46 protein-coding genes, 1 pseudogene and 1 riboswitch (2 of these 48 cut by a window edge) are annotated in these 57,671 nt (G+C 74.4%); of the genes and pseudogenes, 9 read left to right on the forward strand and 38 right to left on the reverse strand.

The genetic code is table 11. The features are described from left to right. The 5 genes in view from SERN_RS11450 to SERN_RS11470 are tightly spaced (at most 9 nt apart) and all read right to left on the reverse strand, a layout consistent with a single transcriptional unit that may run on beyond the window. Positions 1-1,195, reverse strand: the 5' end (the start) of a protein-coding gene (locus SERN_RS11450; protein ID WP_135850239.1) for a DEAD/DEAH box helicase. It extends 1,694 nt beyond the left edge of the window; only the first 1,195 of its 2,889 coding nucleotides appear in the window; it begins with the start codon at positions 1,193-1,195; the stop codon falls past the left edge of the window. Between the two features lie 9 nt (positions 1,196-1,204). Further along, positions 1,205-2,236 carry a diacylglycerol/lipid kinase family protein gene (locus SERN_RS11455; RefSeq protein WP_135850240.1) on the reverse strand — a complete coding sequence of 344 codons (1,032 nt, stop codon included), beginning with the start codon at positions 2,234-2,236 and terminating at the stop codon, positions 1,205-1,207. Further along, complete coding sequence (locus SERN_RS11460; RefSeq protein WP_135850241.1) at positions 2,233-2,607, reverse strand: hypothetical protein; 375 nt, start codon at positions 2,605-2,607, stop codon at positions 2,233-2,235. The genes SERN_RS11455 and SERN_RS11460 overlap by 4 nt, the downstream gene beginning before the upstream one ends. Beyond that, positions 2,607-3,575, reverse strand: coding sequence for a helix-turn-helix transcriptional regulator (locus tag SERN_RS11465; RefSeq protein WP_135850242.1), 969 nt, complete (start codon positions 3,573-3,575; stop codon positions 2,607-2,609). The genes SERN_RS11460 and SERN_RS11465 overlap by 1 nt, the downstream gene beginning before the upstream one ends. Further along, entirely contained in the window at positions 3,568-4,686 is a 1,119-nt protein-coding gene (locus SERN_RS11470; RefSeq protein WP_233251637.1) for a helix-turn-helix transcriptional regulator, read from the reverse strand. The genes SERN_RS11465 and SERN_RS11470 overlap by 8 nt, the downstream gene beginning before the upstream one ends. 34 nt (positions 4,687-4,720) lie before the next feature. Here SERN_RS11470 and SERN_RS11475 point away from each other — a divergent pair. Both SERN_RS11475 and SERN_RS15845 read left to right on the forward strand, forming a co-directional pair. Further along, positions 4,721-5,869, forward strand: a pseudogene (locus SERN_RS11475) (DUF3866 family protein); the annotation flags it as partial. Positions 5,870-5,872: 3 nt separating this feature from the next. After that, complete coding sequence (locus tag SERN_RS15845) at positions 5,873-6,235, forward strand: DUF952 domain-containing protein (RefSeq protein ID WP_233251684.1); 363 nt, start codon at positions 5,873-5,875, stop codon at positions 6,233-6,235. 7 nt (positions 6,236-6,242) lie between these two features. On the opposite strand, the gene SERN_RS11480 is transcribed toward SERN_RS15845, so the two are convergent. The 6 genes from SERN_RS11480 to SERN_RS11505 all read right to left on the reverse strand — a co-directional run bounded on the left by SERN_RS11480 (position 6,243) and on the right by SERN_RS11505 (position 11,353). Then, entirely contained in the window at positions 6,243-7,439 is a 1,197-nt protein-coding gene (locus SERN_RS11480; protein ID WP_233251638.1) for a GNAT family N-acetyltransferase, read from the reverse strand. A 10-nt stretch (positions 7,440-7,449) separates the two neighbouring features. Beyond that, the gene (locus SERN_RS11485; RefSeq protein WP_233251639.1) at positions 7,450-7,953 is read right to left on the reverse strand and encodes a PH domain-containing protein; all 504 of its coding nucleotides are present in this window, start codon (positions 7,951-7,953) and stop codon (positions 7,450-7,452) included. A gap of 14 nt (positions 7,954-7,967) precedes the next feature. Next, the gene (hisG, locus tag SERN_RS11490; RefSeq protein WP_135850244.1) at positions 7,968-8,810 is read right to left on the reverse strand and encodes an ATP phosphoribosyltransferase; all 843 of its coding nucleotides are present in this window, start codon (positions 8,808-8,810) and stop codon (positions 7,968-7,970) included. Between the two features lie 45 nt (positions 8,811-8,855). After that, positions 8,856-9,119 carry a phosphoribosyl-ATP diphosphatase gene (locus SERN_RS11495; RefSeq protein ID WP_135850245.1) on the reverse strand — a complete coding sequence of 88 codons (264 nt, stop codon included), beginning with the start codon at positions 9,117-9,119 and terminating at the stop codon, positions 8,856-8,858. 147 nt (positions 9,120-9,266) lie between these two features. Continuing rightward, positions 9,267-10,343, reverse strand: a complete 1,077-nt coding sequence (locus SERN_RS11500; protein ID WP_135850246.1) for an ABC transporter substrate-binding protein — start codon at positions 10,341-10,343, stop codon at positions 9,267-9,269. A gap of 164 nt (positions 10,344-10,507) precedes the next feature. Then, positions 10,508-11,353, reverse strand: a complete 846-nt coding sequence (locus SERN_RS11505; RefSeq protein ID WP_135850247.1) for an ABC transporter permease — start codon at positions 11,351-11,353, stop codon at positions 10,508-10,510. 112 nt (positions 11,354-11,465) lie between these two features. Then, a riboswitch (FMN riboswitch) is annotated at positions 11,466-11,610 on the reverse strand. Between the two features lie 128 nt (positions 11,611-11,738). Between SERN_RS11505 and SERN_RS11510 the strand changes: the two genes are divergently transcribed. Beyond that, on the forward strand, positions 11,739-12,620 hold the full coding sequence (locus SERN_RS11510) for an ATP-grasp domain-containing protein (protein WP_135850248.1): 882 nt from the start codon (positions 11,739-11,741) through the stop codon (positions 12,618-12,620). Between the two features lie 155 nt (positions 12,621-12,775). On the opposite strand, the gene rpe is transcribed toward SERN_RS11510, so the two are convergent. From rpe to efp, 21 genes are all read right to left on the reverse strand, one after another. After that, positions 12,776-13,441, reverse strand: coding sequence for a ribulose-phosphate 3-epimerase (gene rpe, locus SERN_RS11515; protein WP_135850249.1), 666 nt, complete (start codon positions 13,439-13,441; stop codon positions 12,776-12,778). A 126-nt stretch (positions 13,442-13,567) separates the two neighbouring features. Then, positions 13,568-15,361 carry an HNH endonuclease signature motif containing protein gene (locus SERN_RS11520; protein ID WP_135850250.1) on the reverse strand — a complete coding sequence of 598 codons (1,794 nt, stop codon included), beginning with the start codon at positions 15,359-15,361 and terminating at the stop codon, positions 13,568-13,570. 212 nt (positions 15,362-15,573) lie between these two features. Further along, complete coding sequence (locus SERN_RS11525; protein WP_233251640.1) at positions 15,574-17,076, reverse strand: RsmB/NOP family class I SAM-dependent RNA methyltransferase; 1,503 nt, start codon at positions 17,074-17,076, stop codon at positions 15,574-15,576. Then, positions 17,069-18,046 carry a methionyl-tRNA formyltransferase gene (locus SERN_RS11530; protein WP_135850542.1) on the reverse strand — a complete coding sequence of 326 codons (978 nt, stop codon included), beginning with the start codon at positions 18,044-18,046 and terminating at the stop codon, positions 17,069-17,071. The genes SERN_RS11525 and SERN_RS11530 overlap by 8 nt, the downstream gene beginning before the upstream one ends. Positions 18,047-18,068: 22 nt before the next feature. Next, positions 18,069-18,671, reverse strand: coding sequence for an HAD family hydrolase (locus SERN_RS11535; protein WP_233251641.1), 603 nt, complete (start codon positions 18,669-18,671; stop codon positions 18,069-18,071). Between the two features lie 11 nt (positions 18,672-18,682). Next, a complete protein-coding gene (locus SERN_RS11540) occupies positions 18,683-20,932 on the reverse strand; it encodes a primosomal protein N' family DNA-binding protein (protein WP_135850253.1) in 2,250 nt (749 codons plus the stop codon). A gap of 13 nt (positions 20,933-20,945) precedes the next feature. Further along, positions 20,946-22,154: a methionine adenosyltransferase gene (gene metK, locus SERN_RS11545; RefSeq protein ID WP_408640874.1), complete on the reverse strand. Its 1,209-nt coding sequence runs from the start codon at positions 22,152-22,154 to the stop codon at positions 20,946-20,948. 32 nt (positions 22,155-22,186) lie between these two features. Further along, entirely contained in the window at positions 22,187-23,446 is a 1,260-nt protein-coding gene (coaBC, locus tag SERN_RS11550; RefSeq protein WP_135850543.1) for a bifunctional phosphopantothenoylcysteine decarboxylase/phosphopantothenate--cysteine ligase CoaBC, read from the reverse strand. Positions 23,447-23,450: 4 nt separating this feature from the next. Next, entirely contained in the window at positions 23,451-23,714 is a 264-nt protein-coding gene (gene rpoZ, locus SERN_RS11555; protein WP_135850255.1) for a DNA-directed RNA polymerase subunit omega, read from the reverse strand. A 113-nt stretch (positions 23,715-23,827) separates the two neighbouring features. Further along, positions 23,828-24,424: a guanylate kinase gene (gene gmk, locus SERN_RS11560; RefSeq protein ID WP_233251642.1), complete on the reverse strand. Its 597-nt coding sequence runs from the start codon at positions 24,422-24,424 to the stop codon at positions 23,828-23,830. 1 nt (position 24,425) lies between these two features. After that, positions 24,426-24,737, reverse strand: coding sequence for an integration host factor, actinobacterial type (gene mihF / locus SERN_RS11565; protein ID WP_135850256.1), 312 nt, complete (start codon positions 24,735-24,737; stop codon positions 24,426-24,428). 242 nt (positions 24,738-24,979) lie between these two features. Beyond that, on the reverse strand, positions 24,980-25,840 hold the full coding sequence (locus SERN_RS11570) for a tyrosine-protein phosphatase (RefSeq protein WP_135850257.1): 861 nt from the start codon (positions 25,838-25,840) through the stop codon (positions 24,980-24,982). Further along, entirely contained in the window at positions 25,837-26,700 is an 864-nt protein-coding gene (gene pyrF / locus SERN_RS11575) for an orotidine-5'-phosphate decarboxylase (protein ID WP_135850258.1), read from the reverse strand. The genes SERN_RS11570 and pyrF overlap by 4 nt, the downstream gene beginning before the upstream one ends. Beyond that, positions 26,697-30,038, reverse strand: coding sequence for a carbamoyl-phosphate synthase large subunit (gene carB, locus SERN_RS11580; RefSeq protein ID WP_135850259.1), 3,342 nt, complete (start codon positions 30,036-30,038; stop codon positions 26,697-26,699). The genes pyrF and carB overlap by 4 nt, the downstream gene beginning before the upstream one ends. Then, entirely contained in the window at positions 30,038-31,273 is a 1,236-nt protein-coding gene (gene carA / locus SERN_RS11585) for a glutamine-hydrolyzing carbamoyl-phosphate synthase small subunit (RefSeq protein WP_135850260.1), read from the reverse strand. Before carA ends, carB begins: the two co-directional genes overlap by 1 nt. Next, a complete protein-coding gene (locus tag SERN_RS11590) occupies positions 31,270-31,794 on the reverse strand; it encodes a PH-like domain-containing protein (protein ID WP_233251643.1) in 525 nt (174 codons plus the stop codon). Before SERN_RS11590 ends, carA begins: the two co-directional genes overlap by 4 nt. Next, on the reverse strand, positions 31,791-33,116 hold the full coding sequence (locus SERN_RS11595) for a dihydroorotase (RefSeq protein ID WP_135850261.1): 1,326 nt from the start codon (positions 33,114-33,116) through the stop codon (positions 31,791-31,793). Before SERN_RS11595 ends, SERN_RS11590 begins: the two co-directional genes overlap by 4 nt. Next, on the reverse strand, positions 33,116-34,066 hold the full coding sequence (locus SERN_RS11600) for an aspartate carbamoyltransferase catalytic subunit (protein WP_135850262.1): 951 nt from the start codon (positions 34,064-34,066) through the stop codon (positions 33,116-33,118). Before SERN_RS11600 ends, SERN_RS11595 begins: the two co-directional genes overlap by 1 nt. Beyond that, positions 34,066-34,707, reverse strand: coding sequence for a bifunctional pyr operon transcriptional regulator/uracil phosphoribosyltransferase PyrR (gene pyrR, locus SERN_RS11605; protein ID WP_135850263.1), 642 nt, complete (start codon positions 34,705-34,707; stop codon positions 34,066-34,068). Before pyrR ends, SERN_RS11600 begins: the two co-directional genes overlap by 1 nt. 59 nt (positions 34,708-34,766) lie before the next feature. After that, the gene (gene nusB, locus SERN_RS11610; protein WP_135850264.1) at positions 34,767-35,225 is read right to left on the reverse strand and encodes a transcription antitermination factor NusB; all 459 of its coding nucleotides are present in this window, start codon (positions 35,223-35,225) and stop codon (positions 34,767-34,769) included. 17 nt (positions 35,226-35,242) lie between these two features. Then, the gene (efp, locus tag SERN_RS11615; protein ID WP_135850265.1) at positions 35,243-35,800 is read right to left on the reverse strand and encodes an elongation factor P; all 558 of its coding nucleotides are present in this window, start codon (positions 35,798-35,800) and stop codon (positions 35,243-35,245) included. Between the two features lie 285 nt (positions 35,801-36,085). Here efp and SERN_RS11620 point away from each other — a divergent pair, with 285 nt between their 5' ends. The 3 genes from SERN_RS11620 (at position 36,086) to SERN_RS11630 (ending at position 39,414) form a co-directional block, all read left to right on the forward strand. After that, positions 36,086-36,721, forward strand: coding sequence for a PepSY domain-containing protein (locus SERN_RS11620; RefSeq protein ID WP_135850266.1), 636 nt, complete (start codon positions 36,086-36,088; stop codon positions 36,719-36,721). 161 nt (positions 36,722-36,882) lie between these two features. Further along, positions 36,883-37,827 carry a nucleoside hydrolase gene (locus SERN_RS11625; protein WP_135850267.1) on the forward strand — a complete coding sequence of 315 codons (945 nt, stop codon included), beginning with the start codon at positions 36,883-36,885 and terminating at the stop codon, positions 37,825-37,827. 60 nt (positions 37,828-37,887) lie between these two features. Next, positions 37,888-39,414, forward strand: coding sequence for an SPFH domain-containing protein (locus tag SERN_RS11630; RefSeq protein WP_135850268.1), 1,527 nt, complete (start codon positions 37,888-37,890; stop codon positions 39,412-39,414). On the opposite strand, the gene SERN_RS11635 is transcribed toward SERN_RS11630, so the two are convergent. The 6 genes from SERN_RS11635 to SERN_RS11660 form a co-directional block, all read right to left on the reverse strand. Continuing rightward, positions 39,401-40,177 carry a 4'-phosphopantetheinyl transferase family protein gene (locus tag SERN_RS11635; protein ID WP_158292644.1) on the reverse strand — a complete coding sequence of 259 codons (777 nt, stop codon included), beginning with the start codon at positions 40,175-40,177 and terminating at the stop codon, positions 39,401-39,403. The two genes, SERN_RS11630 and SERN_RS11635, sit on opposite strands and share 14 nt — an antisense overlap. Further along, positions 40,174-41,124 (reverse strand): ABC transporter permease, encoded by a 951-nt coding sequence (locus tag SERN_RS11640; protein ID WP_233251644.1) that lies wholly within the window; start codon positions 41,122-41,124, stop codon positions 40,174-40,176. The genes SERN_RS11635 and SERN_RS11640 overlap by 4 nt, the downstream gene beginning before the upstream one ends. After that, complete coding sequence (locus SERN_RS11645) at positions 41,121-42,131, reverse strand: ATP-binding cassette domain-containing protein (protein WP_135850270.1); 1,011 nt, start codon at positions 42,129-42,131, stop codon at positions 41,121-41,123. Before SERN_RS11645 ends, SERN_RS11640 begins: the two co-directional genes overlap by 4 nt. Continuing rightward, positions 42,128-42,337 (reverse strand): MbtH family protein, encoded by a 210-nt coding sequence (locus SERN_RS11650; protein WP_135850271.1) that lies wholly within the window; start codon positions 42,335-42,337, stop codon positions 42,128-42,130. Before SERN_RS11650 ends, SERN_RS11645 begins: the two co-directional genes overlap by 4 nt. Positions 42,338-42,423: 86 nt before the next feature. Further along, positions 42,424-53,145 carry a non-ribosomal peptide synthetase gene (locus SERN_RS11655; RefSeq protein WP_233251685.1) on the reverse strand — a complete coding sequence of 3,574 codons (10,722 nt, stop codon included), beginning with the start codon at positions 53,143-53,145 and terminating at the stop codon, positions 42,424-42,426. 315 nt (positions 53,146-53,460) lie between these two features. Further along, positions 53,461-54,657 (reverse strand): NAD(P)/FAD-dependent oxidoreductase, encoded by a 1,197-nt coding sequence (locus SERN_RS11660; RefSeq protein WP_135850273.1) that lies wholly within the window; start codon positions 54,655-54,657, stop codon positions 53,461-53,463. Positions 54,658-54,802: 145 nt separating this feature from the next. Between SERN_RS11660 and SERN_RS11665 the strand changes: the two genes are divergently transcribed. The 3 genes in view from SERN_RS11665 to SERN_RS11675 are tightly spaced (each overlapping or abutting the next) and all read left to right on the forward strand, a layout consistent with a single transcriptional unit that may run on beyond the window. Then, a complete protein-coding gene (locus SERN_RS11665) occupies positions 54,803-55,984 on the forward strand; it encodes a type III polyketide synthase (protein ID WP_135850274.1) in 1,182 nt (393 codons plus the stop codon). Continuing rightward, positions 55,981-56,745, forward strand: coding sequence for a class I SAM-dependent methyltransferase (locus tag SERN_RS11670; RefSeq protein ID WP_269846143.1), 765 nt, complete (start codon positions 55,981-55,983; stop codon positions 56,743-56,745). Before SERN_RS11665 ends, SERN_RS11670 begins: the two co-directional genes overlap by 4 nt. Continuing rightward, positions 56,738-57,671: the 5' portion of an FAD-dependent oxidoreductase gene (locus SERN_RS11675; RefSeq protein ID WP_135850275.1), read on the forward strand. 275 nt of this gene lie beyond the right edge of the window; only the first 934 of its 1,209 coding nucleotides appear in the window; it begins with the start codon at positions 56,738-56,740; its stop codon lies off the right edge, out of view. The genes SERN_RS11670 and SERN_RS11675 overlap by 8 nt, the downstream gene beginning before the upstream one ends.

Raw genomic sequence — 57,671 nt, forward strand, 5'->3', positions numbered from 1 at the left:
CGTGGTGCGCGGCGACGCCCCGCATCGCGGCGACCGCGAACGAGGAGAACCCGACGGCGTCGAGGTCCTCGGCGGGGATGCGGACCGAGGTCGCCTCCAGGATCTCCCCGATGCGCTTCTGCTCGGCCTGCGTGGTCAGCCGGATGCCGGACGCGACGACCTGGTCGACGGCGGCCTCGCACCCCATGCGCGAGAACACGAACACGATCGCGGGCAGCAGCGAGGCGGCGTCGAGCCGCTCGATCACGGTGTCGCGCCGCGGGGGGCGCACGGTGCCGCCGCGGCCACCGCCCTGCGGCTTGCCCGCACGCCCGCCGCGACCACCGTCGCGTCCGCCGCGACCGCCCCGGCCGCCGGAGCCGCCTCTCCCGTAGCCCCCGGGGGCGGGTCCGGCGCTGCTGCGCTCGGCCCGCCGCACGGCCTCCACCAGGTCGGGGTTGAGGACGGCGCTCGTGTCCTTCGCGCCGGCCCCGAGGGTGTCGCCGAGGTCGTGCGAGCGGGTCGTGTAGAGGTCGATGACCTCGTGCCGGACCATCATGTGCTGCCACAGCGGGACGGGGCGGTGCTCGGAGACGACGACCGCCGTCGTCCCCCGCACCTCGGTCAGCCACTGGCCGAACTCCTCGGCGTTCGAGACCGTGGCCGAGAGCGAGACGAGCCGGACCGTCGGGGCGAGCAGGAGGATTACCTCCTCCCACACCGGTCCGCGGAACGCGTCGGCGAGGTAGTGCACCTCGTCCATGACGACGTAGCCGAGGTCGTCCAGCGTGCTGGAGCCCGCGTAGATCATGTTGCGCAGCACCTCGGTCGTCATCACGACCACGGGCGCCTCGGAGTTGATCGACACGTCACCCGTCAGCAGCCCGACCCTGTCGGCACCGTGCACGCGTGCGAGGTCGAGGTACTTCTGGTTCGACAGGGCCTTGATCGGCGTCGTGTAGAACGCCTTGCGGCCCGATGCGAGCGCGAGGTGGACGGCGCACTCCCCCACGATCGTCTTGCCGGCGCCGGTCGGGGCGGCCACGAGCACGTCCTCGTTCGAGGCGAGGTGACGGCACGCGACGCTCTGGAACTCGTCGAGCGGGAAGTCGAGCTCGCGCTCGAAGTCCTCCAGCGCCTGGGCGAGGGGCCCCATCGCTGAGATCTGCTTGGCCCGACGGCGGGAGGCCGCGTACCGCTCGGCCGGAGAGGTCATACCTCCAGCCTAGGCGAGCACCCGCAGAGCCTCCGCCACGAGTCGCAGGCGCAGCGGCACGTCCCCGACGGGTTCGCCGTCGGCGTGCACGAGCGGTGCGGGGGCCGGGCCGCGACGGCGGTCGGTGCGGCCGGTGAGGTCTGTGCCGCCGGGCAGCAGGAGCACCTCGCGCGCGCGCACCACCTGGACCACCGGGTGCGTCACGTGGGTCCCGCCGTACACGCGCGGGAAGAGGTGCAGCAGCGTGCGGCGAGGCATGGTCGGGGCGGTGACGACGTCGAACAGCCCGTCGCTCCAGTCCGCGTCGGGCGCGATCGCCATGCCGCCGCCGATCGAGCGCGAGTTCGCGACGGCGACCAGGGTGCCCGCGGGCCCGAGGTCGCGGCCGTCGGCGACCACGCGCACGTCGAAACCGTGGAACCCGACCAGCTCGGCCGCCAGCGCGACGACGTAGCGCGAGGAGCCCTTCGGCCACCCGATCCGGTTGGCGCGGCCGTTGACGGCGGCGTCGATCCCGGCGCTGAGGACGTTGACGAAGTAGCGACGCGCGACGGGCTCGCCGTCCCCGGGCTCCTCCCCCGGTGCGACGGGATCGTCGCTCGGGCGCACCGCCGTGATCTCGCCGACGTCGACGCGGCGGGGCTCGCGCGTCAGCGCACCCAGGAGTCGGGCGACGGCGGCCACCGGGTCTCCACGCGGGAGGCCGAGGCTGCGCGCGGTGTCGTTGCCGGTCCCGGCGGGGACGAGGCCGAAGGCCACGTGCGGGGCGTGCGCGAGGATCGCGTTCACGGCGAGGTTCGCGACGCCGTCGCCACCGACGCCGACCAGGACGGTGGAGGGGCCGCGCCGCTCCCGCGCGGCGTCGGCCGGCTGCTCGCGCAGGAAGGCGGCGGCGCGCCGTCGGGCGCTGGTGACGTCGGGTTCGGTGAGGTCGACGACGTCGTGCCCCGCGGCCCGCAGCTCGGCCAGCGCGATCGGACCCGCCGTGGCCGCACGACCGCGACCGGCGGCGGGGTTCACGAGCAGGCCGATGCGGGTCACGGCCGGGGTTCGCCCTCGGGCGACGGCGACACGGTGGTGGTTGACCCACCGGTGATCCCCGCCCAGCGCGCGCTGACGCGGTCGTAGCGGGCCTGCTTGCGCGCGCGTCGGACGGCGCTCACACCGGCACGCACCTCGCGCAGCTCGGCGCGGCGCTCGTCGCTCGCCGTGATCTCGGGAGCGATGGCCGAGGTCGCCTCGGCGACCTCCTCGAGCTCGGCCAGCCGGGTCTCGAGCCGTTCGAGGACCCCCTGCGCGAGGCGCACCTCGGCGAGCAGGGCGCGGAAGGACCGGTACAGCCGGAACCCGATCCACGCCAGCACCGCCAGCGCCAGGACAACCAGCACGACCCACACCAACCACCAGGGCATCAGCCCACCTCCTCGTACGCGGCCAGGGCCGCTGCGGCGCGAGCGGCGATCGACTCGGCCAGACCTCGCGGTTCGAGCCCGAGGACGTCGGGTCCGAGATCGAGCACGAGCCGGGCGAGCCAGGCCTCGTCGGCGACGTCGAGCGCCACCAGGATGGCGCCGTCGCGCTCCGCAAGGATCTCACCGCCGAACCGCTCCGCCACCCAGCGGCTCCGCGGGGTGAGCTCGAGGCGGGCCTGCAGCAGGGTCTGCTCCGGACGCACCCGACCGGACGTCGAGGCGACCTCGTGGGGCACGGCGTCCTGCCCGGTGCGGGTGATCGCGGCGACGCGGTCCAGGCGGAAGTGCCGCACGGCGTCGGACAGCAGGCACCAGCCGCGCAGGAACCAGGCCTCGCCGTCGCTCAGCAGCTCGAGCGGGTCGACGTCGCGCTCGGTGGTGGCGTCGGACGCGCTGGTGTAGCGCAGGTGCACGCGCTCGCCCTCGGCCAGCGCGGCGCGGGCGGTGCCGAGCACGCGCGAGACGTGGGCGTCCAGGGCGGGGTCGGCGGTCTCCAGGGCGACGGCCTCCGCGGCCTCGGCGGCGTCGCCGGCCGCGGCCGTCAGCTTCGCCAGCGCCGAGGCGACGGCCGGATCGGCCCCCATCCCCGGCAGGTTCGCCAGGGCCCGCAGCGCCACGATGAGCGCGACGGCCTCGCCCGGACCGAGCCGCAGCGGGCGGTCCATGCCGCGCGCGTTGGTGAGCGTGATCCGCTGCGCGTCGTAGGAGTCAGCCGAGAAGTCGAGCAGGTCGTCGGGCTGGTAGCCGGGCGTTCCCGAGACCCACAGCGTGTCGACGTCCCGCATGATCTGGGCCTGCGGCACGCCGAAGTGCGCCGCGAGCTCGGCGACGGGGACGTCGTCCCGGTCGGCGAGGTAGGCCACCATCGCCAGCAGGCGCGCGAGACGCTCGGACGTCGACTCAGCCACGGCCGGCCTCCCCCGTGGTTGGTGCGGACGATTGGATGTCGCCTGTCGCCGGGTCGGTCGCAGGCTCGGAGACAGGGTCGGTCTCGGTGCCGGTCGTCGCGGTGCCGACCGTCGCCAGCCCCGCGGCGGCGCGCAGCCGCGTCACGACCGCCTCGCGCAGGTGCGGCGGTTCGAGGACGACGACGGCGTCCGTGTGCCCCGCGAGCAGACCCGCGAGGTCGTCCGCGTTCCCGACGGCGAGCTCGAGCACGTCCCAGCCGCTCCACGCCGCCTCACCCGGCGTCGCCGCGAGGGCGCGCAGGCGGACCTCCCCGGCCCGCTCGGGCCGGACGGCGACGCGCGCGACGTCAGCGGCGCCGTCGTCGCCGACGGTTCTGCCGATGCTGCCGGAGGCGCGCGACGTCGCGCCGAGCCCACCCCCGGTGCCGGTCACGCGCGGGTGCGTCGCACCGCCGCGCGCACCGACCTTCACCGCGCCGGTGATGCGCGTGAGGCGGAACATGCGCTCGGCGTCGCGCACGAGGTCGTGCCCCAGCACGTACCAGGCGCCGTCACGGACCACGAGCTGCCACGGCTCGACGCGGCGCTGCGCCGGCGCGCTCGACGTCGCGCCGCGGTACCCGAACGTGACGACGGCGCGCGACGCGATCGCACTCAGGAGAGGGTCGAACGTGGCCGACGGCGGCGGGATCCGCAGCACGTGGCCGCTGAGCTCGCCCGAGGCCGCCGGGGACACCGCGCGCAGCTTCGTCAGGGCCCGCCGCGCGGGCAGGTCGAGGTGGGCGCCGTCCCACACCTGCGCGGCGACGCTCAGGACGCCGATCTCGGCCGGGCTGAGGTCGACCCGCGGCAGGTCGTAGCCGTCCAGGTCGATGCGGTAGCCGATGTCGTCGCCGTGGGCGTCGTCGGTCAGCGTGACCAGCGGGATGCCGAGCTCGCGCAGGGTCACCTTGTCGCGCTCGAACATGCGCTCGAACGCGTCGTCGTTGCTCGCCTGCGAGTAGCCGTTCACCGTGGCCCGGACGTCCGCCTTCGTCATCCGGTGCTCGGTGTGGGTCAACGCGATGACGAGGTCGAGTAGCCGTTCAGCCGGCGTCACCGATGTGGACATCACCACCAGCGTAGTGCGCGGCATGATGGTGCCCATGATCATCTGGCGCGACGGCGTGGTGACCTCGACCGGAACGTCGTGGCGGGGGGCGCAGGAGCTGCAGGTGGAGATCACCTCCGGACCCGTCGAACCGGCCCGCGTGGCCCCCGGCACGAGCGTGCGGGCCCTGGCCTACACCGAGCTGGTGGGCACGCCCGGGGTCGGTGACCGCGTCAGCCTCACGTGCTCGGCGCTGGCGCGCGGGCTCGGGACGGGCGGCTACGCCCTGGTGGCGGCCGTCCCCGACGCCCTGCCCGCCGACCCGCCGCCCTCCCCCGGGCACCTCGTCAAGGCGCGGTACACGCCGCTGCAGCCGATGGTGCTCGGCGTGGACGAGCAGGAGTCCGACTCGCACGCCGTGCTGGCCGACGCCGACGACCTGGGCGGGATGCCCGTCGTCGTGGCGGACCTGCACTCGGCGCTGCCGGCCGTCCTGGCCGGGATGCGCGCCGAGGCGGAGGCCGCCGGTCGCCCCGCGCCCCGGGTCGCCTACCTGATGACCGACGGCGGAGCGCTGCCCGCCTGGTTCTCGCGGTCGCTGGCGCAGCTGCGCGAGGCCGGCTGGCTGGAGGCGTCCATCACGGTCGGCCAGGCGTTCGGCGGCGACCTGGAGGCCGTCACGGTCCACTCCGGGCTGCTCGCGGCGCGTCACGTGCTCGGGGTCGACGCGGTCGTCGTGGCCCAGGGCCCCGGGAACCTCGGGACGGGGACGCGGTGGGGCTTCTCGGGCGTCGCCGCGGGTGAGGTCCTGAACGCGGTCGGGGTGCTCGGAGGGCGCGGCATCGCCTCGCTGCGCGTCTCGGACGCCGACGAGCGCGGGCGGCACCGCGGCGTCTCCCACCACAGCCTCACCGCCTACGGCCGGGTCGCACTGAGCGCGAGCGACGTCGTCGTGCCCCGGGCGCTCGGGGTGGACGTGGCCGGGTGGAGCACCGGCCTGGAGGACGACGTCGCCGCGGCGGCCCGCGGGATCACCGCGCCGCACACGCCGCACCGGTACGTGCCGCAGGCGTTGGCCGGCCTGCTGGAGGCGCTGGCCACCTCGCCCGTGCGGCTCTCGACCATGGGGCGCGGGCTCGCCGTCGACGCGACGCCGTTCCTCGCCGCGGCCGCCGCCGGACGCTGGGCGACCCGGCTGCTGGCGCCCGTGACCGGAACCGTCTGGCACGTCGCGCTCGCGCAGGAGTGGGCCGACGCCGTCGAGCGCGGTGCCTACTCGCGCTCGACCCGCGCGGCGGGGCTCGAGGAGGTCGGCTTCGTGCACGCGTCCCGCGCGGACCAGGTCGACCGGGTCGCCGAGGCGTTCTACGACGATCTCGGCGACGGTGCGCTGGTGCTGCTGGAGATCGACGCCGACGCGCTCGCGGCCGCCGGGGTCGCCGTCGTGGCGGAGCCGGGGAGCGCCGACCAGACGGGTGAGCGGTTCCCGCACGTCTACGGTGCGGTGCCGATCGACGCGGTGCGCACGGTTCGCGCGTGGCGCGGGAGCCACGCCGCGAGCGTGGGCTGAGGGTCCCTCAGCCGACGGGGACGTCCCGGTGCCAGGACTGCGTCGTGTAGCGCAGCTCCCAGCCCAGGGCGCGGTAGAGGCCGTCGGCGCCCGTGGGCGAGTCGGCGTCGACCTCGAGCGCGACCCGGTCGCGTCCGCGGGCGACGGCGTCCGCCGCCACCGAGTGCAGCAGGCCCTTGGCCACCCCGCGGCCCCGCGCCGCCTCGAGCACGCCGAGGTAGGAGACGTAGGAGCCGTCGGGATCGGTGGAGCCCTGACCGCTCTCGGAGACGGTGGCGACCAGGGCGCCGACCGGGCGGGCCTCGCCGTCGTCGATCAGCTCGGCCAGCCACCAGTGGTCCCAGCGGTGGCCGGGGTCCTCGCGCAGCCGGTGGAGGAACTCCTCGAAGGTCTCCTCCCACGAGTTGAAGTGGTCGGCGAACGCGCTCTCCAGGACGGCGTGCACGTCGCGCAGGTCGCCCGGGTGCGGCAGCCCGTCACCCTCGCGGCGCACGAGGCGGAACCGGACGCCGCGACGTTCCCACGACGTGGGGTCGGGGACGAGCGCCGCGTCCTCGGGGCTCGCGGCGCGAGACATCTGCCACCACGTGCGGGCGAGCTGGAAGCCGGAGCCGCCGAGCCAGGCGTGCTGGCGCTCGTCGGCGGCGAACGCCCCGGTGTCGATCTGCTGCACCGTCAGCCCGCGGGCGCGGCCCACCGTCGCCGCCTGGGCCACGGCCCACGCCACGAGCACGCGCGAGGCGGCATCGGCGACGTCGGGCACGAGGTCGCGCGCGACGACGTGGATCAGCAGCATCCGGCCACCGGCGCGGTCGTGCACGCTCCCCCACGCGCGGACGGCGCCGTCGCCGTCGACGAGCACGACGTTGGCACGCGTCCGCTCGGCCTCCGGCCCGACCTCGGCTGCGACGACCGCCTCGTCGGCGCCCGGCCAGCCGCGGCCGTGCTCCTCGTGGTCGCGCAGCAGGGCGGTGAGGCTCGCGAGGACGGCGGGATCCTCGCCGTCGGGGCGCGACAGGTCCCAGCCGGTCGGGAGGGCGGTCAGGGCGTCGGCGACGTCGCTGGCGAGGTCGGTCGGCAGGTCGCCCGGCTCCCGGGCGAAGCGCGAGACGGTCGGGACGTCGTCCCCGGTCCCGTCCGTCGCCGGATTGCCGTCGTCGGCGGGGCCGGTGCTGATCTTCTCGCTCGTGCGGGACGTGGTCATGGTGTTCCTCTCAGCGCTGCGGGTCGCCGTCGGGGGCGGTGCCGTAGCGGTCGACGAGTGCGGCCAGTCGGCGGGCCTCGGTCGTGGAGCGGGCGCCGTCGGCCCGCTGGATGGCCATGACGGCGAGCTCGTCGCCGTCGGACAGGTCGAGCTGCGCCCACGCGCGGTCGGCGGAGTAGCGGACCGAGACGATCTCGGCCCACGCGAGCCGACGCGTGGTGAGCAGGTTGCGGACGACGAGGCCCTCGGCGTCGGGGAGGGCCCGCACCGTCGCCTGGCGCCACAGGATGCCCCACAGGACACCGCAGAAGCCGAGCACGACGGCGTAGTCGCCCGCCCCCAGGCGGGTGGCCGCGTTGGGGCGGACGAACGTGAACAGGGCCACGAGACCGACCAGCACGACGCCGGAGAGCACCGCGGCGACCACCTTCGCGCCGCGTGGCTCGAAGGGGGCCAGGGCCGAGGACGGACGTCCGGGCCGCTCGGAACCGTCGGCGCTGCGATCGGTCGGCACGGGGGCGGCGATCCTCAGAGCCTCGTCGCGTGGATCTGCGTGACGAGGATGGCGCGGGCGCCGATCTCGTACAGCTCGTCCATGATCCGGTGGCTCGCGCGGCGCGGAACCATGACCCGCACGGCTGCCCAACCCCGGTCGTGCAGGGGCGAGACGGTGGGCGACTCGAGGCCGGGCGAGACCTCGACGGCGCGCGCCACACGGTCCACCGGGATGTCGTAGTCCATCAGCACGTACTCGCGCGCGGTCAGGACGCCGGCGACGCGACGGTCCAGCGTCTCGAACCCGGGGCGCGGGTCACCGAGGGGACGGATGAGGACCGCCTCGGAGCTGAGGATCTGGTCGCCGAAGGTCGCCAGGCCCGCCGCGCGCAGCGTGGAGCCGGTCTCGACGACGTCGGCGACGGCGTCGGCGACACCCAGCTGGACCGTGGACTCGATCGCGCCGTCGAGCCGGATGACCTCGGCGGTGATGCCGCGCTCGGCCAGGTGACGCTCGACCAGGACCTTGTAGGACGTGGCGATGCGCCGGTCCTGGAGGTCCTCGACGGCGGAGATCGCCGTCGGCGGGGCGGCGAAGTGGAAGCTGGAGCGGGCGAACCCGAGGGCGCGGTGCTCGATGGCCTCGACACCCGAGTCGATCAGCAGGTCGCGACCGGTGATGCCGGCGTCGACCGTGCCCGATCCGACGTACACGGCGATGTCGCGCGGACGGAGGAAGAAGAACTCGACCTCGTTCTCGGCGTCGGTGAGCACGAGCTCGCGGGAGTCACGGCGCTGGCGATAGCCCGCCTCGGTCAGCATGGTGGTGGCGGGCTCGCTGAGCGAGCCCTTGTTCGGGACGGCGATACGGAACACGGATCTCACGACTTTCTGGGACGAGGTGACAGGACGGGCGATCCGTCAGAGATGTCGGTAGACGTCCTGCAGCGACAGACCCTTCGCGATCATCATCACCTGCACGTGGTAGAGCAGCTGGGAGAGCTCCTCCGCCGCGTCCTCGTCGCTCTGGAACTCGGCGGCCATCCAGGACTCGGCGGCCTCCTCCACGAGCTTCTTGCCGATGAAGTGGACGCCGGCGTCGAGCTCGGCGACGGTGCCGGAACCCTCGGGGCGCGTGGCGGCCTTCTCCGAGAGCTCGGCGAACAGGGAATCGAACGTCTTCACGGTCCCAGGGTACCGGGGCGGTGCCGGACGGCCCCTGGCGGTCCAGGGTTCGGCCCCGGACCGCGTCCGGCGGACCCGGCGGTCAGGACCCGTGTCCTCGGCTCGTGCTCCCGGTTCGGGCGCTCGGCCCAGTCCTCGACGGGTGGCTCAGCTCGCGCCCTCACCCGCGTTGCGGTAGCCGCCGTCGGGTACGGCCTCGATCATCCCTGCGGCGAGCATGGCCTCGGCCATGGCGTCCCACTGCGCCGGATCGGTCGTTCCCGTGCTCGACAGGAGCGGGACGGTGGCCTCCAGGACGGCGAGCGCATCGGTCCGCGCGGCGCTGGTCATGCCCGGGATGACGTCGGCCGCGATCTCGACCGCTGCCTCGGGGTCGGCGATCGTGTCCTCGACGCCGCGGAGCGTCGCCGTGACGAACGCCTCCTGCTGCTCGGGGGTGAGCGAGGAGGTGTCGGGCAGCGCGACGCCGACGCTCACCAGCGCCCCGGGTTCGAGCGCCCTGACCGGCATCCCGGCGGCCGCGAGCCGGACGGCGTCGCCGTTGACGTAGCCCATGACCGCGTCGACGTCACCGTTCAGCAGGGCCGTGGTCTGCGTGAAGCCGATCGACTGCACGGTGACGTCGGCCGTGGACAGACCGGCGCCGTCGAGCAGCGTGAGCAGCCCGAGCCACGTGGCGCCGTACTCGCCCGGCACGCCGATCGTGAGACCGGCGAGGTCGTCCGGCGTCTCGACGGCGGAGTCCTCCGGTACGAGGAGGGCCACCGGGGAGCGCTGGTAGAGCGTCGCGATCTGGGCGAGGTCGCCGCCGGTCGCGCGCTCGGTCAGGACCTCGTCCCCGCTGGCGACGACGAGGTCCTCGGCCCCCTGCTCGATCGCGGTGAAGAGGCCCTCGTTGACGCCGTGGTGGCGCAGCTCGACGTCGAACCCGGCCTCGTCGTAGTAGCCGTTGGCCTCGGCGACGTAGAACGGCGCGAACTGGATGTCCGGGACGTAGGTGAGGCCGAGGGTGACGGGGGTGGTGCCGGCGCCGGACGAATCGCCGTCGCTCGTGCCGCCGTCGCTCGTGCCGCCAGGGTCGGTGCCGTCCTGCGCCGGGGTGCACGCGGCGACGGCGAGCAGCGCGGTGGCTGCGGTGAGGGCGAGGACGGCCCTCGTGCGGCTGGCACGGCGGGTGCGCCGCGAGGTGGTGGCGGTGTCGCGGCACGTGCGGGTGCGGGTCATGGGTGCTCCGTGGAGTGGGTGGTGCGTGGAGTGGGTGGATCGCGAGGTCTGTGGTGGGTGAGGTGGTGGTGGGTCAGATCGGTGGTGGGTGAGGTGGTGGTGGGTCAGATCGGTGGTGGGTGAGGTGGTGGTGGGTCAGATCGGTGGTGGGTGAGGTCGACGGCTCAGCGCTCGGTCAGGCGGAGGGCGCGCTGCTCGAGCAGGCGCACGATCCCGTAGGCCGTCATGGACGTGAGCGTGAGGACGACGAGGGTCGCGAACAGGCCGGCGGTGTCGTTGCGGGTGCGCTGCGACTCGAGGAGCTGGCCGAGACCCTGACCGCCGATGACGAACTCCCCCACGACGGCACCCGTCATCGCCAGCGCGACGCCGGCGCGGAGGCCCGCGAGGAACTGCGGCAGGGCGAGCGGGGTCTCGATGTGGCGCAGGAGCCGCCAGCGACCGGCACCGTCCACGCGCGCCGCTGCCAGCACCTCCGGGTCGAGACCTCGAAGACCGAGCGCCGTCGTGATCACGATCGGGAAGAACACCAGGAGGGCGGCGAGCAGCGCCGTGGTGCCGGGTCCGTAGCCGAACCAGAGCACCAGGAGGGGCGCGATCGCGACGGCCGGGATGGCCTGCGAGGCCGCCAGGTAGGGCTCGAGCGCCGCCGACGCGTGGCGCGAGTGCACGATCAGCCACGCGAGCGGGACGGCGATGACGACGGCGAGCAGGGCGCCCTGGGCCGCCACCCCGCCGGTGGCGACGACGGCGGGCCACAGGTCGCCCGTCGCGGCGAGCTCCGTCAGGGCCTGCAGCACGGCGCCCGGCGTCGGCAGGAGCACCGGTCCCAGCCGTCCGGCACCCCAGGTCCACGCGGTCAGGAGGACGACCGCCAGGACGGCGGCAGGAAGGAGACTCAGCGCCGGACTGCCGTGCGTGCTGCGGCGTGGGCCGCGGCGGGCGTCCAGGTGGGAGCGGGTGCCCGCGACGTCACCATGGCGTGGCTCGTCAGGTTCGGTGGCCGTCATCGCTGTCTCCTCCCGGTCGCGTCGCTGCGTTCCGGGGAGACGGGCGCGCGGGTGCGCACCAGCAGAGCGCGTCGCCGCGGCGACCGCAGGGTGCGGTCGAGCGCCGACGCACCTCGTGTTCCTCCCATCCGGACTTTCACCGTCGGTCCTGGAGTTCCACCAGGTCAACCGCATCCGATCCAGGGCTTGCCCTGTCTTAGGTGCGGGTCGCGGACTGTCACCGCCGGCTCGGACTTTCACCGACCCCGGAGCACGTGTGTGTTCTGGTCCCAGGATAGCGCCGCGGCGGTGGACGCGTCGTACCCGACGTCCCCGTCTCGCATACCGTCCTCGTCACAGGAACGCCCGGCCGAACGGGCCGGTGCCGACGAGGGTGGGAGCAGACATGGCGCGCGTGGGGATCGTGGTCACGGACCGGTACTCGATCGAGGACCCCGACGTCGACACCCCGCGCCTCGTCCCGGCGCTGACCGCGCTCGGTGTCGAGGCGGAGCCCGTCGTGTGGCACTCGCCCGACACCGACTGGGACTCCTTCGACCTGCTCGTCCTGCGGACCCCGTGGGACTACCCGGTGCGGGTGGCGGAGTTCGAGGCGTGGTTCGACGACGTCGCGCGCCGCACCCGCGTGCTGAACGAGCCGGCTCTCGTCCGGTGGAACCTGGACAAGCGCTACCTCGGCGAGCTCGCCGACGCCGGTGTGGGTGTCGTCCCCACGACGTACGTCACCACGGTGCAGGACGGCGCCGCCGCTCTCGGGGCGTACGGCGACGGCTGGGTGGTCGTGAAGCCGTCGGTCTCCGCCGGGGCCCACGACACGGCGCTCGTGCGGGCCGACTCCGACGCCGCCACGGAGCTCGTCGGCCGCATCCTGGGCCGAGGGGTGACCGTGATGGTGCAGCCCGAGCTGCCTGAGCTGTCCCGGGGCGCCGAGAAGGCGCTCTACCTCGTCGACGGCGAGCTCACCCACGCGATCGCCAAGGGCGCTCTGCTCGAGCGCGGGGGCGGGTTCATCGGGGGCGTCTACCAGGAGTCGCCGCAGGTCGTCGCGACCGACGACGACGAGGTCGCGTTCGCCGCGTCCGTCATGGCCGCGACGGCGGCCGTGACCGGGCTGGCGACGCCGCTGTACGCCCGCATCGACACCGTGCGCAGTGCCGAGCACGGCCTCGTGCTGCTCGAGGCCGAGCTCTTCGAGCCGACGTTCAACCTGCACCTGGTGCCGGACGTCGTGGAACGGTTCGCGCGGGCCGTGGTGGCGCGCCTGTAGCTGTTCGGGTGGCCTCGGTGGCGGCCCCGCGGCCAGGGTGGCGGTGCGGCCTCCGGGTGGCGTGGCGTCCGTGATGGCGGCGCGGCCTCCCCGGGTGGCGCGGCCCCCTTGGCCGTGCGACGTCCCGGTGGCGCGGCCTCAGTTGTGGCGCGGCCTCAGTGGCGGTGCGCGGCCTCGGCCAGCGCCCGCAGCGCCTCGACCTCGGCGGCGGCGTCCTCGGCCTTGTAGACGGCGGACCCGGCGACGAAGGTGTCGGCCCCCGCCTCCGCGGCGCGCTCGATCGTCTGGCGCGAGATGCCGCCGTCGACCTGGATCCAGAGGTCCAGCTCGCGCTCGTCCGCCGCCGCTCGCGCGGCCCGGATCTTGGGGAGCATCGAGTCGAGGAAGCTCTGACCGCCGAACCCGGGCTCGACGGTCATGATGAGCAGCATGTCGATCTCGGGGAGCAGCTCGAGGTACGGCTCGACCGACGACGCCGGACGCAGCGCCATCCCCGCGCGCGCGCCCTGCTTGCGGATCTCGCGCGCGAGGCGGATCGGCGCCGCGGCCGCCTCGGCGTGGAACGTCACCGACTGCGCCCCGGCCTCGGCGTAGGCGGGAGCCCAGCGGTCGGCGTCGGTGATCATCAGGTGGACGTCGAGCGGCACCGGGCTCACGGGGAGGATCGCCTCGACGACGGGCAGCCCCCACGTCAGGTTCGGCACGAAGTGGTTGTCCATGACGTCCACGTGCGCCCAGTCGGCGCCCGCGATCTTCGCGAGCTCGCCCCTCAGGTCGGAGACGTCGGAGTTCAGGATGCTCGGCGTGATTCGGATTCCCACTCTCGGAGCCTAGCGGGGCCACGAGCGTCGCCACCCCTCGCACCCCACCCCCGACCGCCACCCTTCCCCCGCCACCCCTCGCCCGCCACCCCCGCCGGGACTGGGGACAGGACGGGACGTTCACCGTCACGCACCGACCGGATAGGCGTTCCACGTCTGCCGACCGAGAGCGGCCCACGGCGCCGTCACCCGGAACGGACGGACCGCCTCGAGACGCGACAGCACCGGTCCATTTGCACCCCCGGTGGCGGCTGCGGCTGCGGAACCCTTCGCCGTGACCCACCGCGGATCCGCCTCGATCACCCACCGTCCCGAGTGGACGGCGTGGTGGTGGGCCGAACACAGCATGGCCGTGTTGTCGATCGAGGTCGGCCCGCCGTGGGACCAGGGCACGACGTGGTGTCCCTCCGTCCAGGTGGACGGGATGGTGCACCCCGGGAACAGACATCCTCCATCGCGGGCGATCAGGGCACGACGCATCGCGGCCGGGACCAGCCGCCTGGCGCGTCCGACGTCCAGGATCTCGCTCTCCCCTCCCATGACTATCGGGATGATGTCGGCATCGCACGCGAGCCGGCGCAGCAACGACACCGGGACCGGGCCCGCGTGCGGCAGCCGGCCCCGGCCCGTGCGTCCGTCGACCGATGGTGCGCGAGCGCTCCGCGTCGTCGTAGCAGGCGGGTCGGATGATCCAGGTGGCCCGGTCCGGCGAGGCTGCAGCGTCGCTGCCTGCAGGTCGCCGATCCCGACCGTCACGAGGAGCTGGGGCGGCAGACCCCCGACGGACGGGAGCCCCGCCGTCCGGAGCGCCGCCTGGCACGCGGTGACGAGCGCGTCGAGCATGCGCTGCGGGCGCGACCTGTCGTCGATCGGTGCTGCGTGCGGCGCGCCGTCGGGCGGTAGGAGCGTCAGCGACGTCTCGCCGGCACCGGCGGTGGGAGTCTCGCCGCCGTCCGGATCGGCGCGCCCTCCGTCACCGAGAGCGTCAGCGTCACCGCTGCTGCTGCCGCCGCTACTGCAGCTGCTCCCGCTCCCGCTGCTGCTGCCGCCGCTACTGCAGCTGCTCCCGCTCCCGCTGCTGCTGCTGCTGCTGCTGCTGCTGCTGCCAGCGTCGCGCACGACCACCGGTGCGGCGGCGCGCGGGTTGGTCCCCGTGTCGAACACGGTCATCAGCACCTCGGTCTGGACGGCGTCGGCCCAGACGTCCAGGTGGGTGAGCCCGTGCCACGTCGCGCCGACCTTCACGCCCTGCCGGGAGGCGGCGTCACGTTCGGAGGGCTCGACGCCGTCGGGATCCAGCAGCGACAGCAGCCTCCGGGCCACCCGCCTCATCGTGTCCGGGTCGAACGTCTCGGCGTACCCCACGAGGGTGCGCTCCACGTCGCAGACGACCGCGGGGTCCGCCACCGCCCGGGCCTCCTCGAGGGTGCGCAGGACGACCTCGACGTTCTCGGGTCCGGGGGCCACGGCGAGGTCGTCCAAGACGGAGCCGTCGCCGCCCGGCTCCCCGCCATCGGCCAGCCCGATGCGTGCCGACAGCACCGGTGCCACCGGCGCCAGCGGATCTCCGCTCAACGCGCGTCGCGGCAGCACGGCCGACGCCGCCCGGATCCGGCGGCTCGCCTCGCGCCCCGAGATGCGCAGCCGCGTGCGCAGCAGGTCGCACCCCCGTCGGAACGGCGCCTCCGGCGGCGGGTCGCTCCGTCGCGAAGCCGGCGACTCCGCCTCGACCGCTCCCGCGGCACGCACCTGCAGGCGGTGCACGAGACGGGCGAGCTGCTCCACCTTTTCGGCGAGCTCGACGGCGTCGCTCAGATCAGCGCCCGCCAGGGCGGAGGTGAGCGAGGTGTCCGCGTGCGCGAGGGAGTCGAGACAGTCCTCCAGGACCGCCTCGCACTCGCCCCGCCGCTGGTTCGCCATGCGTCGATTCTATCGAACAGACGTACGAGAGCGCCAGGGCTGGAACAGAACCTACATCCACAGATTTCGCTGCAACGACAAGGAAAACTCGTCCTGGGGACAGTCGCAGGCGAGGCTACGTCAGCGTTCGACGCACCGGAGTGGAGCGCCCCTCGCAACGCCCTTCGCAACGCCTCCGATCGCCTCTCGCAGCTCCCCCGCTGAACCCGGTCTCAGAGCCTCCGCAGCAGCGCCAGGAACATCGCATCCGTCCCGTGCCGGTGCGGCCAGAGCTGCGCGTACGGACCCTCGAGCCCCACGACCTCGTCGGTCGCGACCGCGGAGACGGCCGCCGCGGCGTCGAGCACCTCGACGTCGGCACGCGACCGCAGCACCGCGTCGATCACGGCGCGCGTCTCGGCCACGTGCGGCGAGCACGTCACGTACCCGACCACTCCCCCGGTGCGCGTGGCCTCGATGGCCGAGTCGAGCAGCTCGCGCTGCAGCAGCGCGAGCGGCTTGAGGTCGGCGGGCGTGCGGCGCCACCGCGCCTCGGGACGACGGCGCAGCGCCCCCAGCCCGGTGCACGGCGCATCGACGAGGATCCGGTCGTACGTGCCGGGCTCCTGCGACCCCACCGTCCGCCCGTCCCACTGCACGACGTCGACCAGCTCCTCCGGCAGCGCCTTGACGCTCCGCCGGACGAGGCCCACCCGGTGCTCCTGCAGCTCGCCGGCAACCAGCCGGCTGCCCTGCTGCAGCACGCCGTCGGCCGCGAGCTCGTCGGTCCGCTGCGCCAGCACGGCGCCGAGCAGGGCGCTCTTGCCCCCTGGTCCGGCGCACAGGTCCGCCCACACGGCGTCGCGACCGGTCACCGTCACGGCCGCCAGCGCGAGCGCGACCAGCTGGCTGCCCTCGTCCTGGACACCCATGCGGCCACTGCGGACCGCCCCGATCGTGTCCGGGCTCCCGCCCGCGAGCCGCCACGCCGTCGGCGCGAGCCCGGCAGGGGCGATGAGACCCTCGGTCTCGGCGCGCTCCAGCTCCTGCTCGGAGACCAGCCCGGGCCGCGCCACGAGCGTCACGGCGGGGGCCGCGTTGTCGGCCTCGAGCAGCCCGACCAGCTCCGCATCCAGCCCGCCCGACGGCGTCCCGGGGTCCAGCGCCAGGCTCTCGCGCATCGCGCGCACGATCCAGGCGGGGTGCGCGAGTCGCTGCCCGAGCAGCTCGGTCGCGTCACTGGTGCGCTCGGCCATGCGGCGTTCCCACTCGGCGGCGTCGGCGCGCGTCACCTGACGCATCACCGCGTTGGCGAACGACGCCGCGCCCTGGCCCACGTTCGCCCGCACCAGATCCACCGTCTCGGACACCGCCGCGTGCTGCGCGACGCGCATGCCGAGCACCTGGTGGACCCCGAGGCGCAGCGCATCGAGGACACCCGGGTCCACCGAGCTCAGGCTCCGGGTCGAGCACATGGCGAGGATCGCGTCGTAGCGGCCGCGCAGCCGCAGCGTGCCGTAGGCGAGCTCGGTCGCGAAGCCGGCGTCGCGCCCCGTCAGCCCCCGATCGGCGAGCAGACCAGGCAGCACGAGATTCGCGTAGGCGTCCGACTGCGCGACGGCGCGCAGCACGTCGAACGCGACCTGGCGCGACGGATCGACGCGACCGCGCGGGGCACGCGCAGCACCACCACCAGCACCAGCACCAGCGGCACCACCGGACGAACGCTCAGCCACGGTCGACCCCCTCGAACGCCGCACCCTGGTCCAGGCGCGCCCCGCGCGCCCAGTCGGCCGCCGCCATCCACGACTTCCCCGCCGGCGCCACCTCGCTCAGCACGACCGGCGTCGTCGCCGTCCCCACCAGCACGTCCTTCCGGCCGGCCCGGATCTCTCCGGGCGCGAGCACGTCGGTGTCCGAACCAGACGCTCCCGAACCAGACGCAGCACCCGAACCGGCACCGAGTGCCACCGGCGCCACCTTCACCCGCATCCCCGCGAGCACCGTCCACGCCCCGGGCGCCGGCGTCATCGACCGCACGAACCGGTCGACGGCGAGCGCGGGAAGATGCCACGGCACCTGCGCGTCGGCCACCTCGACCTTGGGAGCCAGCGAGACGCCGTCGGTCGGCTGCTCGGTGGGCGAGGCGGAGCCGTCGGCGAGCGCGTCGAGGGTCGCGAGCACGAGCGGCACCCCCGCCTCCGACAGGCGCCCCAGCAGGTCGCCGCTGGTGTCGCGCGGACGCACCATCTCGGTCATCGTCCCGACGACGGGTCCCGTGTCGAGCCCCGCGGTGAGCCGGAACGTGGTCGCGCCGGTGACCTCGTCGCCGCTGCGCACCGCCCACTGCACCGGCGCCGCGCCGCGCCACGCCGGGAGCAGCGAGAAGTGCAGGTTGATCCAGCCGTGCACGGGCACGTCCAGCAGCACCGGGGGCACGAGGGCGCCGTAGGCGACGACGACGGCGACGTCCACCTCCAGCGCTCGGATCGCCTCCGCGGCCTCGGGGGTGCGCAGCGTCGGCCACTCCAGGACGTCGATCCCGAGCTCTCGCGCCGCGTGCGCCACCGGCGACGGCTCCTCGCTCCCGCGGCGCGAACGGCGGGCGGGCGGACGCGTCAGCGCGGCCACCACGGTGTGCTTGGCCGCGAGGGCCTGCAGGGTGGGGACGGCGACGTCGGGGGTGCCGGCGAACAGCACGCGCAGGGGGGTGGTCACCGTGTCGATTCTAGGCGTGCGCGAGATCCAGCACCGCGAGCTCGCGCCGCAGCACCGTCGCCGTCGTGAAGACGTGTCCCCGGAAGCCCAGCGCCCGTGCCGCCTCGACGTTCTCGGCTCGGTCGTCGACGAAGAGCGCCCGTGCCGGCTCGACCTCGTGCGTGGCGACCAGGTGCTCGTAGATCGCGGGATCCGGCTTGACCAGGCCGATCTCCCCGGAGACCACCACGGCCTCGAGCTCGCCGATCGCGGGCACCGCGGCGACCCCGCGCGGGAACGTCTCGGTCGACCAGTTCGTCAGTCCGAGCAGCCTGGTGCCACGCTCGCGCAGCTCCCCGACGAGCTCGGGCATGCCCGCCACGGGTCCGACCAGCGTCGCGGCGAACTCCCGCTCGTACTGCTCGACGAACCCGGCGGTCCCCGGCCACCGCGCGGCGACCTCGATCTCGAGGTCCGCCCACCGCTCCCCGGCGTCGGCGCGCAGGTTCAGGTCGTGGAAACCGATGCGCCCGGCGACGGCGTCCCACTCCTGCCGCGTCAGGTCCGGATGGGCGCGCCACGGCTCCCACGAGACGAGAACCTGCCCGAGGTCCAGCACGACGGTGTCGATCACGCCGCCCATCCTCACAGGTCCCTCGGGTCGACGACGACGCGCACCGACCCCGCCCGCTTGTGCGCGCTGCGGACCCCGAGAGCCTCCTTCACGGCGCGCGAGAGCGCCGCCCCGTCGGCGAGCGAGGAGCGCAGCAGCAGCCGCGAGGGATCGACGACGTCGTCCTCGCCCTCCTCGGTGGCGCCCCGCCCTCGCCCGCCGGGCCCCGTCGCGGGGGGCGGTACCGGGAACGGTCCGAGCACCTCGGCCCCGGTCGACGGCTGGAGCTCGGAGCGCAGGTCCGTCACGGCCCCGAGCGATCCGGTCACGGTCACCACGCGCGCCGACGGCGGGAACCGCAGCTCGGCGCGTTCGGCCAGCTCCCGCTGCGCGTGCCCGACGGCGTCCCACCGCACCAGCGCCTGCACGACGGCGGGTGTGCCGCCCCCGACCACGACGACGCGACCGCCGTCGGACGCCGGGCGCGCGAGCCACGCCGCCGCGAACCAGCGCCGCAGCGCCTCCTCGCTCCCCGACAGACCGGGCAGCGACGTCGCCAGGGCGCCGTCCAGCAGCACGACGCACGCGTAGCCGCCCTCGGCCTCGGGTTCGGCACCGGGCGTGGCCACGACGATCCGGGGCGCGGCGTCCACGCCGTCGACGATCCCGTGGCCGGACTCGCTCGCGGTCACCGGGGTCTGCGGGAACGCCCGCCCCAGCTCCTCGGCGGTCCGCATCGACCCCACGCGCACCGCACGCAGGCTCGACGAGCCGCACTCCGGGCAGTGCCAGTCCTCCGCGACCGTGCCGCACGCACCGCACACCGGCGGTCCCGACGCCGGCATCGTCAGCGTGCCGCCGCAGGCCGCGCAGCGCGCCGGCGTGCGGCAGCGACCGCACGCGAGGTGCGGCAGGTATCCCGCGCGCGGCGTCTGCACGAGCACGGGTCCGATGGCGAGACCGGCGCGCACCGCCTCCCACACGGGTGTCGGGATGCGCGCGTGACCACCGGGGCCGGAGCGCGCGAGCTCCTCGGCGTCCGGGGCGCTGACGCGCGGCGCGAGTGCGCGCAGCAGCCCGCGATCGGCCCGGAGGGAGACCGCCCAGCCCGTCTCCACGAGGTGCTGCGACCAGACCGAGCGCGACGGCGACGCGATGAGCACCGCGGTCCGCTCGGGCAGCGCGCGCATCGCGAGCACCTGGGCCGCGTGCGGGTAGGGCGAGCGCTGCTCGACGAGCGAGTCGTCGCCGTCGTCCCAGCAGACGACGAGCCCGAGATCGTCGACGGGGGCCCACGCCGCCGACCGCGTCCCGACGACGACGCGCGCCAGCCCCGTCAGCGCCCGCAGGTGCGCCCGGGCGCGCACGGACGGCCCGTCGGACGCGACGAGCCTGGCGACCTCCTCGCCCAGGTGATCGGTCAGGTAGGGCACGAGCGCGTCGACGTCGCGCAGGTCAGGGACGACGACCAGCACGCCCCGGCCCGCCGCACGCACCTCGCGCGCGGCGACCACGAGCGCCTCGCGCCACGCGGCCGGCCCGCCGACGACGGTCCACACCGCTCGCGGCGCCTCGCCCCCGCGGAGGCGGCGCAGGAGGGCGGGGCCGCCGGGGACGTCGGCCCAGGGGCCGGGGTGGGGGTCGGGGTCGGACGTGGGCTCGGTGCCCCCACCGGTCCCGGCGTCGGGTCCGGCGTCGGTCCCGCCTTCGGGTCCACCGTCCGCCACCGATCGCGTCTCCGCCACCGATCGCGGCTCCGCCTCCGCCTTCGCCAGCGCCGTCAGCACGCCCGCCTCGGCTCGCGCGTGCCGGGGCGGCACCGCGAACCGGAGCACGTCGGTCAACGTCCCGGCGTACCGGTCCGCGACGGCGCGCGCCAGCGCCAGCACCGCCGGCGTCAGCGACGCGACGGGCGAGACGAGACGCCGCACGGGGGTGAGCCGTCGGCCGACGTCCTCCGGGCCGAGGTCGCGCACGCCGAGCACCCAGCCGTCGCGCTCCCGACCCGCGAACCGGACCTTCACCCGGGTCCCCGGCACGACGTCGTCCGGGCCGTCGGCGCCGGCGAGCTCGTCCGGCACCAGGTAGTCGAACGCGCGGTCCAGGTGCGGCAGCGGCACCTCGACGGCGATCTGCGCCACCCGGCTCCCGGCCACCGGCAGGTCGTGACGACCGGCGGGTGCGCCGGACGGCGTCGCGACACCGGCCACGACGGGTGCACCGAACAGCGCGTCGTGGCCCGCCGCGTCCGCCGCCCCCGCGCGGCCCGGCGTGGTGGTCACGGGCGCGTGCTGGTCAGACGGCGGCGCGCAGGGCGTCGGCGCGGTCGGTGCGCTCCCACGTGAACGCGGGCAGCTCGCGACCGAAGTGGCCGTAGTTGGACGTCTGCGCGTAGATCGGCCGCAGCAGGTCGAGCGCGTCGATGATCGCGGCCGGGCGCAGGTCGAACGTCTGCGAGATGGCGGCGCTGATCGCCTCGTTCGTGACGCCGTCGGCCTCGGTCCCGAACGTCTCCACGTACACGCCGACCGGGTGCGCCCGGCCGATCGCGTAGGCGACCTGGACCTCGCACCGGCGCGCGAGCCCGGCGGCGACGACGTTCTTGGCCACCCAGCGCATCGCGTACGCGGCCGAGCGGTCCACCTTGGAGGGGTCCTTGCCGGAGAACGCGCCGCCGCCGTGGCGGGCCATGCCGCCGTACGTGTCGACGATGATCTTGCGGCCGGTGAGGCCGGCGTCGCCCATCGGACCACCGAGCGTGAACGCCCCGGTCGGGTTGACCAGGAGGCGCAGTCCCGCGACGTCGACGCCGTCGGGCACGTGCTCGGCTAGCACCGGGGCGAGCACGTGCTCGCGCAGGGCCACGGCCAGCGCCTCCTCGGTGAGGTCGGGCGAGTGCTGGGCGGAGATCACGACCGTCGCGAGCGCGGCCGGGCGGTCGCCGTCGTAGTCGATGGTGACCTGGGTCTTGCCGTCGGGGCGCAGGCCCTCGACGACACCGTTCTTGCGGACGGCGCTGAGGCGCTCCGCGAGGCGGTGCGCCAGGTGGATGGGCAGCGGCATCAGCGTGGGGGTCTCGTCGGCGGCGTAGCCGAACATCAGTCCCTGGTCACCGGCGCCCTGGGCGTCGTACGGGTCCACGGCGACGCCGTCGCGCACCTCGAGCGAGTCCGTGAGGCCCTGCTCGATCTCCTGCGACTGCTGCCCGATCGACAGCGACACCCCGCACGAGGACCCGTCGAACCCGACCTCGGAGGAGGTGTAGCCGATCCCGGAGATGACCTCGCGGACGAGAGCCGGCATCTCGACGTAGCCCGTCGTGTTGATCTCCCCGGCGACGTGCACCAGACCGGTCGTGACCAGCGTCTCCACGGCCACGCGAGCGTGGGGGTCGGCGGCCAGCAGGGCGTCGAGGATCGAGTCGGAGACGAGGTCGCTCACCTTGTCGGGGTGGCCCTCGGTGACGGACTCGGAGGTGAAGCTGCGCAGGGTGGTCACAACGATCGAGGGTAGTGCAGGGGTCCGACAACCCGGAGTCAGCGGCCCCGGCGTCCCACGATGAGGTCCACGAGGCCCCAGGCGACGTCGATCTTGGAGCCGTCGGCGCGCCCGACCTCCTCGCCCGCGGCGTCGAGCACGACGACCGCGTTGGGGACGTCACCGAACCCGGCGCTCTCGCCCACCACGTTGACGGCCAGCAGGTCGGCGCCCTTGCGCACGGCCTTCGCGCGCCCGTGGGCCGCGGCGTCCCGCTGCGCGTCGCCGGTCTCGGCGGCGAACCCGACGACGATCTGGCCCGGGTGTCGGCGTCCGACGAGCCCGGCGAGGACGTCGGGGTTCTCGACGAGCGTGAGGGTGAGGTCCGCGCCCGACTTCTTCAGCTTGGCGGCGCCCGCGGTGGCGGGGCGGTAGTCGGCGACGGCCGCGGCCATCACGACGACGTCGCACGCGGGGGCGAGGTCGGTCATGGCGCGCTCGAGGTCGAGCGCGGTGCTCACGTGCACGACGCGGTGCTCCGGCGCGCCCGCGCGGGACGGGCCGTCCAGCGGGACCTCGACGTGGGCGGCCACGAGCGTGACGTCCGCGCCGCGGGCTGCGAGCGCGTCGGCCACCGCGAGGCCCTGGCGACCGGAGGATCGGTTGCCGAGGAAGCGGACGGGGTCGAGCGGCTCGCGCGTGCCGCCGGCGCTGACGACGGCGCGGACCCCGGCGAGGTCGTGTGCGCCCTCGCGGTCGGGCTGGTGCGCGGACGACGTCGTCGCGACGGCACCCTCACCGACGAGCGCCAGCGCGGCGGCGGCGATGGCCGAGGGCTCCGGGAGGCGTCCCTCACCGGAGTCGGTCCCGGCGAGGCGGCCGGAGTCCGGGTCGAGCACGTGGATGCCACGCTCGCGCAGCAGCGCGACGTTCGCGCGCGTGGCGGGGTGGCGCCACATCTCGGTGTGCATCGCCGGGGCGACGAGCACCGGACAGGTGACGGTCAGCATCGTGGCCGTCAGGAGGTCGTCGGCCCGGCCGTGCGCCAGGCGGGCGAGGAGATCGGCGGTGGCCGGTGCGATCACGGCCAGCTCGATGCTCCGGCCGAGGTGGACGTGCTCCACCTCGGCGGCGTTGGTCCAGACGTCGGTGCTCACCCGGTGCCCGGCGAGGGCCTCCCAGGTGGGCCGCCCGACGAACTCGAGCGCGGACGCCGTCGGGACCACGTGCACGTCGTGCCCGCTCTCGGCCAGCAGACGAAGGAGCAGCACCGACTTGTAGGCGGCGATGCCCCCGCTGACCCCGAGCAGGACGCGCAGGGGACTACTCCTCGTTGGCGGAGTAGGTGAGCAGGCCCTTGTTGATCTCGCGCATCGCGATGGAGAGAGGCTTCTCCTGCGGGCGGGTCTCCACCAGCGGGCCGACGTACTCGAGCAGGCCCTCGTGGAGCTGCGCGTAGTAGGCGTTGATCTGGCGTGCACGCTTGGAGGAGTACAGCACCAGCGCGTACTTGGAGTCGGCGACCTCGAGGAGCTCGTCGATGGGCGGGTCGGTGATGCCCTCGGGCTGTGCGACAGTTCCGGACATGGGTGGATCCTTCCAGCGGGGGGAACAGCGGCCCACCCTACCAGCGAGGGCCGCGCCGATCGGCGGGTCCGGCCGCGCGGGTCGCGGTGGCGTACGTCTCGTGCGGGTCGGCGTCAGGCCTGCATGAGCGAGGCGAGCTCGTCCGTGGCGCGCGCGACGGAGTCGTTGACGACGACGTGGTCGAACTCGCGCTCGGCGGCGAGCTCGACGCGGGCCGTCGCCAGACGCCGCTCGCGCTCCTCCTCGTTCTCGGTACCGCGCCCGACGAGCCGCTGCACGAGGTCCTCCCAGGTGGGGGGCGCGAGGAACACGAACCGCGAGCCGGGCATGGTGCGCCGCACCTGGCGGGCACCCTGCAGGTCGATCTCCAGGAGCGCGGGGACGCCGGCGGCGAGCTGCTCCTCGACCGGTCCGCGCGGCGTGCCGTAGCGGTGGCGCCCGTGGACGACGGCCCACTCGAGCAGGTCGTCACGCTCGGTCATCGCGTCGAAGGTCGCCTCGTCGACGAAGTGGTAGTGCACCCCGTCGATCTCGCCGGGACGCGGCGCGCGCGTGGTCGCGGAGACGGAGAGCCAGATGTGCGGGTACCGCGTCCGGATGTCGGCCGAGACGGTGCCCTTGCCCACGGCCGTCGGGCCGGCGAGCACCGTGAGGCGAGGGATGCCACCGGTGCTGCTGCCACCACCCGACGTGGTCTGCTGCGCCGCCACCTCAGCCGAACCGGGAGACGAGGGCGTCGCGCTGGTGCGGCCCGAGACCGCGGACACGCCGGGTCTCGGCGATGCCGACCTCGGCCATGATCTGCTTCGCGCGCACGGGTCCGACGCCGGGGAGCGCCTCGAGCAGCGCGCTCACCTTGAGCTTGCCGATGGCCTCGTCGCTCTCGGCCGCCTCCAGGACGCTGGACAGGGAGGCACCGGAGTACTTCAGGCGGTTCTTCACCTCGGCGCGGGTGGCTCGGGCCTGCGCGGCCTTGGCGAGCGCGTCCGCGCGCTGCTGCGGCGTCAGTTCGGGAAGTGCCACCGGTGAATCTCCTGCCTGATGAACGGGGGTGCTACAGCAACCTAGCGGGACCGTCAGCGACGGGCAACGTGACCACCTCGCCCGGCGCCGCGACGGGACGGCCGCACCGCCGTGCTCGCTGGGCACGGGTGGCCGCACCCCGCGCTCGCTGTGCCCGGGTGGTCGCACGAACGGGTCCCGGGCGGCCAGCCGCGCACAGCGAGCGGGCGTGGCCCCGGCGGGACCGCTTCGCGGGACCGGGGCTAGTCGGTCGGACGCAGGCGCGCCGCGAGGCGCTCCAGCGCGACGTCGTCCACACCCGCCGCCGCGGCGAACCCCGCCAGGCTGCCGTGGGAGGCCGTCACGGTCGCGAGGGCCCCGCGCAGCGACGCCGCGTCCACGCCCAGGATCGGTGCGAGGAGCGCCGGATCGACGCCGGGCACGGCCGGCACGACGGCGCGCTGCGCCGCCGTCGCGTGGTTGGAGTAGAGGAAGTCGGTCTCGACGGCGTCGGGGTCGGCGCCGGCCAGCAGCGCGGCGAGCGCGACCACCACCCCCGTGCGGTCCTTGCCTGCCGAGCAGTGCACGACGACGGCGCCCTGCGCGTCCGCGATCACGCGCAGCGCGCGTCCGAGCTGCGCCACGGCCTCGGGCGAGGTGACGATCTCGCGGTAGACCTCGGCCATCAGCTCGGCCGCCCAGCCCGGGCGGTGCACGAGCTCCACGAACCGGGCCATCGCGTCGGGGTCGCTGCCGCGGCCCGCGATCTGACCGGCCAGCGCTCCCCCGGGCGTGATCGGCAGCCGGTGCACCCGCACGCCGGCGGGGACGGCGTCGCCGCCCTGGTGGTCGGCCTCGGCGTCGCTGCGCAGATCGACGACGTCGCTCACGCCGAGCTCCGTCAGGCGTGCCCGACCCGCCGGTGTCAGGCCCGGGAGCGCGGCCGTGCGCAGCAGCACACCGGGACGGATCCCGGCCAGCGCCGCGGCGTCTCGGTCGTTCCACGTGCCCTCGATCCCGAGCGAGACGCCGCGGGGATCGAGCTCGGCCGGGTCCAGGTGATCGAACGGGCCGGGCCCGGGCGCGCGCTCGGCCGGTGACGAGGCCGGAGGTCCGCCGGTCACGGCTGATCCTCGAGCTCGCGGCGAGCCTGGTCCGCGGCCGCGACGAGCGAGCCCGCGTCGGGCCCCGCCCCCAGCACGCCGCGCGAGGTCGAGGGCAGCGAGCGCGGCCAGGCCGCGCCGACGACGGCGCGCACGTCGGCCGCCGTCCCGCCCTGCGCCCCGAGGCCGGGCACCAGCAGCGGCCCGCCGACGGCCTCGAGGTCGACGCCGAGCGTCGCCGCGGCGTCGCGGACGGTCGCGCCCACGACGAGCCCGACGCTCCCCATCACCGCCCCCGCCGCGATCTCGGCGGCGTTGCGCTCCCCCGCCGCCCGCGCGATGCGGGCCGCGACGCTCGTCCCGTCGGCCTCGCGCGCGTGCTGCACGCTCGCCCCCTCAGGGTTGGAGGTGAGGCAGAGCGCGAACACACCGCGTCCGTGCGCGGCGGCAGTCTCCAGCGCAGGGATCAGCGATCCGAACCCGAGGTAGGTCGACAGCGTGACGGCGTCGCCCGCGAGCGGCGAGCCCTCGCGCAGGAACGCGTCGGCGTAGCCCTGCATGGTCGAGCCGATGTCGCCGCGCTTGGCGTCCACGATGCTGAGGCCGCCGGCGGCCCGGATCGCGGCCACCACCTCCTCCAGCACCGCGACGCCGGCGGACCCGTGCCGCTCGTAGAACGCGGCCTGCGGCTTCAGCACGCCGACCCGGGTGGCGAGGGCGTCGACCGTCCGCAGCGAGAACTCCCGCAGCCCGGCGACGTCGTCGCGCAGGCCCCACGCCGCCAGCAGCGAGGCGTGCGGGTCGACACCGACCGTCAGCCGACCGCGCGCGTCGATCGCCTCGGCGAGCCGGTCACCGAACGGTCGCACGCCGTCGCTCACGCCTGCACCGTCGCGAGCTTCTCGGCGACCGCCAGCTTCTCCGCACGCTCGGTGTTGAACTCCTGGAGCGAGCGCACCGCGAACGGACCGCGCCGGATCGCCTCGATGCCGAGCACGGCGACCGCGAACTGCTGGATCGTCGTGACGATCGGCTTGTCGACGGCGGTCGTGGCGGTCCGGATGTCGTACCCGTCGGCGCGCGCGCCCTGACCGTTGGGGGTGTTCACGACCATGTCGATCTCACCCGCCACGATCATGTCCAGGACCGTGCCCTCGCCGTCGGGGCCGGGGCCGTCCGACGCCTTGCGCACGAGCGTGGTGTCGATGCCGTAGCGGCGCAGGACGTCGGCCGTCCCCGTCGTCGCGAGGATCTCGAAGCCGAGCTCGACCAGACGGGCGACCGGGAACACGATCGAGCGCTTGTCGCGGTCGGCGACCGAGACGAAGACGCGCCCCGTCGTCGGCAGGCCGCCGTACGCGGCCGCCTGCGACTTCGCGAACGCGAGCGGCACGTCGACGTCGAAGCCCATGACCTCGCCCGTCGAGCGCATCTCCGGGCCGAGGACGGTGTCCACCACGGTGCCCGCCGCCGTCCGGAACCGCTTGAACGGGAGCACGGCCTCCTTGACGGCGACCGGGGAGTCGGCGGGGACGTGCGCGCCGTCGAGCTCGGGCAGGCGGCCCTGCGCGCGGAGCTCCGCGATCGGGACGCCCGACATCACCAGTGCCGCGGCCTGCGCGAGCTGCACGCCCGTGGCCTTGGCCACGAACGGCACGGTGCGCGAGGCCCGCGGGTTCGCCTCGAGCACGTAGAGGATGTCGGAGGAGAGCGCGTACTGGACGTTGAGCAGACCGCGGACGCCGACTCCGCGCGCGATCGCCTCGGTGGAGGCGCGGATGCGGTCGATCTCCCGGCGCGAGAGCGTGACGGACGGCAGCACGCACGCGGAGTCGCCGGAGTGGATCCCGGCCTCCTCGATGTGCTCCATGATCCCGCCGAGGTAGAGCTCCTCGCCGTCGTAGAGCGCGTCGACGTCGATCTCGATCGCCTCGTCCAGGAAGCGGTCGATGAGCACCGGGGCGGCGAACACCTCGGCGCCCTCCCCCGTGACCGGGGTGGAGCGACGGACGTAGTCGGTGAGCTGCTCGGCGTCGTAGACGATCTCCATGCCGCGTCCGCCGAGCACGTAGCTGGGACGGACGAGCACCGGGTAGCCGACGCGGTCGGCGACCTCGAGCGCCTGCGGCAGCGACGTCGCCGTGCCGAACGCCGGTGCCGGCAGCCCGGCGGCCACCAGCACGCCTCCGAAGATCCCGCGGTCCTCGGCGGCGTCGATGGCCTCGGGCGACGTGCCCCAGATCGGGAGCCCCGCCTTCGCGAGCCGGTCGGCGAGCGCGAGCGGCGTCTGACCGCCGAGCTGCACGATGACCCCGGCCACGGGCCCGACGGCGAGCTCGGCCTCGTAGATCTCCACGACGTCCTCGAACGTCAGCGGTTCGAAGTACAGGCGATCGGCCGTGTCGTAGTCGGTCGAGACCGTCTCGGGGTTGCAGTTGACCATGATGGTCTCGTAGGTGTCCTTGAGCGCCAGGGCGGCGTGCACGCACGAGTAGTCGAACTCGATGCCCTGACCGATCCGGTTCGGACCCGAGCCCAGGATGATGACCGCGGGGCGGTCGCGCGGCAGCACCTCGGTCTCGGTGTCGTAGGAGGAGTAGTGGTAGGGCGTGCGCGCCTCGAACTCCGCCGCGCACGTGTCGACAGTCTTGTAGACGGGGCGCAGCCCGTAGGCGTGCCGGACCTCGCGCACGGTCGCCTCGGCCAGGTGGCGGATCTCGGCGATCTGGAGGTCGGAGAAGCCGTGCCGCTTCGCGCGGCGCAGCACGCCCTCGCCCAGGGCGGGCGCCTGCGCCAGCTCGTCGGCCACCTCCTGCAGGAGCAGCAGCTGGTCCAGGAACCACGGGTCGATCGCCGTCGCCTCGTAGAGCTCCTCGACGGTCGCGCCGCCGCGGATCGCCTGCTGCACCTGCAGCAGACGGTCCTGCGTGGCTGTCCGCGCGGCCTCGACCAGAGCGGCGGTCGCCTGGGCGTCCGGCGCCTCCCCGCGCCAGTGCAGACCGGCGCCCGGGGTGTCGATCGAGCGCAGCGCCTTGTTCAGCGCCTCGGTGAAGTTGCGGCCCATGGCCATGGCCTCGCCGACCGACTTCATGGTGGTCGTCAGGCGCGCGTCGGCCGCCGGGAACTTCTCGAACGCGAACCGGGGCACCTTGACCACGACGTAGTCGAGCGTCGGCTCGAAGCTCGCCGGCGTCGAGCCCGTGATGTCGTTCGGGATCTCGTCGAGCGTGTAGCCGACGGCGAGGCGCGCGGCGATCTTGGCGATCGGGAAGCCGGTGGCCTTGGAGGCGAGCGCGGAGGAGCGCGAGACGCGCGGGTTCATCTCGATGACCACGACGCGGCCCGTCGTCGGGTGCACCGCGAACTGCACGTTGCAGCCACCGGTGTCCACGCCGACCTCGCGGATGATCGCGATGCCGACGTCGCGCAGCTTCTGGTACTCGCGGTCGGTCAGCGTCATGGCGGGCGCCACGGTGATGGAGTCGCCCGTGTGAACCCCGACGGGGTCGAGGTTCTCGATGGAGCACACGACCACCACGTTGTCGGCGCGGTCGCGCATCAGCTCGAGCTCGAACTCCTTCCAGCCGAGGATCGACTCCTCCAGGAGCACCTCGGTGGTCGGCGAGTAGTGCAGTCCCTGGCCGGCGATCTGACGCAGCTCGGCCTCGTCGTAGGCGATGCCCGAGCCGAGGCCGCCCATGGTGAAGGAGGGACGGACCACGAGCGGGTAGCCGAGGTCCTCGACCGCGGCCAGCACCTCGTCCATCGTGTGGCAGATCGTGCTGCGCGCCGACTCGGCGCCGCACCGCTCGACGACCCCCTTGAACTGCTGGCGGTCCTCGGCGAGGTGGATCGAGGCGATGTTGGCGCCGATGAGCTCGACGCCGTGCTCGGCGAGCACGCCCGCCTCGTCCAGCGCGATGGCCGTGTTCAGCGCGGTCTGTCCGCCCAGGGTCGGCAGGAGCGCGTCCGGCTTCTCCTTGGCGATGATCGCGGCGACGACCTCGGGCGTGATCGGCTCGACGTAGGTCGCGTCGGCGAACTCGGGGTCGGTCATGATCGTGGCCGGGTTGGAGTTGACGAGGATGACCCGCAGGCCCTCCTCGCGCAGCACGCGGCACGCCTGGGTGCCCGAGTAGTCGAACTCCGCGGCCTGTCCGATGACGATCGGGCCGGACCCGATCACGAGGACCGAGCGCAGATCGGTGCGGCGGGGCATCAGACGTTCTCCTTCGGTGATGACGCTGTCGTCGCGGTCGAGGCGTCGCGACGCGCGGTGATCAGGTCCACGAAACGGTCGAAGAGGTAGGCGGCGTCGTGCGGTCCGGCGGCGGCCTCCGGGTGGTACTGCACCGAGAAGGCGGGCACGTCCAGGCACTCCAGGCCCTCGACCACCTGGTCGTTCAGGCCCACGTGCGAGACGATCGCGCGGCCGTAGCGGCCGCCGTCGTGGGGCGTGGTGAACTCCTGGCCGATCGGCGCGTCGACGGCGAAGCCGTGGTTCTGGGAGGTGATCTCCACCTTGCCCGTGCGCACGTCCTTGACCGGCTGGTTGATCCCGCGGTGGCCGAACGTCAGCTTGTACGTGCCGAGCCCGAGCGCGCGGCCCAGGATCTGGTTGCCGAAGCAGATGCCGAAGTAGGGCACGCGGGCGTCGAGGACCTCGCGCAGCAGCGCGACCTCGGCCTCGGCGGCCGCGGGGTCACCGGGTCCGTTGGAGAAGAACACGCCGTCGGGGGCGTGCTCGGCGATCTGCGCGTAGGTGCCACCGGTCGGCACGACGACGACGCGCAGCCCGCGCTCGGCGAGCCGCACCGGCGTCATCGTCTTGATCCCGAGGTCGACGGCGACGACGGTGCCCACGGGCTCGGTCCAGTCACCGATCGGCTCGACGACGTACGTCTCCCGGGTCGTGACCTCACGCGCCAGGTCGGACCCGGCCATCCGCGGCGCGGTGCGGACGCGCTCGACGAGCTCGTCGATGCCGCGCCGACCGGGGTGGGCGGGCAGGGCATCACCCGAGAAGATGCCGGCCCGCATCGAGCCGGCGGAGCGGAGGTGGCGCGTCAGGCTGCGCGTGTCGACCTCCGAGATGCCCACGACGCCCTGCTCGACGAGCTCGTCGTCCAGCGTCGAGGTGGAGCGCCAGCTCGAGGGGGTGCGGGCGGGGTCGCGCACGACGAACCCGGAGACCCAGATGCGGCGGCTCTCGGCGTCGTCGGTGTTCACGCCCGTGTTGCCGATGTGCGGCGCCGTCATCACGACGATCTGGCGGTGGTAGCTCGGGTCGGTGATCGTCTCCTGGTACCCGGTCATCCCGGTGGAGAAGACGATCTCGCCCAGCGTCTGGCCGCGCGCGCCCCAGGCGCGGCCGACCAGGTGGGTGCCGTCCTCGAGGACGAGGAGGGCCGTGTCGGGGGCGGTGTCGGGCGAGACGTCGTGCGCGGGGGTCATGCGGGGTCCTTCGCGTCGGTGCCGGCGAGCGGTGCGGGAGCGGTGGGGGTGAGGGCGTTGATCGCCTCGATCAGCGGGTCGCGATCGGCGGCGTAGCGGGTGCGGATGCCGGTGTCGAGCGCGCGGTCCTCGCGCTGCCAGCGCAGCACGACGAGGCCGTGGCGGCCCGGCACCTTGCCGGCGATGCCGCTCTCGCGGCGCGCGCCGCGCAGGTCGGCGGTCGGGACGGCGACGTCGGGCGCGCCACGGCGGCGCAGCCACACGCCGTCGGGCGAGACCTGGACGCGGACGGCCGAGCGCACACCGAGACCATCGGCGGCGATGCGGTCGAGCCACTCCCCCGCCGTCGTCGTCGAGACGTACACGCCCTCGACGTCCAGGGTCGGCTCGGCGCTCGGCTCGGAGGCGGCCGCGGCGACGCCGGCGGTGCGGCGCGCCCGGGCACGCCAGCCGACCCACATCAGCGCCAGCAGCGCGAGCCCCAGGACGATGAGGAGCCCGACGGCGTACGGCCGGCTCACGCGTGGGCCCCGGTGCGGGACGGTGCGAGCACGGCCACCGTGTCGGCGATCGTGGCGCGGCCGCGCAGGAAGGTCCAGCGGACCTCACCGGGCAGCTCGCGGCCCGCGAACGGCGAGTTGCGGCTCGCGGTCTGCTGCACGCGCGGGTCGATCGTGCGTCGCGCGGCCGGGTCGACCAGCGTGAGGTTCGCCGGTTCGCCGACGGCGATCGGCCGGCCGTGGTCGGTCACGCGGCCGATGCGCGCGGGCGTGTGCGAGAGAACGCGGGCGACGTCGGCCCACGTGAAGGAGCCCTCCTCGACCATGACCTGCTGCACGACGGCGAGGCACGTCTCCAGCCCGGTCATGCCGAACGCGGCGGCGGCCCACTCGCAGTCCTTGTCCTGGACGGCGTGCGGGGCGTGGTCGGTGGCGACGACGTCGATCGTCCCGTCCGCGAGCCCGGCCCGGACGGCGGCGACGTCCTCGGCGGTGCGCAGCGGCGGGTTGACCTTGTAGACCGGGTCGTAGCTGCGCGCGAGCTCGTCGGTCAGGAGCAGGTGGTGCGGCGTCGCCTCGGCCGTCACGGCGATGCCGCGCGCCTTGGCCCACCGGATGATCTCGACGCTGCCCGCGGTGGAGAGGTGCTGCACGTGCAGCCGTCCGCCGACGTGCTCGGCGAGCAGCACGTCGCGCGCGATGATCGCCTCCTCCGCCACGGCGGGCCAGCCGGTCAGGCCGATCTCGGCGGACACGACGCCCTCGTGCATCTGCGCGTCGACCGTGAGGCGCGGCTCCTGGGCGTGCTGCGCGACGACGCCGTCGAACGCCTTGGTGTACTCCAGCGCGCGGCGCATGAGCACCGGGTCCCAGACGCACCTGCCGTCGTCGGAGAACACGCGCACGGCGGCGGCCGAGGTGGCCATCGCCCCGAGTTCCGCGAGGCGTTCGCCCGCCAGCCCGATCGTGACGGCCCCGACCGGGCGGACGTCGGCCCAGCCGGCGTCGCGCCCGAGGCGCCAGACCTGCTCGACGACGCCCGCGGTGTCGGCGACCGGGGCCGTGTTCGCCATGGCGTGGACGGCCGTGAAGCCACCCGCCGCGGCGGCACGGGTACCCGAGTCCACCGTCTCGGTGTCCTCGCGGCCGGGCTCGCGCAGGTGGGTGTGCAGGTCGACGAGACCGGGGAGCGCGACCAGACCGTCGGCGTCGATCACGGTGTCCTCGCTCCCGGCCTGCGACGCGGCGTCGCGGCCGAGGGCCACGACCACGCCGTCGCGCAGCAGGAGGTCGGTGCGCTCGGCGCCCAGGGGCGCGACGGATCGGACGAGGTAGCCGGGCATCATGCGTCTCCTTCGCCCGCGAGGTCACCCGCGAGCAGCGTGTACAGAACGGCCATGCGGACCGAGACGCCGTTCGCGACCTGCTCCACCACGGTGGAGCGGGGCGAGTCGGCCGCCTCGGCAGAGATCTCCAGGCCGCGGTTCATCGGGCCGGGGTGGAGCACGAGGGCGTGGTCGCTCAGGCGGCCCAGGCGGGTGCCGTCGAGCCCGTACCGGCGCGCGTACTCGCGCTCGGACGGGAAGAAGCCGCTCGTCATGCGCTCGCGCTGGACGCGGAGCATCATGACGGCGTCGACGTCGTCGGTCAGGGCGGCGTCGAGGTCGTAGGTGACCGCGCACCGCCAGCTCTCCACGCCGATCGGCAGCAGCGTCGGCGGGGCGACCAGCGTGACGCGCGCACCGAGCGTGGCGAGCAGGTCGACGTTGGACCGAGCGACGCGCGAGTGCAGCACGTCCCCCACCACCACGACGTGTCGGCCGGCGAGATCGCCGCGGCCGTCCGCGAGGTGGCGGCGCAGCGTGAACGCGTCGAGCAGCGCCTGGGTGGGGTGCTGGTGCATGCCGTCGCCGGCGTTGACGACCGGGGTGTCGATCCAGCCGGCGTGCGCCAGGCGGTGCGGGGCGCCGGAGGACGGGTGGCGCACGACGACGGCGTCCGCCCCGATCGCGCGCAGCGTCTGCGCGGTGTCCTTGAGCGACTCGCCCTTGGAGACGCTCGAACCCTTGGCCGAGAAGTTGATGACGTCGGCCGACAGTCGCTTCGCGGCGGCCTCGAACGAGATCCGCGTGCGGGTGGAGTCCTCGAAGAACAGGTTCACGATCGTCAGACCGCGCAGCGCCGGCAGCTTCTTGATGGTGCGCGACTGGGTCTGCGCCATCGCCTCGGCCGTGTCGAGCAGGGCGACGGCGGCGTCCCGGTCCAGGTCGGTCGTGCTCAGCAGGTGCCGCATCACTCGCTCCCCTCGCCGGTTCGTGACGGCTCGGGTGCGGCCGGCGCCTCCGGGGCGCCCGCGTCGGAGATGCTCACCGCGTCGTGCCCGTCGATCTCCGCCAGCTGCACCTGCACGCGCTCGCTCGTCGCGGTGGGGAGGTTCTTGCCGACGTAGTCGGCGCGGATCGGGAGCTGCCGGTGGCCGCGGTCCACGAGCGTCACCAGCTGGACCGACCGCGGGCGACCGAGGTCGGCCAGGGCGTCGAGCGCGGCCCGCACCGAGCGGCCGGAGTACAGGACGTCGTCGACGAGGATGACGGTCTTCTCGTCGATGCCGCCCTCGGGCAGGCGGGTCGGCGTCAGACCGCGCGTGGGGCGGCGACGGATGTCGTCGCGGTAGAGCGTGATGTCGATCTCGCCCACCGGGACGGTGACGGGGGCGGGGCCACGGCTGTCGTCGGGCTGCTGGCCCTGGGAACCGCGGGCGTCGGCCTGGGCGATGCGCCCCGCGAGACGCGTCGCGAGCGGGACGCCCCTGCGCGGGATCCCCAGGAGCACGAGGTCCGCGGAGCCGCGGTTGCGCTCCAGGATCTCGTGGGCGATGCGGGTGAGGGCGCGCGAGATCTCGTCGGACTCGAGCACCACACGTGTGGTCGGCACGGCTGCCTCCTTCCCCGCCTCACAGGACGGGCTTAAAGGTGGAGTGGTCGTTCGTGACTCTACTGCTGCTCCCCAGGGGTCGCCGCGGCATCTCGGAGGGCGGGCGCCTGGCGCTGGAGCTGCCCCAGGAGACCGTTGACGAACTCCGGCGAACCGTCCGTGGACAGGTCGGCGGCGAGGTTCACGGCCTGCTCGACGGCGACGGCGTCGGGGACGTCGTCGTTGTAGAGCAGCTCCCACGTCCCGATCCGGAGGATCGCGAGGTCGACGGCGGGCATCCGGTCGACGGTCCAGGCGTGGGAGTAGGACTCCAGGAGCTCGTCGATGCGGTGGAGGTGCTCCGCGACGCCCTCGACGATCTCGGCGGCGTAGGTGCGCATCGGCTTCAGGCCGGCGTCGTTCGCCATCCGCTGCGCGAGCAGGTCGATGATCGCGATGCGGTCGCCGGCGCGGCCGCGCTGGTCGGCCTCGAAGAGGAGGTCGAGCGCGCGCCGTCGGTCCTTGCTGCGGTCAGGCACGGGGTGTCGACGCCGGCTCAGGCGCGGCCGAGGTAGGCACCCGTGCGGGTGTCGACCTTGACCTTGGTGCCGATCTCCACGAACAGCGGGACCTGGATCTCGGTGCCGGTCTCGATCGTGGCGGACTTCGTGCCCGCGTTCGAGCGGTCGCCCTGCAGGCCGGGCTCGGTGTAGGTGACCTCGAACACGATGGAGGCGGGCAGCTCGACGTAGAGCGGGTTGCCCTCGTGCAGCGCGACCATGACCTCGGTGTTCTCGAGCAGGAACCGGGCGGCGTCGCCGACGGTGGGCTCGGTCACGTAGATCTGCTCGTAGTCGCTGGAGTCCATGAACACGAAGGACTCGCCGTCCTTGTACAGGTACTGCATGTCGCGCTTGTCGACGTTCGCGGTCTCGACCTTGAGGCCGGCGTTGAACGTCTTGTCGACGACCTTGCCCGACAGGACGTGCTTGAGCTTGGTGCGGACGAAGGCCGGGCCCTTGCCGGGCTTGACGTGCTGGAACTCCACGACGCTCCAGAGCTGGTTCTCGAGGTTGAGGACCATGCCGTTCTTCAGGTCGTTCGTGCTAGCCACAGGGAGTCCTTCGTGTCGTGGGGCGGTGGCCCCTGGTCGGTGCGTGCGTGCCGTTCCTGTCCCGACGGCGGCCGCTGCGACCGGGCACGGGGGGCGTGCGCGCGGGCGGGCCGGGGAGTCGACGGACGTGCCGCCGACACTTTACGGCATCGGGGCCCCGCGGGCCGCTGGGCTCACGAGGAGCCGGCGGCGGGCGGGCCCGCCGACGGCCGGCCCATCTCCAGCATGAGAGATCTGTCATCGTCCTCTCACGCTCTCCTCAGAAGCCGCGGTGAGGCTGGTGCCATGACACGGATCACCACCGCCCTCGGCGTCTCGGCCGCCCTCGCCCTCACCCTCACCGTCGGTGCCTGCAGCACCTCGGCCCCGACCGACGGCGGCAGCGCCGCAACCGCGAACCCGGCCACCCCGAGCAGCTCGGAGAGCTCCTCCGCCGCGCCGACGACCAGCTCGTCCAGCAGCCCGACGCCCAGCTCGACCACCGGCGCTCCGGCCGACGGCGCCGGTGACGCCGGCCCCGACGACCGCACCGCGGCGGGCCTGGCCGCCATCGGGATCGCCGAGAGCGAGACCGGCGGCGTCGCCTACGCGATCGACGACTCCGACGACGACGGCGGGTGGGAGGTGGACGTCCGTACCGGCGACACCTCGGTCGAGGTCCGCGTCGGCGCGGACGGCGTCGTCAGCGGCACCGAGGCAGACGACCTCGACGGCGAGGACCGGCGCATCCTCGACGCCGTCGGGATCACCCTGGCGCAGGCGATCGAGGCGGCGGTCGCCGAGACGGGCGGCACCCTCGACGACGCCGACCTCACCGACGACGACGGCGACCACGTCGAGGTCACCGTCGACACGGCGGAACGCACCGACGTCGACGTCCACCTGGACCCGGTCAGCGGCGACGTGCTGCGCGTGGGCTGACGGACTGCGCGTGGGCCGACGGGCGGCGCGTGGGCGGACGTCGGCGCGATCCGGTCCGCCGGTGGCGACCGGATCGCGTCGAGGCCATGATGGACGGCTGCACCAGCTCCCTCCTCGCCCACCGTGACGCTCCCGCCGGAGCCCCCAGCGTCAGGACACCCATGAGCCGTCCCCGGCCGATCTACCTCGACTGCGACACGGGCATCGACGACGCCCTGGCGCTGACCTACCTGCTCAACAGCGACGGCGTCCGTCTCGCGGGAATCGGCACCGTCTCGGGCAACACCTCCGCCCGGGAGGCTGCGGCCAACACGCAGAGCCTCCTGCGTGCGCACGGCTCCGTCGTCCCCGTGGCGGTGGGCAGCCACGACCCGCTCGACGGTCGCTACCGCGGCGGAGCGCCGCACGTGCACGGCGGCAACGGGATCGGGGACGTCTCGCTGCCGCCCGGCGACGACGTCACCTCCGAGACCGCCCCCGAGATGCTGCTGCGCCTCGCCCGGGAGCACGGGCGGGACCTGGACGTCGTCGCGATCGGCCCGCTGACGAACATCGCGCACGCGCTCGCGCTGGATCCCACGCTCCCGGAGCGCGTGGGGACGCTCACGATCATGGGCGGAGCGGTCTGGGCCCCCGGGAACATCACCGCCGTCGCGGAGGCCAACATCCACAACGACGCCGAGGCAGCCAGGCAGGTGCTCGCGGCGGGGTTCACCACCGTGCTGGTCCCGCTCGACGTCACGCTCCAGCACTGCTTCGACGACGAGGACGCCGAGGTGCTCGCCCGCGAGGCCACGCCTCTGCACGTCGCGCTCGGAGCGATGCTGCACCGCTACCTCGACTTCTACGAGAGCGTCGACCACGTCCGGCGCTCTCCGCTGCACGATCCGCTGGCCGCCGCGATCGCCGCCGGAGACCTCAGGATCGACACGCGCGAGACGGGCGTGGCGGTCACGATCGGTGGGCCGGAGCACGGCCGCACCGTGGCCACTGACGAGGGACCGGTCGCGCGCGTCGTGATCGGGGCCGAACCCGCCACGGCCGCCCTCATCCGCGACCGGATCATCGCCGGACCCCACCCGAGCCACTACGCCCCTAGAGTTTGAGGCAGTCCACCTGACCGACCGGTCGCGCACGATCGCGACCGGATCTGATCGAGGAGTGCCATGGAGCTCTCGGAGTCCGTCCCCGTCATCGTCGTCGTCGCGGTCGTGATCGCGTTGATCGTCGTGGTCGCCGTCGTCGGCGCGATCTACGCCAAGGTCCGTTTCAAGATCGCCACGCCCGACGAGGCGCTCATCATCACCGGACGCAAGAGCGGGAAGCCGGTGATCAACCCGGAGACCGGGGACGAGACCACCGACCTGTCCGGCCAGCGCGTCGTCATCGGCGGCGGAACGTTCGTCAAGCCGATCTTCGAGCAGGTCGTGCGGCTGTCGCTCGCGTCGCAGAGCTTCTCCGTCGCCGCCGAGGACGCGACCACGAAGTCGGGTGTCGCCGTCACGCTGCGCTCCATCGCCGTCGTCAAGGTCGGCGGGACCGAGCGCATGGTGCGCGCCGCAGGTCAGCGCTTCGCCGGGCGCAGCCAGGAGCAGGTCATCGAGCAGCAGACCTCCGAGGTCCTGGTCGGTGTGCTCCGCACCATCGCCGGGACGCTGACGGTCGAGTCGATCCTGTACGAGCGCCAGGACTTCTCCAAGGAGGTCAAGGACATCGCGGTGCCGATGCTGGCCGAGCGGGGCCTCGTCCTGGAGAACTTCGAGATCCAGACGGTCGAGGACACGGGCGCCTACATCCGCAACCTCGGCCGTCCGCGCGCCGCCGCGGTCGCGCGCGACGCCGAGATCGCCGAGGCCCAGGCGCAGCAGGAGAGCACCGAGCGCTCGAACGAGGCCGCCGTGCAGATCGCCGAGTCGAACAAGGCCCTGGCGCTGCGCAACGCGACGATCACGCGGGAGACCGCGACGGCGCAGGCCGACGCCGAGGCCGCGCGCGAGCGCGCCGAGGCCGCGGCGCAGCAGGAGGTGCTGATCCAGCAGGAGCAGGTCGCCGTCCGTCGCGCCGCGCTGCGCGAGCAGGAGCTGCAGACCGAGGTCCGCAAGCCTGCCGAGGCCCGCAAGTACGAGGCCAGCCAGGAGGCCGACGCGCGCAAGTACTCGGTCGAGCAGGAGGCCGAGGCGGCCAAGACCACCGCGATCCGCAAGGCGGAGGCCGAGGCGCAGCGCACCATCGCGCAGGCCGACGCCGAGGCGTCCGCCGCCCGCGCACGGGCCGAGGCGTCGCTGATCGAGCAGCAGCGTCGGGCCGAGGGTGCGCTGGCGCTGGCGAGGGCGGAGGCCGACGGCATCCAGGCGCGCGGCGAGGCCGAGGCCGCCGCCGAGCGTGCCCAGGGTGAGGCCCGCGGTGCGGCGATCAAGGCCGAGGCCGACGCCTACCAGACCTTTCCGGAGTCGGCGCGCCTGCAGATGGTGCTGGACGCCCTGCCGAAGATGGCGCAGCCGTACGCCGACGCGCTCGCCGCCATCGACGGCATCACGATCATCGACAAGGACGGCGCCTCGCGCCTGCCCGGCCAGGTCTCGACCGGCGTGCAGGAGGTGGCGACCCTGCTCAAGGCGCAGACCGGCGTCGACCTGCTGGAGCTCATCGGCGGGCTCGGCGGGGAGAAGGGGACAGACGTCACGCCCTCGTGACGAGGTCGACGTCGACCGCGCGGATCGGCCGGACCTCGGCCGCCGCGACGGCACGGAGGTAACTCCGGCGTCCGGGGTGGTCGTCGCGCCGTCCCGGCAGCGCGACGACGACCAGTCGTCGCACCGCGTCGACGGGCGCCTCGAGCACACCACGCCAGTCGGCGGGACCGATCGACGAGACCTCGGTCGGTGCCGCGCGGTCGGCACGCTGCGGTGCGAGTCGCACCGCGTTCGGCGACAGGGTCAGCCCGAGGCCGGCGGCCTTGAGCACGGCCTCCTTCTCGACCCACCGCTGCATCCGGGCCCGATCGGCGTCGGCGGTTCCGACGACGTCGGCTCGCTCGTCCGGGTGCAGCGCGTAGTCGTCGAGGCCGGCGGCGCCGCCGAGGGCCGTCGGTGTCACCGCCTCGACGTCGACCCCCACGCGGGCGGAGCCGGGGGCGACGGCGACGAGCACGCGCTCCCCCGAGCCCGACGTGCTCAGCGACAGCCCGGCCGTCCGGGGCTGACCGTGCGGTGCGCCGCAGTCGCGGCACCGGCGGTCGATGACGATCTCCGACGCGCGACCGGCGGGACGTCCCGTCCGCGCGGCCACGAGGAGCCGCAGCGCCGCCCGCCCGGCGAGCGTGCGACGGGAGTCCTCCGGCCGACGCCGGCGCGCGGCGGCCGCGCGATCGACGTCGTCCACGAGCTGCTCGGCCCCCGTGAGGCGCGCGCACGCCGCGAGCACGTCCGTCACGGACGCGTCGAGGAGCGTGATCACCGCTTGCTGATGCGGCGGTACTGCCCCACGGCGATCGGGGCGAAGATCGCGATGATGGCGATGCAGCAGACGAACGCGTAGAGCGTCGCGTTGTCGGCCGCCCACCCGGTCGCGACCTCGAAGCCCTCGGGAGGCTGGTTGCCGAAGCCCTGGCGGACCGCCGTGGCCACCGCGGTCACGGGGTTCCACTCCGCGATGGTGCGGAGCACGCCCGGCAGGGTGTCGGCCGAGACGAAGGCGCCCGAGATGAAGCAGACCGGGAACAGCCACAGCAGCCCGAGGCTCTGCGCCACCTCGACGCTGCGTGCCGTCAGGGCGATGGCCGCGCCGATCCACGAGATCGCGAAGGCGAACAGGACGAGCAGCCCGAACGCGAGCAGCACCGGTCCGATCGAGGTGTGGACGCGCCACCCGATCGCGAGACCGCACACCACGATGACGGCGATCGAGATCCCGCTGGTGACGAGGTCCGACGTCGTGCGCCCGAGGATCACTCCCACGCGGGACATCGGCAGGGAGCGGAAGCGATCGATGAGACCCGACTGCAGGTCCTTGGCGAGGTAGACCGCCGTGAAGGAGGAGTTGAACGTCAGGGTCTGCGCCAGGATCCCGCCGATGAGGAACTCGCGGTAGGCGTCGCCGCCCAGGGCGCCGCCGAACACGAAGGCGAGGATGAGCACGAAGATGATCGGCTGCGCGACGCCGGTCACGAGCGCACCGGGCGTGCGCCGGACGTTGACGACGTTGCGGCGCGCGACCACCCAGCCGTCCCTGGCGGCGGCCAGGAGCGGTGCGAGGACACCGCCGCGGGGCTCGTCGGGGACGAAGGGGCCGCGGGGGGCGACGGCGGTTCCTGCGGTTCGTCCGTCGGTCTCGGTCGCCTCGGTGGTGAGGTCGTCGGGAGCGGCGTGCCGCCCCCGGGGGGTCAGTGTCGTGGGCGTGGTCATGCGACCACCTCCTCCCGGTCGTGGCGCCGCGCGCCGGTCGGTGCCGTCTCCGCGGACTCGAGGGCCTCCGCCGGCTCGTTCGCCGGGCTGCCCGTCAGACGCAGGAACACCTCGTCCAGGGTCGGTTGGCGCAGCGCCGCCTCGGCGACGTCGACACCGCGGTCGGCGAGGGCGCCGAGCACCGTGCGGAACGCCTCGGGGCCGCCGGTCGCGCGGGCGGTGAGGCGCCGCGCGCGCTCGTCGAGCTGGGCGTCCTGCGCGGTGCGACGGGCGGTCGCGAGTGCGACGGCGCCGTCGGCGCCGGGCGCGAGGACGATGTCGATCCACGCTCCCCCGGCGCGCGCCTTGAGCTCGGTGGCCGTGCCCTCGGCGATGATCGCGCCCGCGTCGATGACGGCGATCGAGTCGGCCAGCTGGTCGGCCTCCTCGAGGTACTGCGTCGTCAGCAGGACGGTGGTGCCCGCCGTCGCGAGGGACTCGATCGCGTCCCACGTGTCGCGGCGACCGCGCGGGTCGAGGCCCGTCGTCGGCTCGTCCAGGACGACCACGGGGGGCCGCGCGACGATGGCGCCCGCGAGATCGAGCCGGCGCTTCATGCCGCCGGAGTACGACCCCGCCTGCTTGCTGTCCGAGACGTCCTCGAGACGGAAGTCGCGCAGCAGCTCGCGGGCCCTGGCCTTCGCCTGGGACCGGCGCATGCCGTACAGCTCGCCGACCATCGTCAGGTTCTCGAAGCCGCTCAGCTTGTCGTCCACCGCCGCGTACTGCCCCGAGACACCGAGGTTGCGGCGGACGAGGTCGCCCTGCGTCCGCACGTCGTGACCGGCCACCCGGACCTCGCCGGAGTCCGGCACCAGCAGCGTGGTCAGCACGCGCACCGTCGTCGTCTTCCCGGCCCCGTTGGGACCGAGCAGACCCTGGACACTGCCCTCCGGCACCTCGAGATCCACGCCCGCGAGGGCCTGGAAGTCGCCGAAGCGCTTGGTCAGGCCGTGGATGGAGATCACGAGGCGACGCGCTCCCGGTCGGTCACGGGGGTGATGTCGTGCCAGTTCTCGGTGACGTAGTCGACCGCCTCCACCCGCGGCGCGGGACCGAACACGGCGACCCAGCCCTGGGGCACGTCGGCGAACTCCGGCCAGAGGGAGTGCTGGTTCTTCTCGTTCACGAGCACGCGGAAGCGTGCGTCCTGGTCGTCAAAGGGGTTCGTCATCGTGTGTCCTCGTCCTGTCTGTCTCGGCAAGCTCTCTGCCAGGGGTTCGGGGCCGTCCGACCCGTGGATGGGTCGGACGGCCCGTCTCACGCCTGCGCGAGCAGTCGGTCGAGAATCGGGACCAGCTCGGCCATCGCCTCGTCGGAGAGCAGGTCCGAGTGCCGCACGTGGACCGTGCTCGACGTCACCGACCCCGTCACGTGGCCCTCCCACGCCGCAGGCGCCGGACGGCCGTCGGGCACCTCGAGCGTCGCCTCGACGATGTGCAGGTCACCGTCGAACGTCGGGACGGGCGTGCTGTCGAACAGCTCCCCCAGCCGGACGAACCGGCGGACCATGCGCTCCACGGTCTCGACCGGGAGGTCGGCGAGCGGGTTGCCCGCCGCGCGCAGCAGGCCCTGCACCGCGACGACGTCGAGCTCCACGTCCGCCGGTGCCTCGATGCCGTTCGCGTCGAGCAGCCCGCGCCACATCGCGTCGCCCGGTGCGACGCCCTCGAGCGCGGACTCCTGCGTCGGGTACGCGTCCAGCAGGATTAGCAGGGCCACGTGCTCGCCGTGCGAGCGCAACCGGGCTGCCAGGTGCTGCGCGAGACGTCCGCCGAACGACCAGCCGAGCAGGTGGTACGGCCCGTGAGGCTGCACCTCTCGGACGGCGTCGACGTAGGAGTCCAGCAGCTCCTCGATCGTGGCCGCGGGGGGCGTCTCGGGCTCGTCCGGTGCGATCCCGGGCATCTGGAGCCCCAGGACCGGGCGCTCGGTCGCGAGCCGACCGAGCAGACCGCCGTACTTCCAGCTGACACCGCTGGCGGGGTGCACGGCGAACAGGGGTGCCCCGCGTCCCTCGGTCCGCAGCGGCAGGATCGTGCGGAGGCTGTCGGCGACGTCCGCCGTGCCGGTTCCCACCAGGGCCGCGAGGGCGGCCACGGTCGGGGCCTGGAACAGCGCCTGCACCGGCAGCCGGGACCCCAGCGCCTCGTTGATCGCGGCGATCGTCGGCTGGGCCACGAACGAGTGCCCGCCGAGCTCGAAGAACGAGTCGTCCGCCCCGACGTCCGCGACGTCCAGCACTCGGGCGAAGGCCTCGGCGACGGCGCGCTCGGCGTCGGTCGCCGGGGCGCGTCCACCGGCGGTGGCGGTCGTGTCCAGCGCGGGCAGCGCGCCGGCGTCGACCTTGCCGTTGCGCGTCAGCGGGATCTCCGCCACGACGGCGACGGCGACCGGCACCATGTAGTCCGGCACCCGGGTGCGGAGGCCGGCCAGCAGCGCCGTCGCGAGATCGGCGCCGCCCTCGTCGAGGGCACTCGCGTCGCTCGGCACCACCCAGGCGCCGAGGCTCCGACCCCTGGCTGTCTCGACCGGCCGGACGACGGCCTGCGCGACGCCGTCGGCCGCGCGCAGCAGCGCCTCGACCTCACCCGGCTCGACGCGGTGGCCGCGGATCTTGACCTGGCCGTCGCTGCGACCCAGCGAGACGATGCGGGCGCGGGAGCCCTCCTCCTCGCCGGGATGGACCGCGACGAGGTCACCCGTGCGGTACATGCGGCTGCCGTCGGCGGCGAACGGGTCGGCGACGAAGCGCTCGGCGCTCGCGCCGGCCCGCCCCGCGTACCCGTGGGCGAGCTGGTCGCCCGCGAGCCAGAGCTCGCCGACGCTGCCGGACGGCGTCGGCCGCAGGAGACCGTCGAGCACGTAGCCCCGCGTGCCGGGCGTGGTCGCGCCGAGGCCGGGGCGCGGGGCGTCGGCGACGCGCGCGACGAGCGAGTCGACGCCGACCTCGGTCGGTCCGTAGAGGTTCCACGCCGCCACGGCGGGTCGCTCGTTCAGCCAGGTCCACAGCCCGGCGTCCAGCGCCTCGCCGCCGAGCAGCACGACGAACGGGGCGTCGGCCGGTCGGGCGTCGAGCACCTGCGCCAGGCGCGTCTGGCCCACGAGGGCGGCGACGTACCCCGGGGTGGTCTCCCACGCCGCGATGTCGCGCTCCTCGAACACCGTGACCAGCGCCTCCGGGTCGCGGCGCACCTCGTCGTCGACGACGTGCACCTCGTGACCCGCGACGAGCCACAGCACGGGATCCATCGCGGCGTCGAACCCGACGCCCGTCGTGTGCGCCATCCGGACCCGGCGCTCGGCGGGGTCGGGCATCAGCGTCGAGCGGTGGGAGGCGAGCAGCGCCGCGAGGGCGCGGTGGGGCACCTGGACGGCCTTGGGCTCGCCCGTCGTGCCCGACGTGAACACGAGGTAGGCCGGGTCGTCGAGCGTCGCCGCACCCGCTCGGGTCGCCTCGGGCACGGACGTGCCGGCGCCCTCGGTGAGCAGGGTCGCCAGGGTGACGACGGCGGCCGGGTCGAGGCCCGCGGCGCTCGCGGCGTCCTCGGTCGTGGAGTCGTTCGTCCCCGGGGCGGGCTCGTGCACGACGAGCCGTGCCCGCGCGGTGCGCAGCATGCTGGCCACGCGCTCGGTGGGCAGCTCGTCGTCCACGGGGGCCACGACGGCGCCCGCGCGCCAGACCGCCAGCAGCGCGGCGATCGTGTCGATCGAGCGCGGCAGCCGGAGCGCGACGACGTCGCCGCGACCCGTCCCGCGGGCGACGAGCCCGGCGGCGATCGCGTCGACCCGCGCCGCCAGCCCGCGCAGGTCGAGGCGCGGGAGCCGGTCGAGTGACGCGAGCCGGTCGGGGGACGACGCGTGCGCGGGGACGAGCGCGTCGGCGCCGCTCTCGCGACCGGTCCCGACGATCGCGGTCAGGTCGCCGAAGCGGCGCACCGTGTCGGCGAACGCGTCCATCACCGGGACGGGCTCGTGCGTGGCGTCCCAGGACTCGAGCGCCGCCGGGGTGTCCCCCAGCACGGCGTCGAGCATCGGGGCGTCGGGCGCCGCCGCCACCTCGCGCAGGAACGCGAGCCAGCGATCGACGAGTCCCCGGGCGGCCGACGCGCTGAACATGGCGGCGTTGTACTCGAGCACGCCGTCGACCTCGTCGCGACGGTCGGCCGCGTCGGACGTGTCGGCTGCACCGGTCCGGTCGGGACGCCCGCGCGGACGCAGGGTCATCGACAGGTCGACCTTGGCCGCCCCGGTGGTGTCCGGCGCGACGGCGTGCGCCCGGACGCCGGGCAGGTCGAGCGCGAGGCCCGTGGGCTCCTCGACCGAGAGCATGGTCTGGAAGATCGGGTGTCGTCCGAGCCGGCGCTCGGGGGCGATCGCCTCCACGATGCGCTCGAACGGGACGGCCTCGTGCTCGACGGCCGTGAGCGTGGCCGCGCGGGCACGGTCGACGGCGTCGGCGAACGTCAACCCCGCCGCACCCTCCGACCCGAGCTCGAGCCGCAGCGGCAGCGTGTTGACGAAGAAGCCGACGAGGTCGGCGACGTCGGGGTCCGTCCTCCCGGCCGACGGCGATCCGACGACGACGTCGTCGCCCGCACCGATCCGCTGCAGATAGCCGGCGAGCGCCGCCAACCAGCCGTGGAACGCGCTCGCGGAGCGGCGTGCGGCGGCGCCACCGATCCGGTGGGCGACCTCCGCGGGGATCTCGAACGCGATCAGCCCGGCCGGCTGGGCGGCCGTCTCGGGACGGCGACCGTCGGCCGGCAGCTCGAGCTCGGTCGGCACGCCGTCCAGGATCTGCGTCCACGCCGCGAGGAGCGCGTCCTCGCGGGACGGGCCACCCCCGTCCGCGGAGCGGAGCGAGCGCTGGTGGCGGGCGACGTCGGCGTACTGGACGTCGAGCGGACGCTGCACCGTGGGGCTGCCGCCGAGGCGCGCGGTGTAGGCGGCCGCGATGTCGCGGACCAGGGGCGCGAGCGAGGCACCGTCGGTCGCGATGTGGTGGATGACGAGCTCCAGCAGCCACGTGCCGTCCCCGGTGGGCACGAGGGCCGCGCGGACGGGCAGCTCGCGGGTGAGGTCGAAGCCCGCGCGGGTCTCGACGGCGGTGTCGCCGACGACACCGTGCGGGGCGTCGTGGATGCGCTGGACCGGCCGGCCGTCCACCTCGGGATAGCTCGTGCGGAGGATCTCGTGACGCGCGAGCAGGTCGTCGACGGCGCCGACGAGCGAACCGGTGTCGAGGTCGCCCTCGAGCTCCACGCGGAGCACGACCGAGTACTCGGCCGAGGCCGGGTCCAGCCGGTTGAGGAACCAGAGCCGGGACTGGCCGGAGGTCAGCGGCAGCTCCTCGGCCTCCTCGCGCGGGTGGTCGGCGAGCCACTCGCGCAGGCCGGGGTCCGGCGCGGCGGAGGGGTCGGCGGCACCCAGGACCGGGCCGGCGCCGTCGGCGGACGTGCCGTCCGCCGCCGCGTCCGTCGTCGTCCCACGGTCCAGCACGGCGAGCAGCGCGGCCGGGGTGGGGGCGTCGAACACGGCGCGCAGCGGGAGGGTGGCGCCGAGCTCGTCGCGCACCCGGGAGACCAGCGCCACCGCGAGGAGCGAGTGGCCGCCGAGGGCGAAGAAGTCGTCGTCGAGCCCGACGTCGGCCACCGCCAGCACGTCGGCGACGATCCCGCACAACGCGCGCTCGTCGTCGGTCTGCGGGGCACGCGACGGTCCGCGGTCCCCGGGCTCGGGCAGCGCGGCGACGTCGACCTTGCCGTTGGGGGTCAGGGGCACCGCGTCGATCGGCGTGATCGACGTCGGCACCATGTACTCGGGCAGCTGGGCGGCGGCGTGCGCGCGCACGGCAGCCACGTCGAGCTCGGTGCTCGTCGCGGTGCCCGCCCGGGGACCGGTGCCGACCACCCACGCCACGAGTCGTGCGGTGTCGGGTCCGCCGGGTGTGACCACGCGGGCCACGGCGGTGCGGACGCCGTCGGCCCGCTCGAGCGTGCGCTCGACGTCGGCGACCTCGATGCGGTAGCCGCGCAGCTTGACCTGGTCGTCGTCGCGACGGACGAACTCCAGCTCGCCGCCGGGCCGGCGGCGCACGACGTCACCCGTGCGGTACATCCGGGTGCCGGTGCCTCGCGGGTCCGCCACGAAGCGTGCGGCGGTCTCCGCGGAGCGCCCGCGGTAGCCGTGCGCCTCCGACAGGCCGGAGAGGTAGAGCTCCCCCTCGACGCCGGGCGGGACCTGGCGCAGGGTCGCGTCCAGCACGCGTGCGGTCACGCCTGCGATCGGGCCGCCGATGGTCGGCGAGCCCGGCTCGATCGGCGCGAGCACGGAGTCGACCGTGAACTCGCTCGGTCCGTACAGGTTCCACCCCGCCACACCGGGTGCGGCGGCGAGCCGGTCCCAGAGCACCGCGGGGAGGGCCTCGCCACCCACGGCGACGAGCAGCGGGACCCCGCGGTCCGCCGCGGCGTCGAGCAGCCCGACGTTGGCGAGCTGCTGCGCGTAGGACGGCGTCGTCTCGAGCACGTCGACGCCCAGCTCGGCGACGGCACGCACGACGGCCTCGGCGTCGGTCCGGGTCGGCTCGTCCGCGACGTGCAGCGCGGTCCCGGCGGCGAGCCACAGGATCGGGTCCCACGCGGCGTCGAACCCGAGGCCCGAGAGGTGCAGCATCACGGGCAGGCGACCGAGGCGCTCGGTGAGCGGGCCCACCAGGACGTCCTCGTGCTGCGCGAGCACGGCCGCGAGAGCGCCGTGCGGCACCTGGACACCCTTGGGCGTCCCGGTGGTGCCGGACGTGTAGACGAGGTAGGCGACGTCGTCGGGCCCGGGGAGGGCCGGAAGCGGCGGGAGCTCCGACGACGCGTGGGAACCGGTGGCTCCGGTGGCTCCCGCGTCCACGACCGCCCGCGGCGTCAGCACGCGCGGGGGTGTCGACCCCTCCTCCACCAGCAGGGCGCCGAGCAGCCGGGCCCGGTCGGTGTCGGCCGTCACGAGCACGGGTGCGCCGCTGTCGGCGAGGATCCGCGCGACCCGGGCGTCGGGGTAGGCGACGTCCACCGGCACCGCGACGGCCCCGGCACGCAGCGCGGCGAGGACGAGGACGACGGCGTCCGTGACGCGTGGCAGGGCGACGGCGACGGTGGCGCCGGGCGTCACGCCGTGCGCGAGCAGACCACGCGCGGCGTCGTCGACCCGGGTCGCGAGCGCGTCGTAGGTCAGGGCGACGTGGTTCGACGCGGTGTCCGACCCGACGAGGGCCAGGGCGTCCCCGTGCGCGGCGACGGTCGACGCGAGACGCGTCAGCACCTCGGGTGCGGCCACGGTGGGCGCGCGACCCGTGCTCTGCTCCTCGAGGACGGCGAGACCCGCGTCGTCGAGCCGCGGCAGGTCGGACAGGCGACGGCCGGTGGCGGTGACGAAGGCCGCCAGCACGCGGTCGAGCGCGTCGCGCAGCCGCTCCGCGGTCGACTCGTCGAACAGCGCGCGGTCGTAGCCGAGCGCCCCCGCGAGCGGTCCGTCCTCGCCCTCGGGCGTGGCGAAGTCGACCAGCAGGTCCGCCTTCACACCGGCGCTCGTGACCTGGCCGGGCACCGTGACGGTGAGGTCGGCGAGCTCGAGCACGGCCGGCTCGTTGCTCTGCAGCGTCAGGAGGACCTGGAACAGCGGGTGCCGGTCGGCCACGCGCGGCGGGCGCAGCGCGTCCACCAGCGAGTCGAACGGGACGTCCTGGTGCGCATAGGCCTCGGTGTTGCCGGCGCGGACGCGACCGAGCACCTCGGCCAGGGTCGGGTCCTGCGCGAGCGAGGTGCGCAGCACGACGGTGGTGACGAAGAAGCCGACGAGCTCGTCGAGCTGCGGGTCGGTCCGACCGGCCACGGGGGTGCCGAGCACGACGTCCTCCCCCGCGCCCTGCTGCTCGAGCGCCACGGCCAGCGCGGCGTGCAGCACGATGAACAGGCTGGTGCGGTGCTCCGCCGCCAGGGCGCGCAGCGCGGCGTGACGTGCGGCGTCGAGCAGCAGCGGGACCTCGCCGACGCCCTGCTGGTCGGGGTCGGTCGGGTCGGCGGTCCCGCGGGAGCGGTCGCGAGGCAGGCTGATCTCGTCCGGCGCCCCCGCGAGGGCGCGCCGCCAGTGGTCCAGCTGCCCGGCGAGCACGCTGTCGGGGTCGTCGGCCTCCCCCAGGTGCTCGCGCTGCCACAGCGTGTAGTCGGCGTAGCTGACCGGGAGGTCGGTCTGCTCGGGCGCGCGACCCTGCGACCGCGCCCGGTAGGCGAGGGAGAGGTCGCGCGCGAACGGCGCGAGCGACCAGCCGTCCGAGGCGATGTGGTGCATGGTGACCACGAGCACGTGCGCCTCCGGGCCGGTGCGCAGCAGCACGGCTCGCAGCGGGGTCTGCGTGGTGACGTCGAAGGGGCGCAGCGCCTCCTGGCGGGCGATCTCCTCCGCCCGCTCGGCGGGGACGTCGACGGCGGTGAGCACGACGTCGACCTCGTCGCGCACGACCTGGACCGGCTCGCCGTCGACGTAGGGGAAGACCGTGCGCAGCGGCTCGTGCCGTGCCACGACGTCGGTGAGCGCGGCGCGCAGGGCCGCGACGTCGAGCCGACCGGCGAGCTCCAGGACGACCGGGATGTTGTAGGCCGCCGACCCGGGCTCGAGCCGGTTGAGGAACCAGAGCCGACGCTGGGCCAGCGAGACCGGCAGCAGGTCGGGGCGCGGCGTGCGCGTCAGGCGCACGGGGCGACGGGCGGGGTCACCCGCGGCGCCGTCGCCCTCACCGTCCTCGCCCTCGGCGAGCGCCGCGAGCTGGGCCACCGTGGGACGCTCGAACACGTCGCGGACGGTGACCGTCCGGTCCAGCGCCGTGGTGAGGGTGGCGGCGAGCCGGGTCGCGAGCAGCGAGTGCCCGCCGGCGGCGAAGAAGTCCTCCTCGATGCCGACCGGCGCCGTGCCGAGAACCTCGGCGAAGGCCGCCGCGACCGTGCGCTGCGCCGCCGTGCCGGGCTGCTGCGCGGCGTCGTCGGTGGTGCGCTCGGGCGTGGGCAGCGCCCGCCGGTCGAGCTTGCCGTTCGGGGTCAGCGGGAGGTCGGTGAGCGTCATGATGCTGCTCGGCACCATGTAGTCGGGCAGCTCGGCGCGCAGCGCGTCCCGCACGCGGGTGCCGAGACGGTCGCCCTCGCCCGTGACGTAGCCGACCAGACGGGCCGTGGCGCCGTCGCCCTGGACCATGGCGGCGGCCAGGCCGACACCGTCCTGACGGCGCATGGCGGCCTCGATCTCGGCCAGCTCGACGCGGTAGCCGCGGATCTTGACCTGGTCGTCGATCCGTCCGAGGAACCGGAGCGAACCGTCGTGACGACGGCGCACGACGTCACCGGTGCGGTACATCCGCGAGCCGTCGTCGGCGAACGGGTCGGCCACGAAGCGCTCGGCGCTCAGGCCCGGCTGTCCCACGTAGCCGCGCGCGACGTTGACGCCGGCGAGGTAGAGCTCGCCCACGGCGCGATCGGGCACGGGGCTGAGGCTGGAGTCCAGCACGTAGTGGCGGCTGTTGCGCACGGAGGAGCCGATGTGGGGCTCGCCGACCGTTATCGTCGCGATCAGCGAGTCGACCGTGACCTCGGTCGGGCCGTAGAAGTTGACCGCGTGGACGTCGGTCAGCGCACCGAACGCGTCCCACAGCCCCGGGCCGACCTCCTCACCGCCGAGCGCGACGACGGTCGGGTGGGACTCCCGCTCGAACAGGCCGGTGGCCAGGAGCGCCTCGGCGAACGACGGCGTGGTCTCGATCGAGTCGATCCCGACCTCCGAGAGGTGGTCGGCGAGCCGCTGCGGGTCGCGGCGCACGTCGTCGTCGATCATGTGCAGCTCGTGGCCGGCGAACAGCCACAGCAGCGGGTCCCACGCGGCGTCGAAGGACAGCCCGGCGGTGTGGGCGACGCGGACGGGACGGCCCAGGCGCTCCGCCGCGGGATCGAACAGCTCGGAGCGGTGGTGCTGGAACAGGTTGCGCAGCGCGACGCGCTCGACGCCGACGCCCTTGGGGCGGCCGGTGCTGCCGGACGTGAAGACGACGTAGGCGAGGTCGGTGCCCGACACCGCGGGAAGCGTCGTGGGGTCGTCGCTCGCGCGGCGCCACGAGGTCGCGGTGTCGGAGTCGACGGCGAGCGACGGCACGCTCCAGGTGGCTCCGGCGTCGCGGTCGCGCCCCGCCTGGCGGTGGCTCGTGAGGAGCAGGACGGGTGCGGCGTCCTCGATCATCCCGGCCACGCGGTCCGTGGGGTACTCGGGGTCCAGCGGCACGTAGACGGCACCGGCGCGGAGCACGGCGAGCACCAGCATCGGCAGGTGCCGGCTGCGCTCGATGCGGACGGCGACGCAGCTGCCGGGCACGACGCCCTCGGCCAGGAGGTGGTGGGCCATCCGGGTGGCGCCGGAGTCGAGCTCGGCGAACGTGAGGGTGCCGTCGGGTGCCACGACCGCGAGGTCGTCGGGCCGCGCGGCGGCCGCGGCGGCGAGCGCCTCACCCACCGTCTCGGCCTCGATGGCGAGCTCCGGGCCGGCGCCCTGCTCCAGGAGCGGGGCGATCTCGTCCTCGGCGACGACGCGCGCGTCGACGACCGAGACGTCGTCGGACTGGGCCACCTGGTCGAGCAGACCGAGGAGGCGACCCGCGTGCTCGGTGAGGCTCTCGACCGTGTGGAGGTCGGCGTCGCCCTCGAGCTGGACGGTCGCGGCGGCCGCGCTGCTCTCCAGCCCGGAGACGACCACGGAGAGGTCGTGCACCGGTCCGGTCGACAGGATGCGGACCTCGCCGGTCGCGGACCCGAGGATCAGGGCGTCGATGACGGGCAGCAGGTTGACGGACGGGCCCGCCTGCGACGGCGCGCCGGGCAGGTCCTCGACGCGGAAGCGCTGGTGGGCCACGACGCCGCGGATCACGTCCCCCGCGTGGGAGATCGTCTCGGCGACCGTGGCGGAGGCGGCGACGTCGACGCGCAGCGGCAGGATGCTCGAGAGCATCGACGGGGTCGACTTGGCGACCTTCCCGCGACGCGCGGTCACGGGGAGCCCGAGCGAGACGGTCTCCGCACCCGTGATCTTGGCGAGGTACAGCGCGATGACGCCGACCATGGTCTTGGGGAGGTCGCGGCCGAGCTCGGCCAGCGGTGCGGCCTGGGCCGGCGTCAGCGGGACGCTGACGCGCACGATGCGGGTGGCGGCGCGACCCGTGGTGCCCTCGAGACCGTCCACGGTCGACTCCTGCGCGAGCTCCTCGCGCCAGAACGCCTCGTCGCGCGCGAAGTCGTCGGACTCGCGGTACTCGGCCAGCGAGGCGAGCAGGTCCTCGTGCCCGGGGAACGGCGACGGCGTGCGCGCGGCGGTGCGGGCGACGCGGCCGGCGAACGGCCGCAGCAGCAGGCCTGAGGGTGCGCGCTTGTCGAGCTCGGTGTAGACGCGGGCGAGGTAGTGCAGCGCGATGACCGCCGAGTAGCCGTCCAGGGCGATGTGGTGCACGCGCTGGAACAGGAGCGACCGATCGCCCGCGAGCCGGAAGAGGGTGGCGCCGAAGAGCTCCTCGCCGGTGAGGTCGCGCGGGGTCGTCATCTCCACGTCCATGAGGGCGAGCGCCTGCGCGCGGGCCGCCTCGACGTCGTGCTCGCGGAGGTCGACGACCTCGAGCAGGTCGTCGGTGGGCTCGGGTCGGCGGAGCACGGCGTGCGGACCGTCGGCGTCCGAGCGGAAACGCATGCTGAGGGAGTCGATGTCGCGGACCGTCTTGGTCAGCGCGATGCTCAGGAGACGCGGGTCGAGCGCGCCGTCGACGTCGAGGTACTGGCCGATCTGGTAGGTCGGGTTCGCCGGGTCCAGGTCCTGCGCGTACCAGATCCCGCGCTGCGCGGGCGTGAGGGTCAGGCGCTCGTCCGGCGTCGTGGTCGGGGTGGTCTCGGGGCGATCCTGCTGCTCGTGCATCGTCAACGCGTCACTCTCTCCATGGACGAGGCCCCGCCCGGTGGGGGCGGGGCCTCGAGTCTCGACGCCGGTCGTGCCGACGTCGCTCACCGGTGGTCGGGGACTACTGGAACTGACCGATCCGGAGGAAGTTCAGGATGCCGCCGACGTCGATCAGCGGTCCGTTGACGAGCGGGCCTTCGATGAGTGCGTTCCACATCTCCATGGGGGGCTCCTTCGTGCGTTCGCGGTCACGCTCCCGGGTGGGGCGTCACAGGGGGTTCGGAGCCCTCCCCGGGGGTGGATGGGTCGGGTGCCTCGTCGCGCGGCAGAGCCTCAGACCTTGCCCTGCAGCAGCCGGCGGAAGTAGATGATCGGCTCCAGGTAGCGGTCGAACGCCCACGTCAGCACCCGCGGGCGCACGAGGTCCACGACGGGGACGGACGGTTGCGGGCGCCCGTCCCTGTCGAACTCCGCCAGCAGGAGGTGGTGCCGGGAGGTGGTCACGGGGGCGATCGAGTAGCCGTCGTAGCGGGTCATGGCGCGGCCCCGCCGGCGCGCCGCGATGTTGTCGGCGACGACGGGCACCTGCTTGCGCAGGGCTCCCCCGGACGGCAGCGTCGCCAGGTCGGCGACGTCCCCGAGGCCCCAGACGCGCGGGTGCTCGGGGTGCTGCAGCGTGTGCGGGTCGACGTCCAGCAGTCCGCTCGCGCCGGGTCCCGCGAGGCCGCTCTCGGCGATCCACGCCGGCGCACGGTGCGGCGGCGCCAGGTAGAGCGCGTCGTAGGCGAGGCTTTCACCCGCGACGACGACGGTGCGCGCCTCGGGGTCCACGGCGGTGACGGCCGCCCCGAACCTCACCGTCACGCCCTGCTCGGCGGCGGTCGTGCGCAGCCGGGCGTCGGCGTCGTCCAGCGCGACGATCCGGCTGCCCTCGACCAGCAGTTCGACCTCGATCGCGTCGCGCACGCCGGTGCGCCGCCAGTGCGCGAGCGCGAGGAACAGCGGCTTCAGCGCCACCGGGGAGCACGGCACGTGGCCGCCGGCCAGCACGAACACGGCCCGACCCGAGGTGAGGCCCGACAGCATCTCCCACGTGTCGACCGCCGAGTCGGGCAGGTAGCTCGTGGCGGCGTGCGGCGTCGCGACGGCCGCCTCGGCGCCGGGGACAGCGTCCCAATCGACGCGGGAGCCCGGGCAGAGCACGAGGTCGGAGTAGGTCAGCTCACCGCCGCCCGCCAGGTGCACGAGGCGACGCCGCGGATCGACGCGCGTGACGGCGTCGGCGTACCACCGCACCCCGTCCGGCGTGACGCTCCCCTGCGGGCGTCGCAGCTCGGCCAACGTGGCCTGTCCCCCGGCCACGTAGGACAGCATCGGGCGGTAGTGGTGCACGCGCTCGGGTTCGACGACGACGACGTCGCGGGCACCGTCGCGCCGCAGCCGCCCCGCGATCGAGAGTCCGGCGTTGCCGCCGCCGACCACGACGACGTCGTGGTGGGCGCGGGCGGGGACGGGTGTGGACGAGCTCATGGTGGCTGCGCTCCGGGGGCGTCGGGGAGTGACGGGGAGGGGTGGGCCCCGTTCTCCCTTCACGCTACGCGCCGCGACCCCGGAGTCGATGGATCGCGTCGGACGCGATCGTGCCACCCGGGACCCGCGCCGTTACAGTGGAAATATGGTCATCAGCGTCCACTCGGTGGCCACCTCGGTCCCACCGACGGTCATCAAGCAGCCCGACATGCGCGACCTCCTCCTCGTGCAGCCGGAACGCACCCGCCTGGGACGCCGGTTCATCGCCTCGGCCTTCGACGGCTCGGCCATCGACACGCGCCACACCGTGGTCCGCGACCTCGACCTGGGCGCCCCGCTGGACGGTCCCGGCGCCGCCGGGGACTCAACCACCGGTCCGGCCGTGTTCTGCGACCGGGCCGAGCGCCGCGTCCTGTCCCCCACCACCGGCACCCGCAACGACGTCTACGTCGAGCACGCCCCCGCGCTCTTCCTCGAGGCGGCGCGCGGTGCGATCGCCGCCTCCGGCTCCTTCACGACGGCGGACGTCACGCACGTCGTCACCGCGTCGTGCACGGGCTTCTTCGCCCCCGGCCCCGACTACGTGCTGGTCCGCGACCTCGGCCTGCCCCCCACCACCCGGCGCCTGCACGTCGGCTTCATGGGCTGCTACGCGGCGTTCCCCGCGCTGTCCACGGCGCGCTCGATCTGCGCGGAGGACCCCGGCGCCGTCGTGCTGGTCGTGTGCGCCGAGCTGTGCTCGCTCCACCTGGAGGCCTCCGACGATCCCGACACCATCGTCGCGTCCGCGGTGTTCGCCGACGGCGCGGCGGCCGCGATCGTGTCGGCGCGCCCCGCACCGGCCGGTCACCTCGTGCTCGACCTGGACGAGATGCGGACCACCCTGACGCCCGTGGGCGAGCAGGACATGGCGTGGACGATCGGGGACCACGGGTTCGAGATGGTCCTGTCGCGCTACGTGCCCTCGATCATCAGCGAGCACATCCGCGGCGCGCTCGACCCGCTGCTGGCGCAGGCCGGGACCGACCACGCGGGGGCGCACGACGACATCCCCCGGTGGGCCGTGCACCCCGGCGGGCGCTCGGTGCTGGACAAGGTGCAGGACGCGCTCGCGCTGACCGCGACGCAGATGGAGCCGTCCCGCTCGATCCTGCGCGAGTACGGGAACATGTCCAGCGCGACGATCCTGTTCATCCTGCAGCGGTTGCTCACCTCGCCCGACGCCCCCGCGGCCGGTCGGGGCGAGCGGGTGTGTGCGATGGCGTTCGGACCGGGCCTCACGGTGGAGTCCGCGCTCCTCACGCTGCGCCGCTCCGAGGCCGCGTGAGCGCGGAGGGCGGGCGCTCGCGCCCGGTCCTCGCCCGCACCACGCGTTCGGGTCACGGCCTCGAACGCCGGGACGTCGCCGCCGTCGAGCTCATGGATGATCCGGCGTGCGACGCCGAGGGTCTGACCAGCACCTACCGCGCGTTCGTGGTCGTCAACCGGCTCGTGGCGGGATGGCGGGCCGTGTACGTGCGGCACGTGCGCCCGCTCCTGTCGACGGGGCGGACGACGACGCTGCTCGACGTCGGCTCGGGCGGCGGCGACGTCGCGCGCTCCCTGGCGAGGTGGGCCGCACGCGACGGCCTGCGCCTGGAGATCACCGGGATCGATCCTGACCCGCGCGCCGTCGCCCACGCGAGGGCGCAGCCCGCCACCCGGGGCGTCACGTTCCGGCAGGTGCTCAGCTCCGACCTCGTGGCGGAGGGTGCGTCGTTCGACGTCGTCGTGTCCAACCACGTGCTGCACCACCTGGACGACGCGCAGCTGGCCGGACTGCTGAGCGACAGCGAGGCGCTGGCCCGGCGCCGCGTGATCCACAACGACATCGCCCGGGGTCGGCTCGCCTACGCCGGCTACTGGGTGGGCACGCTGCCGCTGCACCGGCGCGGCCGGCCGCACGCGCCGTTCGTGCGCGACGACGGCCTGCTCTCGATCCGGCGCAGCTACCGGCGCGACGAGCTCGCGGCCGTCCTGCCGACGGGGTGGCGCGCGGCGACGCTGCCGTTCCGGGTACTCGCCGTCTGCGAGGTGCCGGGTGCGTGACGTCCTGGTCGTCGGGGGCGGCGCCGTCGGGCTCGCGCTGGCCTCGACGCTGGCCGCCTCGGGGCTCGACGTCGTCGTGTGGGAGCGGCGTGCTGCGCCGGAGGCGGTCCCGGGCCGCGCAGCCGCCGGCACGGCCCGGCCGGGGCACTCGCGCGCGATCGGGCTGCACGCCCCCGCCCTGGAGGTGCTCCACCCCGACGTCGCCGCGCACCTGACGCGCGAGGCCGTCCAGGTCGTGCGCGGTGTCGCGCGCACCCGCGAGCGCGTGCTCGGCGTCGTCCCGTTCGACCGGGTCTCGCGCCGCTTCCCGTTCGTCGCGACGCTGCCGCAGGTCCGGACGCAGGAGGTCCTGCACGCGCACGCCGCGACGGTACCCGGCCTCGAGCTCGTCCACGGGCGCGCGCTCGTGGGCCTGCACGGGTCGCCGGGACACGTGGTGGCGCGGGCCGAGGACGGCGGGGTCGAGCACGCGCGCTTCGTCGTCGCCGCGGACGGTGCGCGCAGCGGCGTGCGCGACCTGCTCGGCGTCCCCGCACCGGTCCACCCCTACCCCGACACCTACGTGATGGGCGATCTCGCCGACAGCACCCACGCGGGGAGCGACGCGATCATCCACCTCGAGCACGCGGGCGTCGTGGAGTCGTTCCCGCTGCCGGGCGGTCTGCGGCGGTGGGTCGTGCACACCGGGACGGGGCGCGGCGGGAAACCGACCGTGTCGGGTGCGTCGGACGCGCCGACCGCGGAGAACCTGGCGTCACTGATCGAGCAGCGCACGGGGATCGCCGTCGACCCTGGAACCTGCAGCATGCTGAGCGCGTTCACCGTCCGCCGCCGACTCGCCGCACGCACCGTGCACGGTCGCGTGGTGCTGCTCGGCGACGCGGCGCACGAGATCAGCCCGATCGGCGGGCAGGGCATGAACCTCG

It is taken from the genome of Serinibacter arcticus (assembly GCF_004786095.1).
In the GTDB taxonomy this organism is placed as follows: domain Bacteria; phylum Actinomycetota; class Actinomycetes; order Actinomycetales; family Beutenbergiaceae; genus Litorihabitans; species Litorihabitans arcticus.

Bases quoted from the DNA above. Each gene is read 5' to 3' on its own strand.
- SERN_RS11460 (WP_135850241.1), bottom strand. From the start codon at position 2,607: ATGCCCTGGTGGTTGGTGTGGGTCGTGCTGGTTGTCCTGGCGCTGGCG.
- SERN_RS11470 (WP_233251637.1), bottom strand. From the start codon at position 4,686: ATGTCCACATCGGTGACGCCGGCTGAACGGCTACTCGACCTCGTCATC.
- SERN_RS11480 (WP_233251638.1), bottom strand. From the start codon at position 7,439: ATGACCACGTCCCGCACGAGCGAGAAGATCAGCACCGGCCCCGCCGAC.
- SERN_RS11500 (WP_135850246.1), bottom strand. From the start codon at position 10,343: ATGACCCGCACCCGCACGTGCCGCGACACCGCCACCACCTCGCGGCGC.
- SERN_RS11505 (WP_135850247.1), bottom strand. From the start codon at position 11,353: ATGACGGCCACCGAACCTGACGAGCCACGCCATGGTGACGTCGCGGGC.
- SERN_RS11510 (WP_135850248.1), top strand. From the start codon at position 11,739: ATGGCGCGCGTGGGGATCGTGGTCACGGACCGGTACTCGATCGAGGAC.
- SERN_RS11520 (WP_135850250.1), bottom strand. From the start codon at position 15,361: ATGGCGAACCAGCGGCGGGGCGAGTGCGAGGCGGTCCTGGAGGACTGT.
- rpoZ (WP_135850255.1), bottom strand. From the start codon at position 23,714: ATGTCCGGAACTGTCGCACAGCCCGAGGGCATCACCGACCCGCCCATC.
- carB (WP_135850259.1), bottom strand. From the start codon at position 30,038: ATGCCCCGCCGCACCGATCTGCGCTCGGTCCTCGTGATCGGGTCCGGC.
- carA (WP_135850260.1), bottom strand. From the start codon at position 31,273: ATGACCCCCGCGCACGACGTCTCGCCCGACACCGCCCCCGACACGGCC.
- SERN_RS11595 (WP_135850261.1), bottom strand. From the start codon at position 33,116: ATGCCCGGCTACCTCGTCCGATCCGTCGCGCCCCTGGGCGCCGAGCGC.
- SERN_RS11600 (WP_135850262.1), bottom strand. From the start codon at position 34,066: ATGCGGCACCTGCTGAGCACGACCGACCTGGACCGGGACGCCGCCGTC.
- SERN_RS11620 (WP_135850266.1), top strand. From the start codon at position 36,086: ATGACACGGATCACCACCGCCCTCGGCGTCTCGGCCGCCCTCGCCCTC.
- SERN_RS11625 (WP_135850267.1), top strand. From the start codon at position 36,883: ATGAGCCGTCCCCGGCCGATCTACCTCGACTGCGACACGGGCATCGAC.
- SERN_RS11630 (WP_135850268.1), top strand. From the start codon at position 37,888: ATGGAGCTCTCGGAGTCCGTCCCCGTCATCGTCGTCGTCGCGGTCGTG.
- SERN_RS11640 (WP_233251644.1), bottom strand. From the start codon at position 41,124: ATGACCACGCCCACGACACTGACCCCCCGGGGGCGGCACGCCGCTCCC.
- SERN_RS11650 (WP_135850271.1), bottom strand. From the start codon at position 42,337: ATGACGAACCCCTTTGACGACCAGGACGCACGCTTCCGCGTGCTCGTG.
- SERN_RS11655 (WP_233251685.1), bottom strand. From the start codon at position 53,145: ATGCACGAGCAGCAGGATCGCCCCGAGACCACCCCGACCACGACGCCG.
- SERN_RS11660 (WP_135850273.1), bottom strand. From the start codon at position 54,657: ATGAGCTCGTCCACACCCGTCCCCGCCCGCGCCCACCACGACGTCGTC.
- SERN_RS11665 (WP_135850274.1), top strand. From the start codon at position 54,803: ATGGTCATCAGCGTCCACTCGGTGGCCACCTCGGTCCCACCGACGGTC.